Below are 57,671 nucleotides of genomic sequence, written 5' to 3' on the forward strand. Positions count from 1 at the left end.
GCGCCGGAGAGCAGCAGATGCTCGCGCGCACGGGTGACCGCCACGTAGGCCAGGCGCCGCTCCTCTTCGAGGTGGCGGTGCTTGACGCCGGCCTTGAAGTCGCCGATCCGGGTCTTCAGGTCTTGCTGGGTGGGCGCATCGTCCACGCTCCAGTGCAGCCGGGGCAGCCACGCCTCGTCGCCGCGGAAGGGGTAGGGCAGGCCGCCGAAGCCGAGCCAGCCCTGACCGTCGCGCAGGCTCGCCGGCAGCTCGCCGTCGACGGCGCGCACGACCGCGACGGCATCCCACTCCAGCCCCTTGGAGCCGTGGATGGTGAGCAGCTGCACGACGTCCTGCTCGGGCGGCTCGGTGCGCGGCGCGAACTCGTCGAGCTGTTCGGCGCGGTCGAGCCAGGCCAGCAGGGCCGGCAGCGAACCGCTCTCGTCGGTGGCGAGGAAGCCCTGCAGCTCGTCGACGAAGGCGCGCAGCTGGGCGTGCGCGATGCGCGCCGGCCCCCGCGCCTCGTTGGCGGCCAGCTCGATGTCGAGCCGCAGCTCGTGCTCGATGAGGCGCACGAGCTCGGGGATGGGGAGACCGGCTGCCTGCCGCAGGCCGGTGAACACCGCCGCGGCCTCGCGCAGGCGCTCCAGCGCTGCGGGGGTGAACCCGGCGACGAGGCCGTGCTCGTCGCTGAGCCGTGGCAGCAGGTCGAGCGCGTCGACGAGCGAGGAGCCCTCGTCGTCGCCGCCGAGCCGCCGTGACAGCTGCTGCAGCGCGCGCAGGTCGGCCAGCCCGATCGCCCATCGCGGGCCGCCCAGCAGCCGGATGAGCGGCGATCCGGCCTGCGGGTCGCTGATCACCCGCAGCGCCGCGACGACGTCGACCACCTCGGGGGTGGACAGCAGTCCGCCGAGCCCGAGGATGCGGTGCGGGATGCCGCGCCGGCCGAGCGCGTCGGCGAAGGTGACCATGTGCTTCTTGCTGCGGAACAGCAGCGCGCCGGTCGTGGTGCGTCCGGCTCCCGCACGCTCGGCGCGCACCCGCGTGAACCACTCGGCCACGGCGTCGGCCTCGGCTTCGACGTCGAGGCGGTGGTCGATCTCGACGGCTCCGGCCGGTGCTCCCGGGCGGGGGGCGAGCCGCGCGACCGGCACGGGTGAGGAGTCGGCCAGCGGGGCGAGCACCGCGTTGGCGGCGTCGAGGATGCGGGTGGCGTTGCGCCAGCTGGTCATCAGCGTGAACCGGTGCGCGTCGGAGGTCGGCGCGAACGCGCGCGCGAAGTCGCCGAGGTTGCCGGCGCTCGCGCCGCGCCAGCCGTAGATCGACTGGTGCGGGTCGCCGACGGCCATCACCGGCGCGTCGTGGAACAGCGCCGCGAGCAGGTCGGTCTGCACGACCGAGGTGTCCTGGTACTCGTCGAGCAGCACCACGCGGTAGCGCGCACGCAGCTCGTCGGCCACCGACGGGTGGCTGCGTGTCACCTCGAGGGCGCCGGCGACCTGATCGGCGAAGTCGATGAGGCCCAGGCGCGCCTTCTGCGCCCGGTACTGACGCGCCAGCCCGGTGAGCACCGACAGGCCGCCCACCTTGTCGGCGACGGCGGTGATGTCGGCCAGCTGCGGGAAGCGGGCGGTGCGCGACGGGCGTTCGGCGACGGCGGCGAACCGGGTGGCGAACCGGTCGAGGGCATCGAGGTCGGCGAGGTTGTCGACGCTGTCGCGGGCGAGGCGGAGGGCGGCGTCGATGATGGTCGACGGACGCTCGATCCGCTCCTCCAGACGGGGGTCGTCGGAGGCCAGCACGACCCGGCGCATCAGCAGCCAGGCGGCGGACTCGGTGAGCACGGCCGCCTCGGGGTCGCGCCCGATGCGCACCGCGTTCTCCCGCACGATGCCGTCGGCGAAGCTGTTGTAGGTGGAGACCGTGGGCCGGTCGATGAGGTCGTCGGCCAGCGCCTGCGGCTGGGCGTCGACCTGCGCGGCGAGGGCGTCGAGGGCTGCGCGTCGGGCGGCGTCGGGGGCGCCGCCCTGCTCGAGCTCGCCGAACACGGCGAGCTGCCCCGCGGCATGCAGGGCGCTCAGGTGCGGCAGCAGTCCGCGTCGCTCGAACTCCCCCAGCCGCTGCAGCCGGCGGTGGATGCGCTCGGTGAGCTCGCCGGCGGCCTTGCGGGTGAAGGTGAGGCCGAGCACCTCGGCGCGTCCGACCAGGCCGTTGGCCACCAGCCACACCACCCGCCCCGCCATCGTCTCGGTCTTGCCGCTGCCGGCGCCGGCCACCACCAGCGCGGGCGCCAGGGGCGCGGCGATCACGGCGGACTGCTCGGCGGTGGGCGGGAACTGCCCGAGCGCGGCGGCGATCGTCTCGGGGGCGATCAGGGCATCGGCGGTCACGAGGAGCTCACCGCCCCGACGGTGTGGATGCGGCACACGCCGTAGGTGTGGTCGTCGCGGCAGTGCGCCTCGTAGGGGGCGAGGAACCGATCGCCGCGCATGACGGTGGCGGCCGCGTCGAGGCGCGACAGGAACGCACCGCGACTCTGGTCGTCGAACGGCGCCTGCAACGCCGTCAGGTAGGGCTTGTCGCCGCTCTGCTTGAGCACCAGCAGCATCGCACCGCCGGGGACGGGATCGGGGATGTCGCCCGCCACGCCGCCGCGCTCGAAGGCCAACTGATAGGCGGCCAGCTGCGGGTGCACCGCGATGACCGGCGCGCTGGTCTTCTCGGAGCGTCCGGTCTTCAGGTCGACGATGACCACCCGGCCGTCGGGATGGCGTTCGACGCGGTCGATGTAGCCCGACAGCACGATGCCGTGGGGCTCGGCGGCGGGGGTATCGGTGTCGGGGGTGGCGGTCTCTGGGGTGGCCGTCTCGGCGGTGTCGGCGGTCTGGGTCGCGTCGGCTGAGCTGTCGCCAGTCTCGGCGGCCGAGCCGTCGGTCTCGGCGCTGGGGCCGATCTGCTCGCCGCCGGCGATCGGCAGGCGCACCTCGAAGTGGGGCTCGCTGGAGACGACCTCGACGCCGCCCCGCTCGCCGTCGCGCAGGTAGGCGGCCATCCGCGACACGAGGTCACGGGCACGCTCGCGTTCGCTGCGTTCGATCCAGGCCGCGTCGAACTCGAGCTCGCCCCAACGCTCCTCGACCGCCTGCCAGAGGCGCTGCTCGTCGGCATCCTCGGCGTGTTCCATCGCCGCATGCAGAATCGTGCCGAGCCCCGCGGTGACGGTGGAGCTCTCTCCCCCGAGATCGGCGATCACCCAGTTGAGCTCGCACTCCTCGAGGGCGTGCAGTCGCGAGGGCGAGACGCGCACGTCTTCGACGGCGAGGTCGCGCAGCGGCGCCGTCGATGTGGGTCCGGCCACGCCGTACCACTGCGACGGGTCGGCACCGGGCACCTCGGCCGCGGCCAGCAGTGCGAGCTGCGCCGCCGCATCGGTCACCGCGCGGGCGCGGGTCGCGCCGGCAGCGCCGGGGCCGGCCGCGGTCAGGGTGCGGCGGTGCTGGGCGACCAGCCCGCGCAGCGACAGCGGATGCTCGGCGGCTGCCGGCGCGGGCTGGGCGGGCGGGAGCAGCTCGAACAAGGCGCTCGGTCCGGTGTCGTCGTCGTCGACGGCGGTGACCACGAGGCGGTGGCGTGCCCGCGAGACCGCCCGCGCGAACAGCCGCAGCTCGTCGTGCAGCACGCCGCGGCGGCGGTCGAGCGGCGCCGATTGCGCCGCGTCGTCGAGGCCGAGGCGCCATGTCTCCAGCAGGCTGCCGCGGGCGCGGAGGTTCGGCCACACGCCGTCTTGCACCCCGGCGATGACGACGGTGTCGAACTCGGTGCCGAGAGCGCCGGCGGGCGTCATGACGCGCACCGCGTCGGCGGGCAGCGGCGCGCTCAGCCGGTCTTCGGCGACGTCGGCGTCGAGCACTCCCCGCAGGAACGCCAGCGGCGCGGTACCGTCTTCGCGCTCACCGTGCCGCTTGGCCGCCTGGAACAGCGCCACGACGGCGTCGAGGTCGCGCGCCGCCTGGGCCGCCAGCGGTCCGTGCCCGCGCGCGGCCTGCTCCCAGGCGCGCTCGCGACCCGACCGCTCCCAGACCGTCCAGAGCAGCTCGTGCGCGGTCGCACCCTCAGCGAGCTGACGGCGCAGCAGCGCGATCGTCTCGGCCACCCGCGCCGCGCGGCGGCCCTCTCGCGTCTCGAGGATCGTGAACTCGAGCGGATGCGCCATCGCCGAGGTGAGCAGCTCCCGCGCCGACGGCACCGGGGCCGTGCGGTCGGTGCCGGCCGGACGGGGTTCGGCACCCCCGGCGTCCGGCGCGGATACTCCCCCATGGCGGGGGGCGGCAGGCGCCGCGGTGTCCGGCGCGGATGCGCCCTCAGCCGCCGCATTCGTTCCCGACGCGGCATCAGCCACCGCATCCGTGCCCGACGCGGCATCAGCCACCGCATCCGTGCCCGACGCGGCATCAGCCACCGCATTCGTTCCCGACGCGGCATCCGCCACCGCATCCGTTCCCGACGCGGCATCCGCGTGATGGGTGGCAGTCACCGCGGGATCCGTGGCGGACGTGGCATCAGCGACCGACGCGGCGTCCGCGACACCGCCTGCCGCACTCGCCTCCGCCTCGGCGAGGGCGCGGTGGCGCAGCGCGGAGCGGAGGCGACGCAGCTCGATGGGATCGAAGCCGGCGCCGAGGAGGGCGTCGGCGGCGTCGTCGGGGCCCCACTGCTCGCGGCCGGCGAGGTCGATCAGGCCGAGGATGTCGCGCACGGCGCGCACCGCCGACAGGGTGCGGGTGGGTCCGGTGGCTCCGGTGGGCACTTCGCGGGCGGCCAGCTCGGCCTCGAGCGCGCCGACCTGGCGGGCGTCGTGGGCGATGACGGCGCACGCGCCCCATGGCACGCCCTCGTGGATGTGACGCTCGCGCAGCAGGCGCGCGATGGTGTCGTACTCCTCGGCCTGCGACCGCAGCGCGAAGGCTGCGACCGACCCGTCGTCGCCCTCCGGCTCGGCGGGGGCGGAGCGGTGGGCGACCACGCCGACGGCGCCGATGCGCGCAGTGACCTCGGCCAGCAGCGCCCGCTGCGCCGGAGTGCCGCGGTGCGCGGTGCCGAGCACATGGAGGGGCAGTCCCGCCGCGAGTCGCGCGAAGTTCTCGGCCGTGGCGCCCCGGAACGCGCCCGAGCTGACGTCGGGGTCGCCGACGGCGACGACGGCGACGCCGCGCCGTCGCAGCGCCTCGAGCAGTTCCACTCCCCCGAGGGTGAGCTCCTGCGCGTCGTCGACGAGCACGCACCGCAGGCTCGCGAGGGCGCCGAGCTGGGGGGCGGCGGGCGGCAGCGCGCGCAGCAGCGCGACGGCCTCCCGCACGAGCCCGGCCGCATCGCGATGGGCGCCGCGCAGACTGCCGCGCACGTCGTGGTATTCGCCGGCGAACGAGGCCAGCGCCTGCCACACCTCGATGCCGTCGCGCTCGGCGCGCGCCGACAGCGCGGCGGGGTCGATGCCGAGAGCGGTGGCCTCGGCCAGGAACGCGCGCACCTCGGTGCGGAACCCCTTCGCGGCGCGCACCTCGGCGGGAAGCCACTGCGGCCACCGCGACGCACCGGCGGCATCGTCGTCGGTGTCGCCGGCGAGGAGGTCCTGCACGATGCGGTCTTCGTCGGGGCCGGTGAGCAGCTGCGGCGGCTCGGCGCCGGCGTGCACGACGGCCGCGCGCACCACCTGGAACGCGAACGCGGCCACCGACCGGGCCAGGGGCCCCGCCGTCGCGACGCCGACCGCGACGGCGAGCCGGTCACGCAGGGCCGTGGCCGCCTGCCGGGTGGGGGTGAGCACGAGCACGTCGTCGAGCGGGACGCCCGCGGCGGCGAGGGCCGCGACCCGCGCGATGATCGCGCTCGTCTTGCCGGTGCCGGGCGCGCCGACCACGACCGCCGAGGCGTCGGCGTCGAGATCGACCACCGCCTGCTGGGCGGCGTCGATCGCTGCCGCGGCCGGGGGGAGGTGCATGCTCTTCACGCTAGCCGCCCCCACCGACAGCATCCTTCACCCCCTCCCTGCTTTTGTCTGGGCTCGGCGGCCTGTGCGTCCATCCCTCGTGCATTCCGGGTCCCGAACGACCACCTCCCGAGGCCTGAGCCCACCCGACGCGACCCCGATCCCCCTGTTCGTGCCTCGAGGTGAGGGTTGTTTCGCACCAGCAGGCGCGCCCCGCGATGCAGGCCAGCAGTGAGATCGGGGTCGCGTGCGACGGCATCCGGAGCGCTGAGCCGGCCGAATGAGACCCCGAACGCGTGGTGATTCAGCAGGACAACGCCTCACACGCTGCGTCACCCTGTTGGCGCATGCGGATGCTGCGGGCACAGGGCGCCTCGACACCAGAGCGGCCCGACATCGAATCGGGGTCGCGTGCGACGGCATCCGGGGCGCTGAGCCCACTGAACGAGACCCCGAACGCGTGGCGACGGGCCCCGAGAGCGCCGGTCGCCTGCGGCTCCCCCTCGGCGCGCACGGATGCTGCGGGCACAGGGCACCTCGACGCGAGCGGCCCGACATCGAATCGGAGTCGCGTGCGACCGCATCCCGGGCGCTCAGCCCACCGGACGGGACCCCGAACGCGTGGTGATGGGCCCTGAGAACGTCTGTCGCCTGCGGCTCCCCCTCGGCGCGCACGGATGCTGCGGGCACGGGGCGCCTAGATGCAGGCGGCCCGACTTTGGAATCGGGGTCTCGAGCGACCGCATCCTGAGGGCTGAGGGCGCCGGACGGGACCCCGATCCCCGAGAGGCGCCCCACCCCGGGATCGGAGTCGCGTGCGACGGGCTCTTGAGTGGTGAGGCGGCAGGACGCGACCCCGATTCGCCAGCACGCCGCAGGGCGCAGCGGGGGGCGGGTTTCGCTGTGCGCGCACAGGGGCGCGCGGAGGCGACCGTGTCGCCCGGGTGTCGTAGAGTCGGAGAGGGCCGCCGGAACCGGCCCGGAAAGGCAGTCACCCGTGGAGATCCGCATCGGCATCACGAACACCGCCCGCGAGCTCAGCTTCGAGTCGGACGAGACCGCCGAGTCGATCCGCACCTCGGTGGCCGCCGCCCTGGAGTCGAAGGCCGCGTTCGTGACCTTCGCCGACGCGAAGGGCAACTCCTACATCGTTCCCACCGCGGGCATCGCCTTCGTCGAGGTCGGCACCGACCACTCGCGCCGCGTCGGCTTCGTGGCCTGACCCCACCGATGGACATCATCATCGCGCTCGTCGTCGGGGCCGCCGCCGGTGGTGTGCTGCACTACCTGCAGCCCGGCCGCGCCTCGCGCGGTGCGGCCCTGGCCCCGGTGCTCGGCGCCCTCGTCGGCGCGCTGGTGTGGATGATCCTCACGTGGGTCGGGCTCACCACGCTCGACCCGTGGCTGTGGCTGGTGTCGTTCGCGGCGCCGTTCGTCGTCGTCCCGGCGACGCTGGCGATCCTCGCGCGCACACGCGCCTCGCACGACGCCGCCGAGCGCGTGCGCCTCGGCATCGCCTGAGGCCCGTTCAGGCCCCCGAGGCACCCGCACCCGCGGCCCCGCGCCCCCGACTCAGGCGTCGAGGCCGAGCTCGGCCATCCGGCGCGAGTGCGCGGCCAGCAGCTGCGTGAACACCGGCTCGACGCGCTTCTCCTCCGCGGCGTCCAGCGACTGCGATCGCAGCGCGCCGCGGGCGATCAGCAGCGTGTCGCCGACGAGCCGACGCCCCCACAGCGCCAGCAGCGACCGCCACTCGGGGTCGGCGGCGATGGCATCCGTGATGATCGCCGCCAGCGCCTGCCGGTCGTCGTCCTGCCGAAGGATCGCGGCCACGGTGCCCCCGGTCGAGGCGTAGCTGGCCGACAGGGCCAGGTAGAAGTCGTCGAGCATGCCGGCCGTCAGATGCACCGAGAGCATCGTCTCGAGCGGCCGGGCGCCGTGGGTGGCACGGCGGAACGCGTCGAGCGGCTCGCGGAACGGGAGCATGATCTCCAGCGCCTCGTCGCCCCGCTCGCGGATGACCGCCACGAGTGCCTGATGCTTGGCGAGGGCCGCACCGGCGGCACGCGAGAGCGACTCCTTCGAGGCGAGCTCGGGGGTCGGGGCGATCAGCGCGCTCAACGTCTCGAAGTAGCCCAGCTGCAGGTAGGCGGCCTGACCGAGGAACGTGTCGATCTCGGGCGCCAGCTCTTCGAAGTCGACGCGGCGCACGTCGCCGAAGTCGCCGCGCGAACGCAGCTTCAACGTGCCCGCCGCGGGGCGCTTGCGCTGCCAGAACCAGGTGACCACGCGTACAGCCTAGGTGCAGGCGCGCGCCCCTCCCCGGCTTCCCGGTGCCGCTCGGGTAGGCTGGTGCGGTCCCGGCGTCGGATCGGGACCACCGCGCCTGTGGCTCAGCGAAGGGCGTGGACCCACTCATCGGCGGCTTCGCCCCGCCAGACAGGCATGGACACCGTGACGACTTTCGTCGAACTCGGCGTCGACCAGGACATCGTCGACGCTCTCTCCGCCCGCGGCATCGTGGATGCTTTCCCGATCCAGGAGCAGACCATCCCGCTGGGTCTTCCCGGGCAGGACATCATCGGCCAGGCCAAGACCGGCACCGGCAAGACCTTCGGCTTCGGCATCCCCGTCGTGCAGCGTCTGGGTCTCGACCCCGCTCCCGGCGTGAAGGCGCTCATCGTCGTGCCGACGCGCGAGCTCGCCGTCCAGGTCTACGAAGACATGGACATGCTGACCAAGAACCGCTCGACCAGCGTCGTCGCGATCTACGGCGGCAAGGCCTACGAGGGCCAGATCGACCAGCTCAAGGCCGGCGCGCAGATCGTCGTCGGCACGCCCGGTCGCCTCATCGACCTCAACAACCAGCGCCTGCTCGACCTCAGCAACGCGACCGAGGTCGTGCTCGACGAGGCCGACAAGATGCTCGACCTCGGCTTCCTCCCCGACATCGAGAAGATCATCCAGAAGGTCTCGCAGGTGCGGCACACGCAGCTGTTCTCGGCGACGATGCCCGGGCCGATCGTCGCCCTCGCGCGCCGGTTCATGACCAACCCCATCCACATCCGCGCGACCGACCCCGACGAGGGTCTCACGCAGGCCAACATCAAGCACCTCGTCTACCGGGCCCACTCGCTCGACAAGGACGAGGTCATCGCCCGCATCCTGCAGGCCGAGGGCCGCGGCAAGACCGTCATCTTCACGCGCACCAAGCGCGCCGCCCAGAAGCTCGTCGACGAGCTCACCGACCGTGGCTTCAACGCCGGCGCCGTGCACGGCGACATGAGCCAGGAGGCGCGCGAGCGCTCGATGGCCGCCTTCAAGGCCGGCAAGCGCGATGTGCTCATCGCCACCGACGTGGCCGCCCGCGGCATCGACGTCGACGACGTGACCCACGTGATCAACCACACCATCCCCGACGACGAGAAGACCTACCTGCACCGCGCCGGCCGCACCGGCCGCGCCGGCAAGACCGGCATCGCGGTCACCTTCGTCGACTGGGAGGACCTGCACAAGTGGGCCCTCATCAACCGCGCCCTCGAGTTCGGCCAGCCCGAGCCCGTCGAGACCTACTCGTCGAGCCCGCACCTGTTCGAAGACCTCGACATCCCCGCCGGCACCAAGGGCCGCATCGGCAAGGCCCCCAAGACCGAGACCGTACGCGTGGCACGCCCCGAGCGCGCCGCCGACGTCGCCGAGGCCGGCACCGACGAGGGCGGCACCCGCCGTCGCCGCCGCCGCTCCAACGCGAGCAAGGTCGGCGCTTCGTTCGAGGGCACCGCCGAGGGCACGTCCACCGACGAGAGCACGACGGATGCCGCCGCCCGCGGCGCCGACGGTGCGGGCACCCACGACGGTGCCGGGTCGGAGCACCACGACGGCAAGCCGGCCCCGGCACGCCGTCGCCGCCGTCGCCGTCGCGGCACCGGTTCGGGCGCCCCCGCGGGGGCCTGAGCCTCGTCGCCGCCGCGACGCGCGTCGTCACGGTGTCGCCAGGGTGTCGCGGGGGTGCGCGCAGGCTCGCTAGTGTGCGTCTATACGGCTTCCCCCGCCGTCTCCTTTCGAGAAAGGCACACACGTGCGACTCATCGACGCGACCGTCGAATATCAGGGCTTCTGGGGCTCCTTCTGGGACCTCATCTGGTGGTTCCTGTGGGCGTTCATCTTCATCTCCTACCTGTTCGCGCTGTTCGCGATCATCGGAGACCTCTTCCGCGACCGCAAGCTCAGCGGCGGCTGGAAGGCGGTGTGGATCTTCTTCCTCATCTTCTTCCCGATCATCACCGCACTGGTGTACCTGATCGCCCGCGGCAGCGGCATGGGCGAGCGCGCGGCCACCGAGGCGCAGAAGTACAAGTCGGCGCAGGACGACTACATCAAGCAGGTGGCCGGAACGAGCCCGTCCGAGGAGATCGCCAAGGCGAAGTCGCTCCTCGACGCCGGCACGATCTCGCAGGCCGAGTACGACGCCCTCAAGGCGAAGGCCCTGGCCTGATCACGGCCCCGGCCTGATCGACCACGCGGCGCCCTCGTCCTCCCTCAGGGGAAGACGGGGGCGCTGCCGTGTGCGGCGGCGATGATCCGCTCCACCATCGCGACGTCGGTGGTGAACTCCCCCGGCAGGTTGGGCTTGCCGGCGCCGTGATAGTCGCTGGACCCGGTGACGATGAGGTCGTGCCGCTCGACGATCTCCCGCAGCACCGCCACCTGCTCAGGGCGGTTCTCGCGGTGGCCGAGCTCGAACCCGCCGAGGCCTGCGTCGATCATGCGGCGCAGCAGGCCGACCGGCAGCAGTCCCGCCCGCCCGGCGGGGTGGGCGATGATCGGCACGCCACCGGCCTCGGCCACCGCCGCCACCGCCGTGACCGGATCGGGCGCGTAGAGGTCGACGTAGTAGTCGCCGGAGGGGTGCAGGATGCCGGCGAACGCCTCGCCCCGGTCGGCGACGATGCCGCCCGCCACCAGCGCGTCGGCGATGTGGGGCCGCCCCACGGTGGCACCCACCGCGGTCTGGGCGAGGATGTCATCCCACGACACGGCGTAGTCGCGGCCGATGCGGCTGGCCATCTCCTGCGCACGCGTGAGACGCGACGAGCGGATGCGGTCGGTGAGGGCGCGCAGGGCGGCGTCGTCGGGATCGAAGAGGTAGGCCAGCACGTGGACGCTCCGCCACTCGTGCCGGGCTGAGAGCTCCATGCCGGGGAGGAAGGTCATCCCCAGCGACACGGTCGCCTCGGCCGCCTCCGCCCACCCGGCCGTGGTGTCGTGGTCGGTGAGGGCCATCGTGCGCAGGCCGTGACGGTGCGCGGCGGCCACGACCGCCGCCGGCGGCTCGGTGCCGTCGGAGTGATCGGAATGCAGATGCAGGTCGCAGGGTCCGCTCACGCGTGCGGACGGCGCGGTGCTCGGCATCCTCCGAGCGTATCCGAGGCCCCCGCGCGGTGGCGCGTCCCAGCATCCTCCAGGCTCGCTCGCCTAGGCTCGTGGGCGTGCTGCGACTGATCGGGATCCTCGTGACGCTGGTCGCGGCGATGGCCGCCGCGGTGATCACCTGGCCGCAGTTCTTCCGCCTCGAGCAGGTGGCCCCGATCGCGCAGATCGTCGCACTGCGGGCGGGCGTGGTGCTGGGAGCGCTGGCCGTGGCGGTCGTCTTCCTGCTGCTGTGCCTGGCCCGGCCGCTGCGCGCGTTCGCCGGCGCGATCGTCACCATCGCTCTGCTGACCGCGGCCGCCAACGGCGCGATCCTGCTGGTGCGCGGCACCGGCACCGACAGCCTCCCCGACAAGGATGCCGGCAGCATCCGCGTGCTCACCTGGAACACCGCGGGGGCTGCCACCGACCCGACGACGATCGCCCAGGCGGCCGTCGCCATGCAGGCCGACATCATCGCGCTGCCCGAGACGACGCTGGAAGCCGGCACCCAGGTGGCCGTCACCATGCGCGAGATGGGCCACCCGATGTGGGCGCACCACGAGAGCTATCAAGACCGCGAGGGCTACGAGGAGTGGGCGGCCAACTCGACCACCCTGCTCATCTCCCCCGACCTCGGCGACTACGCCGTGGTGCAGTCCACCTCCGACGGCACCACCGGCACCTCGCGCCTGCCGAGCGTCGTGGCCATGCCGGTCAGCGGCTCGGGCCCCGTGGTCGTCGTCGCCCACGCGGTGGCGCCGCGCCCGCAGGCGATGGGCGACTGGAGCCAGGACCTGCAGTGGCTGGCCGACCAGTGCGGCACCGACGATGTGATCATGGCGGGCGATTTCAACGCCACCGTCGACCACATGCAGCGCCTCGGCGTCGACGGCGGCACGCTCGGCCGGTGCAGCGACGCGGCCCAGCAGACCGGCAACGGCGGGGTGGGCACCTGGAACACCGCCTGGCCGAAGCTGCTGGGCGCGCCGATCGATCACGTGCTCGCGACGAAGGCCTGGCGCCCGTCGGGCTCGGTCGTGCTCTCGGGGCTCGACGACGCCGGCAGCGACCACCGCCCGCTCGTCGTGCAGCTCGAGCCGGCCGCCCCGTAGGCCGCTCATCCGACGCCTCCGCTCGGGCCGTCGCCCGCGACCCCGCACCATGAGGGGCCCGCGAGTGGAAGACTGGACGCATGAGCACGAGCGAGAGCGACACGATCGCGACCGAGGCGACCACGCAGGCGCCGCAGACCTCGAACCGCAAGCAGCCCTTCCCGCAGGGGTTCCTCGACACGATCTCGACGGGCTGGGCCGATCGCCCCGACCTCGCACCGCCCACGCGCGCGCAGGCGCCCTACGCCGCGGCGCGCCGCGCAGCCCTGTCGCGTGCCTTCCCCGGCGACCGCCTCGTGGTGCCCGCGGGCGGCTACAAGCAGCGCTCCAACGACACCGACTACCCGTTCCGCGCGCACTCCGCCTTAGCGCACCTCACCGGCTGGGGCGCCGACGCGGTGCCCGACTCGGTGCTCGTGTTCGATCCCCGCGAGGATGCCGACGGCGAGCCCGGCCACGACGTCACGCTCTACCTGCGCGAGCGCGCCGACCGCACGACCCCGGAGTTCTACGGCGACGCGACGATCGGCGAGTTCTGGATCGGCCCCCGCCCGTCGCTGGCCGGTGTGGCCGCCGAGCTGGGCATCCCCACCGCGCACATCGACGGGTTCGCCGGCGCCGACGGCGACCGGGTGCTCGACGACGACACCGACCTCACCCGCACCGTGTCCGAGCTGCGGCTCGTGAAGGACGAGTACGAGATCGCCCAGATGCGCCTGGCCGTCGAGGTCACCGGGCGCGGCTTCGACGACATCGTCGCCGACCTCCCCCGCATCATCGCCACCCCGCGCGGCGAACGCGCTGTGGAGGGCGTGTTCCACCACCGCGCCCGCACCGAGGGCAACGGCGAGGGCTACGACACGATCGCCGCGTCGGGGCCGCACGCGTGCTACCTGCACTGGACCCGCAACGACGGCGCCGTCGTGCCCGGCGACCTCATCCTCGTCGACGCCGGCGTCGAGGTCGACAGCCTCTACACCGCCGACATCACCCGCACCCTCCCCGTCTCGGGCACCTTCACGCCCATCCAGCGCACGATCTACGAGACCGTGCGCGAGGCCGCCGACGCGGCTTTCGCCGCGGCGCGGCCGGGTGTGACCTTCCGCAGCATCCACGAGGCCGCGATGGGCGTCATCGCCCAGCGCGTGGCCGACTGGGGCCTGCTGCCGGTGACGGCCGCCGAAGCCCTCGACGCCGAGCGCGGCGGGCAGCACCGCCGCTACATGGTGCACGGCACGAGCCACCACCTCGGCATCGACGTGCACGACTGCGCGCAGGCGCGGCGCGAGATGTACTACGACGGCATCCTCGAGCCCGGAATGGTGTTCACCATCGAGCCGGGGCTCTACTTCCAGATCGACGACCTCACCGTGCCCGAGGAGTACCGCGGCATCGGGGTGCGCATCGAGGACGACGTGCTGATGACCGCCGACGGCCCCGTCAACCTGTCGGCCGACATCCCGCGCACCGCCGACGAGGTCGAGGCGTGGATCGCCCGGCTGTCCCCGGGCGCCGGCGCGTGAGCGGCTTCACGCCGCCGCCCGCCTTCACCACCCGCCCGCAGCTCGTCGGCACGTTCGGCGCGGCCGCCTCCACGCACTGGGCGGCCACCGCCGCGGCGCAGGCGGTGCTCGAGCGCGGCGGCAACGCGTTCGACGCGGCCGTGGCCGGCGGGTTCGTGCTGCACCTGGCCGAGCCGCACCTCAACGGCCCCGGCGGCGACCTCGTCGGCATCTTCCACGCTGCCGGCGCCGACGCCCCGCAGGTGCTGATGGGGCAGGGCCCGGCACCGGCCGGGGCCACCATCGCGCACTTCCGGGCCGAGGGCCTCGACCTCGTCCCCGGCGCGGGGGGCCTGGCCGCCGCCGTGCCCGGTGCGGTGGACGCGTGGCTCGTGCTGCTGCGCGACCACGGCACACTCGGCCTCGCCGAGGTGCTCGACGCCGCACGCCACCACGCGCGCGTGGGCATCCCGCTGCTGCCGGCAGCGGCTGCCACGATCGCCAAGGTGGCAGGCCTGTTCCGGGACCACTGGCCCTCGTCGGCGCAGCTGTGGCTCGACGACGGCGCTCCCCCACCCGTCGGCGCGCTGATCCCCCACCCCGCCTACGCCGACGTGCTCGACCGTCTCGTCGCGGCATCCGCAGCCGGTGACCGCCGCACCGGCATCGAGGCGGCCCGGGCGGCGTGGCGCGGCGAGCTCGCCGCGGCGACCGCCTTCCTCGCACAGCCGCACCGCCACTCCACCGGCACCGACCACGCCGCTGTCATCGACGACGCCGACATCGCCGCGTTCGAGGCGGGCTACGAAGCGGCCGCCACGATCGAGTTCCGTGGCCACACGGTGGCCAAGGCGGGCGCGTGGACGCAGGGGCCCGTGCTGCTGCAGGCCCTCGGCATGCTCGACCCGCTCGATGACGACCTGATCGACCCGTCGCGGGCCGCCGGCGCGCACACCATCGTCGAGGCGCTCAAGCTCGCCCTCGCCGACCGCGACGCGCACCTCGGCGACGGCGTCGACCTGGCGCCTCTGCTCGACGGCGACTACCTCGCCGACCGCCGCGCGCTCATCGGCGCCGAGGCCTCGCGGCAGTGGCGACCCGGCGCGCCCGAGGGCCGCGCACCCTTCACCCCGCCGCTGCGCCGCACGGCGCCCACCGCGGATGCCGCCGGCACGGGCGAGCCGACCGTCGACCGCACCGGGGCGACACGTGGCGACACCTGTCACATCGACGTCGTCGACCGCTGGGGCAACATCGTGGCCGTCACGCCGTCGGGGGGTTGGCTGCAGTCGTCGCCGGTCGTCCCCGCCCTCGGGTTCTGCCTCGGCACCCGCCTGCAGATGACCTGGCTCGACGAGGCCGCACCGTCGGCGCTGCGCCCCGGCGCCCGCCCGCGCACGACCCTCAGCCCGACGCTCGTGCTGCGCGGGGGCGAGCCGCTGCTGGCCCTCGGCACGCCCGGCGGCGACCAGCAGGATCAGTGGCAGCTGCCGATGCTGCTGCGGATGCTGGTGGGCGGCTACACCGCCCAGCAGGCCATCGACGCCCCCACGTTCCACACCATCGCGCTCATCGACTCGTTCTGGCCGCGCACGTGGGATCCCACCGGGGTCGTCGCCGAGGACCGCCTCGGCGACGAGGTGCTCGACGAGCTCGCCCGCCGCGGCCATGACCTCACGCGCGCCGGCGACTGGGCGCTGGGACGGCTCTCCGCGGTCGGTCTCGACCGCACTGACGGCACGCTCTGGGCCGCAGCGAACCCCCGCGGCATGTCGGGCTACGCCTCCGGTCGCTGATCCTCCTCGCCGCACTCGCGCCCATCCTCACCAGCCCCGCGCCGCCCGTCGGCGGGTTGCCGGATCTCGTCGCCGTAAGTATGTTGTCAGTCGTATGACGTTTGACCGCATACCGACAATGGAGTTGAGATCAATGAGGATTCCCCATCGCCTTCCGGCGATCTTCGCGACGGCCACCCTGGCCGCCTGCGCTCTGGCCGTCGCACAGCCCGCCGCCGCCGCCCCGGCGGCCGTGACGACGATCGTCGTCGCCCCACCGGGCGCGGAGGGTGCCCCCCAGGGCGACATCACCGTGCCCACGATCGCGGCGGCGAAGAAGGTCGCCCAGAACAAGGGCGCCCGCAGCGACGTTCGCGTCGTGCTCGACGGCGGCGTGTACGAGCTCGACGAGCCGCTGCGCTTCGGACCGCGCGACGGCGGCAGCAACGGCCACACCGTGACCTGGGCCGCCGCCGCGGGCGAGCAGGTGGTGCTCTCGGGCGGCGACGCCGTCGAAGGCTGGGAGCTGCACGACGCCGACGAAGACATCTGGGTGGCCCATGTCGCCCCCGGCACCGCCTCGCGCCAGCTCTACGTCGACGGTGAGACGGCCGCCCGCACGCAGCTGCAGCTGGGTGCCGACAAGAACGACCGCGCCCACTTGGAGTGGATGACGTCGGGCATCACGCTGCTCGACGACCGCTTCGGCGACCTGTCGGCCCTCGGCGACCAGGACGCGCTCGAGATCGTGAGCATGGGCTCGTTCACCGACCGCATCTCCCCCGTCGCCGCGATCGAGGGCGACGAGATCACGATGGTGCAGCCGGCGTGGGAGAACAACAACTTCGGCTACGACACCCTGAAGTCGCCCTACAACCGCGGCGCGCTCTACCTCGCCAACGCCTACGAGTTCCTCCACAACCCGGGCGAGTGGTACCTCGACTCCGACGACGGCCTGGTCTTCTACAAGCCCAAGCCCGGCCAGTCCATGGCCGATGTCGACGTCCGCCTCCCCCGGCTCGAGACGCTCGTCGAGATCGGCGGCACCTACGACACGCCCGTCACCGGCCTCGCGTTCGAGGGCATCGAGTTCGCCGACACCACGTGGAACCGGCCGAGCTCACAGTGGGGCTACGCCGACCAGCAGAGCGGCGCGCACATCGTGCAGGACTACGACGTGCCGGCCGATTACCTGACCTCGTGCCAGGACGGCTGCGCGCCGTTCGAGAAGTCGCGCAACGAATGGTGGCAGATCCCCGCCGCCGTGCAGGTGTCGGCGGCCTCGCAGATCGCCTTCCGCGGCAACACGTTCGAGCGACTCGGCTCGGTGGGGCTCGGCATCGGCATGGACCCCAACGCCCACGCCACCGAGGTGGGCTACGGCGCCAGCGACATCACCGTCTCCGGCAACACCTTCCGTGAGATCGCCGGGTCGGGCATCGTGGTGGGCGGCATCCAGCCCGATGCGCACCACCCGAGCGACCCGCGCATGACGGTGCGCGACATCACGATCCAGGACAACCTGATCACCCGCATCGGCCGCGGGTTCCGCGACAACGCCGGCATCCTGTCGACGTACGTCTCGGGTGCCGAGATCAGCCACAACACCCTCACCGACCTGCCCTACGACGGGATCGACATCGGCTGGGGCTGGGGCGTGAACGATCCGGGCGGCAACCAGTACTACCGGGATGCCGGTCTGTACGACTTCCAGCCGATCTACGACACCCCGACCACCTTCCGCGACAACCACGTCGCCTACAACCTCATCTACGACACCAAGAACGAGATGCACGACGGCGGCAGCATCTACACGCTGTCGGCGAGCCCCGGAACGGTGATCGAGCGCAACTACATCTACGACAGCCGCGAGACGTTCGGGATGCTGATCGATCAGGGTTCGCGCTACATCGAGACGCGGGAGAACGTCATCCTCGACTCGAGCCGCTACATCTACGTCAACGCCGACACCGCCGGCCCCGAGGTGTTCAACACCCTCGACCTGCAGTTCAGCTCCAACTGGTGGACCGGCGGGCGCGAGCGGTACGTGCGCTTCCCCGAGTACCGCACCACGTGGACCGGCGAGGTCGAGCTCAACGGCGTCGACCGGGAGGCGTGGCCGGCAGAGGCGAAGGTCGTCATGGCCGAGGCGGGCGTGCGCGGCGAGACCGGCGACCGGCCGCTGGCCCTGCTGACCTCGCCCGGGGCGGCCGGTCCGGTGTCGACGGCGACCCTGCAGGTGGAGGCCGTCGATCGCGGCGGTCTCGAGCGCATCGTCGCGAACGTGTACCAGGGCGGCACGCTCGTCAAGAGCACCCAGACCGCCTCAGGCGGCGCCACCCGCGCCACGCACACCGCCACCGTGCCCCTGGCCGACGGCGAGTACACCGTGAAGTACAACGCGCATGATCTCGCGGGCAACGTCTCGCAGACCGGCTCGGCCGCCTTCGTCGTCGACGGCACCGCTCCGACGGTGACCGTCAAGGAGGGCGCGGAGTTCACCGCCGGGGCCGACGGGGTGTATGAGCGCGTGAGCTTCAAGCTCCACGACACCGGCCGCATCGACCGGGTCGAGCTCAACGGCGTGGTGAAGGACCTCACCGACGACGCCTGGTCCGACGTGAACGGGGTCGCCCCCGGCGTCTTCGGCGCGGTGGCGGGCGTCAACACGCTCGTGACGTTCGACGTCGCCGGCAACGCCACGACGACGACCTTCACGCTCACCTGAGCGCATCCGGCCACGCGGGCGTCGCCCCGGGAGCATCCCCAGCGGGAGGTTCCGGAGCGGCGCCCGCCGTCGTGCGGCGGGTGTCTGGGCGCCGGCGCCCGGCCTCAGCCGGACGGTCGCCCCAGCCGCGTGCGCAGCCAGCCGGCGATGTCGGGCATGAGCGACGCGCCCACCTCGGCCGCGTCGCGGCGGGCGCCGGCGACCTCGAACGAGTGGCCGCCGCGGTCGATGAGGTGCAGCTGCGCGTCGGGGCACGAGGCCACGGCCGCCTCGAGGTCGGCGAGGGGCTGCACGAAGGGGTCGGCGGAGCCGCTGACGAACAGCTGCGGGGCCGTCACGGCCGGAAGGTGGGCCACCCGCAGCGCCTCGCTCTTGCCGGGCGGATGCAGCGGATAGCCGAGGTAGACGAGGGCATCGGGGGCGATCGCGCCCTCGGCAGCGGCCATCGACGCCATCCGCCCGCCGTACGACTTGCCCGCCGCGACCAGCGGCACGCCGGGGAACTCCACGGCCACGGCGGCGGCGACGGCCGCCCACGTCGCGATCGCGTGCGCGGCCGGTCCCGGCATCCGTCTGCCGGCTTCGAGGTAGGGGAACTGGAAGCGCACGACCGCGATCCCCGCCCCGGCGGCGGCCTCGGCCGCACCGGCCAGGAACGGGTGGGTCATGCCGGCGCCGGCGCCATGGGCCAGTGCCATCACGGCCCACGGCTCTTCGGGCGCCGTGACCAGGCGCGAGACGACGGTCTCCCCCGCCGGGAGGACGACCGCGATACCGGTCACGATGCGGGAGGGGCCTCGCCCGGGGTGGGGTCGATCCGCTCGCCGTAGCGGGGCGGCTCGGCATCCACCGGCGGGGCCGGCTGCGGCGCGGGCTGCGGGGCGGGCGTCGGGGCCGCCGCGGGCGGTGCGGCGGGGCCGGGCGCCGCGGGTGCGACCCGACCGCTCACGACCTCGCGCGCGCGATGGATCGAACGGGGCAGCACCGTCACCTCGTAGTGGTCGGCGACGATCTGCGTGACCGAGCTGTAGTCGCGGCGGCGCCGCAGGAAGGCGTAGACGATGAGGCTCATCAGCATGCCCAGCGCGATGCCCACGAGCATCACCCCGGCGAACAGCTGCACCGCCGCACCGGGGGTGCCCAGCACGAACAGCGCCGAGAACAGCAGACCCAGCAGGATGCCGTTGATCGCGCCCGACCGGGCGGCGGCCGCATAGCCGAGGCGTCCGGTGATGGTCTCCACCGAACGGATGCCGCGACCGACGATCGCGATGTCCTTCGCCGGGATGTCCGACTCGATCAGCCGCGAGACCGCCTTCTGCGCCGCGGGATACGAGCTGTACTCGGCGACCCTCTCGCCGTGTTCCGCGGGTGCGCCGCCCATCATGCTCATCGCTCCATCCTGTCACGCCCACCTTTGCGGCGGCCGAACGGCCCGGCACCGCCCGCGCGGATGCGACGCGGGAGAGGCTCCGGATCGGGGCGCGGCATCTAGGCTGGTGAGGTGAGTACGCAGAGGGTTTTCGTCGCACGCCTGACCGGCTGCGCGGTCTTCGACCCCGCGGGCGACCGGCTCGGCAAGGTGCGAGACGTCGTCGTCGTCTATCGAAAAGACGATCCGCCGCGCGTGGTCGGCCTGGTCGTCGAGATCCCCGGCCGCCGACACGTGTTCCTGTCCATCGGACGGGTCACCTCCATCGTCACCGGCCAGGTGATCACCACCGGCCTCATCAACGTGCGCCGCTTCCAGGCCCGCGGCGGCGAGGTGCGCGTCATGGCCGAGCTCGTCGGGCGCCGCGTCTACTTCACCGACGGCAGCGGCGACGCCGTGATCGAAGACGTCGCCATCGAGCGCAACCGGCTCGGCGAATGGGACATCGGTCAGCTGTTCCTGCGCAAGCCCAAGACGAGCGCGTCGCCGTTCGCCAAGGGCCCCACCACCTTCGTGCCGTGGTCGGACGTGCGCGAGAGCGCCGTGCCCGGCGAGGCCCAGTCGGCCGAGCAGCTGGTGGCCACCTACTCCGAGCTCAAGCCCGCCGACCTCGCCAACACCCTGCTCGACCTGCCCGAGGAACGCCTGCTCGAAGTGGCCGAGGAGCTTCCCGACGATCGCCTCGCCGACGCGCTCGAGGAGATGCCCGAAGAAGACCAGGTCGCCATCCTCGAGGCGCTCGGCGACGAGCGCGCCGCCGACATCCTCGACCAGATGGAGCCCGACGACGCCGCCGACGTGCTCGGCCAGCTGCCCGAAGACCAGCGCGAAGAGCTGCTCGAGCTGATGGAGCCCGAAGAGGCCGAAGACGTGCGCGCCCTGCTGAAGTACGGCGCCGAGACGGCGGGTGGTCTCATGACCAGCGAGCCGATCGTGCTGTCGGCCGATGCCACCGTCGCCGAGGCGCTGGCGGTGATCCGCCGCCACGAGCTGCACCCCGCCCTCGCCGCCGCCGTCTACATCACCCTGCCGCCCTACGAGACGCCCACCGGGCGGTTCCTGGGCACCGTGCACTTCCAGCGGATGCTGCGCTACCCGCCCTCCGAGCGGCTCGGGGCGATCATCGACGACACGCTCGACCCGGTGGCCGCATCGGCCTCGGCGGCCGAAGTGGCCCGCATGCTCGCCAGCTACAACCTCGTCTCGGTGCCGGTGGTCGACACCGCGCACCGCCTCGTCGGCGCCGTCTCCATCGACGACGTGCTCGATCATCTGCTGCCCGAGGACTGGCGCTCCCACGACGGCGAGGTGTCCGCGGCATCCGGATCGGCGGTGACGCGATGATGGCCCGCCCGCCCAAGGTGACCCTCGAGGCGCCCCGCGGCCGCGGTGGCATGCTCTCGCGCACGCCGCAGCCCTCCCGCGACCGATTCGGCCGGTTCACCGAGTGGATCGCGCGCGCCATGGGCACGCCGATGTTCCTGCTGCTGCTGAGCCTGTTCTGCCTGGTCTGGCTGGCATGGAACACGCTGATGCCGCCGCACCTACGCTTCGACAGCGCCGCCAACGGGTTCACGGCGCTCACGCTCATGCTGTCGCTGCAGGCCTCGTACGCCGCGCCCCTGATCCTCCTCGCGCAGAACCGGCAGGACGACCGGGACCGCGTGCAGATCGAGCAGGACCGCCAGCGCGCCGAGCGCAACCTCGCCGACACCGAGTACCTGGCCCGCGAGATCGTGGCGCTGCGGATGGCACTGACCGAGGCCACCGAAGAGGTCGTCACCCGCGACGTGCTGCGGCAGGAGCTGAAGGCGCTGATGGAGAAGCTCGACGAGCGGGGCGCGTCGGCCGCCGGCGCCCAGCCGTCGAGCCCGTCGTGACCGGCACCGCGGCGAACGCCACCGCCGTCGAGGCCGCCGTCGGCGCCGTCATCGATCCCGAGCTGCGTCGCCCGCTGTCCGAGCTCGACATGGTGCGCGCGGTGACCGTCGATTCCGGCCGCGCCCACGTGGCGATCGCCCTGACGATCGTGGGATGCCCGGCCGCCGACCGCATCGAACGCGATGTGCGCGCCGCCGCGGCATCCGTGCCCGGCATCGCGGCCGTCGAGGTCGAGGTGGGCGTGATGACGCCGGCTGAGCGCGCCGCCCTCACCGAGCGGCTGCGGGGCGGGCGGGCCGCCCGCACCTCGGCGTTCGGGCCCGACAGCCTCACCCGTGTGATCGCCGTGACCAGCGGCAAGGGCGGGGTGGGCAAGTCGACGCTCACGGCGGGGCTGGCTGTCGCGCTGGCCGCCGACGGGCTCGCGGTGGGTCTCATCGACGCCGATGTGCACGGCTTCTCGATCCCGGCGCTGCTCGGACTGGTCGACGCGCAGGGCTTCGCCCCGCAGCCCACGCGCATCGACGATCTCATCGTGCCGCCGGTGGCCCACGGCGTGAAGACGATCTCGATCGGCATGTTCCTCCCCCGCACGGATGCCGGCGGCCCCGGCGCCGGCGCGGTGGCCTGGCGGGGCCCGATGCTGCACCGCACGATCCAGCAGTTCCTCACCGACGTGCACTTCGGCGACCTCGACGTGCTGCTCATCGATATGCCGCCCGGCACCGGCGACGTCGCCATCTCGGTCGGGCAGCTGCTGCCGCACGCCGAGGTGCTGGTGGTCACCACCCCGCAGCCCGCCGCCGCCGACGTGGCGGTGCGCAGCGGCACCGTCGCCCGGCAGACCGGTCAGCAGGTCATCGGCGTCGTCGAGAACATGGCGGCGCTCACCCTGCCCGACGGCACCGTGCTCGACCTCTTCGGCGCCGGGGGCGGCGCCGCCGTGGCCGCCGCGCTGTCGGCCGCCGGGGCCGACGTGCCGCTGCTGGGCTCGGTGCCGCTCTCGCCCGCGCTGCGGGCCGGTGGCGACACGGGGGTGCCCGTCGTGGCATCCGACCCCGACGACCCCGCGGCGCGCGCGATCATCTCGGTGGCCCGGGCCATCGCCCGCCGGCCACGCGGACTGTCGGGCCGCGCCCTGCCGGTCGCGGTGCGCTGAGGGCTGGAGGCCACCGGCGATCCCGCTCACGCGGGGGTCGCGCTCGTGTGAGGGGCGCCGCTCGGGAGTGGGTCGCGCGGTCAGGTGGCTTCGGAGTCGAAGGGCACCGGGGCGTTCGGGTCGAAGGTGCGCATCGGTGTGGCGGCGGTGGCCGTCACCGCGGCGGCGACCCCGGCGGCCTGCACGGTGGCCACGGGCGCATCGTCGATGAGCGCGTCGCGGATGATGCGGCGCGGGTCGTACTGACGCGGGTCGAGCTTGCGCCACTCGATGTCGTCGTAGTCCTCGCCCATCTCCTCTTTCACGCGGTCGCGGGCCCCGTTGACCCACTCGCGCGCGCGCCGCGTGAACCGGGCGAGCATCTCGGCGTACTTCGGCAGCTTCTCGGGGCCCAGCAGCAGCGCGGCGAACACCCCGATGAGGAGAAGCTTCTCCATGTCGAGGCCGAAGAACATACGCACCAGGTTACCCGTGCGCCTGCGCGTCGCCGCGCACCCCGCCACGTAGGCTGGCCGTCAGGAGGTCAGCGCATGGGCGATTACGACGCGGTCCGCAGGTTCACCGACGAGGCGACCGTCGAACCCGACACGATCGCGCGCGCCCGGGCGGCCGCGCTCGAGATCGGGGCCGACCCGATCAGCGCGCCGGTGGGCGCGCAGTGCGCCGTCATCGCAGCGGCCACCAACGCCCTCAACATCGTCGAGATCGGCACCGGCGGCGGCGTGTCGGGCCTGTGGCTGCTGCACGGCGCACCGCGGGCGACGCTGACCACCATCGACAAGGAGCCCGAGCACCTCGCCGCGGCCCGCTCGGCCTTCGCCGACGCCCGGGTGCCGGCCGCGCGTGCGCGGTTCATCACCGGTCGGGCATCCGATGTCCTCCCGCGCATGAACGAGGCGTCGTACGACATCGTGCTCGTCGACGCCGACCCCGAGAACGTCATCGACTACGTCGAGCACGGCCTGCGCCTCGTGCGCGCCGGCGGCACCGTGCTCGTGCCGCGCGTGCTGGCCGGCGGCGGCGTGGCCGACCCGGTGCGTCGCGACGCGATCACCACCGCCTACCGCACGCTCATCCAAGAGACGCAGGGCTCGCCCGCGGTGCTGGGCGCGCTGTCGATCGTCGGCGAGGGCCTGCTGCAGCTGACGACCACCGCCATCGTCCCGCGCTGACGACGGCATCCGCCGCCCGGAAACGGAGAACGGCCGGTCCGAAGACCGGCCGTCGCCGTGAATCAGAACGAGGTCAGGCGGCGCCGACGACCCCGCCGAGGACACTGTGCAGTTCCTTGGCCTCTTCGTCGTTGACAGAGACGACCAGGCGACCGCCACCCTCGAGCGGGACGCGGACGATGATGAGGCGCCCCTCCTTCACGGCCTCCATCGGTCCGTCACCGGTACGCGGCTTCATGGCTGCCATTGGGCTCCCTTTCGTCTGAGGACTACCTGATAAGTTTACCGGTCTTGACAGGTCGCGCTCACCCGACGGCGTAGATCGCCGTCATCTCAGGGGATCTGGTAGTACGTGCTCGCCAACGCATACATGTTGTAGATCCACCACCACTGCCCGAGCAGAGACGCCGCGAGCACTCCGACACGCCACCACGTCGACTTCGGCAGCGCCAGCGCACCCAGCAGCGGCACCAGCGGCACGAGCAGGCGGAAGATGCTCGACTGCGGGAAGAACACCAGCAGCAGATAGACCAGGTAGCTGGCCGACCAGAGGCGGATCTCGACGCCCAGTCGCCGCACGTGCGGCTCGAACAGCAGCACGGCCGCCAGCCCCACGACCACCAGCGCCAGCAGGATGTAGCCGAGCACCTCGGGCAGGCCCCACAGCCGGAACCAGATCGCCGTCGCGTGCACGAACCCGTCGAAGGGCACGAACGCGGCGCCGGTGTCACCGGTCCACGAGCGGCGCCACGCCAGCTCGGTCTCGAGGTAGGCGGCGGGATCCCCCGTCGCCCAGGCCGCGATGTACTGCCACGACAGGCCCACGGCCGCGGCGAGCAGGCCGGTCAGCACGATGTGCACGATCTGCCGCACCGGCAGCGGGTCGGTGCGCCGTCGCATCCATCGCCAGATGCCGTAGAGGGCGAGCATCAGCGCGAACGCCAGCACCCCGGGTCGCGTGTAGCCCATGAGCGGGATCAGCCCGTAGAGCCAGCCGAACCGGCGCTGCTGCACGCACCACAGCGCCAGCAGCAGCAGCAGGAGGAACAGCCCTTCGGCGTATCCCACCTGGAACAGCGCCGCCAGCGGCATCGAGGCCAGGAAGACGACCGCCCACAGCGCCGCCGACTCGTCGAGACGCCCCCGCAGCAGGTGGTACAGCGCCAGGCACGCGCCGTAGCCGGCGGCCAGCGCCAGCAGCAGCGCGCCGACCCCGTACGAGCCGAACGGCAGGCCGATCACCCGCGCCAGCACCGGGAACAGCGGCATGAACGCCCACTGGTTGGTGGTGACCACGCCTGCGTCGTCGAGCGGCAGGGTCGAGGGGTAGCCGTAGTCGGAGATGAACTGGTACCACTGCGCGTCCCAGCCGAGCACGAAGGTGCCGATGGTCGCGTCGGCCCCGAACCGCGACGCCGGGGTCGACAGCTCGGCGGCGATCACCAGCAGCACCGTGGTCACCGCCCGTGCGGCGAGGTAGATGAGGGCGATGCGCGCGGCGATGGGCAGCCGCGCGACGGCGGCCCTCACGACGCGGTGAGCCAGGCGCGCAGGCCCTGCTCGACCGCCGTGATCTGCTGCAGCGGCACGCGCTCCTCATCGTGGTGGGCCAGGCTCGGGTCGCCGGGGCCGTAGTTGACGGCCGGCACCCCGAGGGCCGAGAACCGGGCCACGTCGGTCCAGCCGTACTTGGGGCGCGGCTCGGCGCCGACCGCGGCGACGAACTCCTGTGCCAGCGCGGCATCCAGCCCGGGGCGTGCACCCGCGGCGAGGTCGACGACCTCGACGTCGAACCCCTCGAGCACGTCGCGCACGTGGGCGACGGCCTCCTCGGTGGTGCGGCTGGGCGCGAAGCGGAAGTTCACCTCGACCTCGCACAGATCGGGGATGACGTTGCCGGCGACGCCGCCGCCGATGCGCACGGCATTGAGCCCCTCTCGGTACGCCAGCCCGTCGACGACGATCTCGCGCGGACGGTAGGCGGCCAGGCGGGCGAGGATGGGCGCGGCGGCGTGGATGGCGTTCTCCCCCATCCAGGCGCGGGCGCTGTGCGCGCGCATGCCGGTGGTGCGAACGACCGCGCGCAGGTTGCCGTTGCATCCGCCCTCGACCTGCCCGGCCGACGGTTCGCCGAGGATCGCGAAGTCGGCGGCGAACAGGTCGGGCCGGGTGCGCGCCAGCCGCGTGAGCCCGTTGAGCTCGGCCGCGACCTCCTCGTGGTCGTACCACATCCAGGTGATGTCGACCCGGGGGTCGACGAGCTCGGCGGCGAGCTTGAGCTGCACGGCGGTGCCGGCCTTCATGTCGACCGTCCCCCGCCCCCACAGGTAGGGCTCGCCGTCGATGTCGACGAACCGCGTGGGCAGGTTCTCGTTGATCGGCACGGTGTCGATGTGCCCCGCGATCGCGACCCGCTGGGCGCGGCCCAGGTGGGTGCGCGCGACGATCGTGTCGCCGTCGCGATAGACGTCGAGGTGGTCGAGCGCGCTGACGGCGGCGAAGATCGCGTCGGCCAGCGGGGTCTCGTCGCCCGAGACGCTGGGGATGTCGCAGATCGTGCGGGTGAGTTCGACGGCGGACTGCGACAGGTCGAGCACGGGCATGCCGCCGAGTCTACCGAGCCCCTCGCCCCGCTCCCTCTCCCCCGTTCACTGGCGCCTACATGTCGGATGCCGGGGCGAGAGTCAGCAACAAGCCGCGAGCGAACCCGTCAGTCCCGCGCCCACCCCTCGCCGCCCCCCGTTCACTGGCGCCCAGTTGCCGGATGCCGGGGCGAGAGGCAGCAACAAGGCGCGAGTGAACGGAGTGAGCTGCCCGAGCCCCCGAGCAGCACGACCCTCGCGACCTCCTCGCCCACCACCAGCCTGCTCATATACCTCGCCGACCCGACTCACACACCTCCCGACCCGATTCCCTGGCGCCCAGATGCTGGATGCCGGGGCAAAAGGCAGCAACAAGCCGCGAGCGAACGGGGCGGGAGGGCCGATCCGGCGCGAACCCATCCCCGGGCTCTCCTCGTGCTCGTCGATGCTCACGTCCCCACCACCCGCTCGTCCCCTACCTGCTCGCAGCCTCCCCGACCGGTTCGTCCACCCGCACACCCCTTCCCAACCGTGTTCACTGGCGCCCAGATGTCGGATGCCGGGGCGAGAGGCCACGTCAAGGCGCGAGTGAACGCGGGGGCGAGGGCGGGGGCGAAGCGCGCCCGCGGGGCCCCGGTAGCCTGGAGGCATGAGCGAAACGCGGTGGGTGTGGGGTGCGGGTCTGGCCACGGTGGCAGCGGACGGAACGGTGCTGGACACCTGGTATCCCTCGCCGGCGGCCGGACGGGCACCGGCCGAGCCCGACACGACGGCCCTCGACGCGCACGCCGGCGTCGACGAGCGCCGCGACGTGACGGTGACGGTCGTCGTCACCGAGATCGACCTGGATGCCGCGCCGGCCTCGACCAGCGACGCCTACCTGCGCCTCCACGCGCTCTCCCACCTGCTCGTGGCCCCGAACGACCTCGTGCTCGACGGCATCTTCGGCCACCTGCCCAACGTCGCGTGGACCAACGCCGGTCCGGTGCACCCCGACGACCTGCCGCGGCTGCGGGCGGGGCTGCAGCGCGCCGGCATCCAGGTGCAGGGTCTGGACAAGTTCCCCCGCCTCACCGACTACGTCGTCCCCGCGGGCGTGCGCATCGCCGATGCCTCACGGGTGCGGCTGGGCGCGCACCTGGCCCCCGGCACCACCGTCATGCACGAGGGCTTCGTCAACTTCAACGCCGGCACCCTGGGCGCCTCGATGGTCGAGGGCCGCATCTCGCAGGGCGTCGTCGTCGGCGACGGCTCCGACATCGGCGGCGGCGCCTCGATCATGGGCACCCTCTCGGGCGGCGGCTCGCACCGCGTCTCGATCGGCTCGCGCACGCTGCTGGGCGCCAATGCCGGCATCGGCATCTCGCTCGGCGACGACTGCATCGTCGAGGCCGGGCTCTACGTCACCGCCGGGTCGAAGATCGTGCTGCCGGCCGAGGCGCCGCTGCATGACGGCTCGCGCCCGGTGATCAAGGGCGCCCAGCTGTCGGGTCAGAACGGCATCCTCTTCCGCCGCAACTCGCTGACCGGCGCGATCGAGGCCGTGCGCCGCGAGGGCGCCGGCGTCACGCTGAACGAGGCGCTGCACGCCTGAGCCCCGGGCGCCAACCGCCCGCGCGCCGGCGGCGCTACGCTCGAGCGATGAGCAAGCGCGTGCCGAAGAAGGTCTACGAGAGCGAACTGCGTCGCCTGCAGGCGCAGCTGGTCGACATGCAGGCGTGGGTGCAGTCGACGGGCGCGCGGATCGTGGTGATCTTCGAGGGGCGCGACGCCGCCGGCAAGGGCTCGACGATCAAGCGCGTCACCCAGTACCTCAATCCCCGCGTCGCGCGCGTGGTCGCGCTGCCCTCGCCCACCGAGCGCGAGCGCACGCAGTGGTACTTCCAGCGCTACGTCGACCACCTGCCGGCCGCCGGCGAGATCGTGCTGATGGACCGGTCGTGGTACAACCGCGCCGGGGTCGAGCACGTCATGGGCTACTGCACCAACGCCGAGTACCACCGCTTCCTGCACCAGGCGCCGATCTTCGAGCGGATGCTGGTGGAAGACGGCATCCTGGTGCTGAAGTACTGGTTCAGCGTGTCGGACGTCGAGCAGGAGGCCCGCTTCCGCTCGCGCAACGACGACCCGATGCGCCGCTGGAAGCTCTCCCCCAACGACGTGCTGTCGATCACGAAGTGGGAGGACTACTCCCGGGCGAAGGACACGATGATCGTGCACACCGACATCCCCGAGGCGCCCTGGCACGAGGTGGACAACGAGGACAAGCGCCGCGGGCGGCTGAACATGATCCATCACCTGCTCTCGCAGATCCCGTGGCAGCCGGTGGAGCGTCCCGAGGTGGAGATCCCGCCGCGGCCCGCCGGCGGCAGCTACGAGCGTCCCCCGCAGGACCGCAGCGGGCTCGTGCCCGATCACGCCGCCGAGGTGGAGGCCGCCGCCCGCTCCTGACCGCGGCGCGCCCGCAGCGCGACACCGCGCCCGCGGCGCGACACCGAGCCGCGCCGCGCCCGCGGCGCGACACCGAACCGCGCCGCGCCGCCCCGCGACTCAGCCCAGCAGACCGGCGATGAACCACGTCCAGACGCACTGGAAGGCGAGCATCGCCAGGCTGTAGCCGATCGCGGCGCGCAGGATCTCGGACTCGCGCCCCACGAGCCCCACGGCACCGGCGGCGATGGCGATCGACTGCGGCGAGATGACCTTGGCGGTGGTGCCGCCGGCGGTGTTGCCGGCCACGAGCACCGCGGGGTCGAGTCCGAGCTTGTCGGCGGTGGCCACCTGCAGCGGCGCGAACAGGGTGTTGTTGTTGACCACCGAGCCGGTGAGGAACACGCCGATCCAGCCGATGATGGGGGCGATCAGCGGGAAGATCGGGCCGACGGCCGCCAGCGCCGAACCCATGGATGCCGATCCGCCCGAGTAGTTGGCGATGTTGGCGAGCATCAGGATGACCGCGATCAGCGCGAGCGCCTGCCACAGCTCGCGCACGGTCGCGGTGAAGGTCTCGCCGAGCCGGCGGGCCTTCAGGCGCGGCGTGGTCCAGAACGTGACGAGCACGGCCACGAGGATCGCGGTGCCGGTGGCGTTCAGCGGTGTGAACGTCCAGGCCGCCGTGACGGTGTCGCCCGCGGCGGTCTGCACGGCGCCGGTGAGGCCGGGCACGGGCACGGTCACCACCGCCCAGGCCAGCGGGCCGCCGGGGGCGAACAGCGCCTTGAACGCCGGCAGGCTCCACACCAGGATCGCCGCGGTGAGCACGTAGAACGGGCTCCAGGCGACGGCGACCTCGCGCACGGTGTGGCGTTCGACGGCGGGAGCCTCGCCGCCGCCCTCGCGGAAGATGCGCCGCGGCTGCCACACCCGGCCGAGCACGAACAGGGCCACCATCGCCCCGAGCCCGGCGCCGAGGTCGGCCAGCTCCGGACCGAGGAACCAGAGCACGCCGGCCTGGATGCCGCTGAAGACGAGGGTGACCACGAGCGTGGCCGGCCACGTCTCGCGCAGTCCCTTCCAGCCGTCGAGGATCGCCACGAGCAGGAACGGGATGAGGAGGGTGAGCGGCTGCAGGATCAGCACCATCGCCCGCGACAGGTCGAGCACGTCGATGCCGCTGACCTGCGCGCCGACGATGACCGGGATGCCGATGGCGCCGTAGGCACCGGCGCCGGCGTTGGCGACGAGCGAGATCATGGCGGCCTTCACCGGCCGGAAGCCCAGCTGCACCAGCAGCGCGGCGCAGATCGCGATCGGCACGCCGAACCCGGCGGCGCCTTCGAGGAACCCGCCGAAGGCGAAGCTGATGAGCAGCACCTGGATGCGCTGGTCGGGCGAGATGCCGGCGATCGAGGAGCGCACGACGTCGAAGCGGCCGCTGGCGACGGCGACCTTGTAGAGCCACACCGCCATGACGATGATGTAGGCGATCGGCCAGAGGGCGGTGAGCAGCCCGAGCAGTCCCGCGCCGGCGACGGCGGATGCCGGCATCCCGAACACCCACAGCGCGACGATCACCTGCGCGGCCAGGGCGATGAGACCGGCCCAGATGCCGCGCAGCTTCAGCACGACCAGGCAGATCAGGAAGACGAGGATCGGGACGGCGGCCACGATGGCCGACAGCCACAGCGCTCCCAGCGGGTCGGTGCTCTCGGTCCACATGTCGTCGGCTGTCCTCTCACGGCGGTCACGGCATCCGCGGTGAGGCGGCCCACGTCACACTAGCGGTTCCGCGGGGCTCCGCGGCGCGCACGCACGCGCGCGGCGCCGTTCGGGCGTCAGCGGGAGACGGGGTAGTCGCGCTCGCCCGAGCCGATGTACAGCTGCTGGGGGCGGCCGATCTTCTTCTGCGGGTCGTACTGCATCTCACGCCAGTGCGCGAGCCATCCGGGCAGGCGCCCCATGGCGAACAGCACCGTGAACATGCGCGTGGGGAAGCCCATCGCCTTGTAGATCACGCCGGTGTAGAAGTCGACGTTCGGGTAGAGCCGGCGCTGCTGGAAGTACTCGTCGTTGAGCGCGATCTCCTCGAGCTCCTTGGCGAGGTCGAGCAGCGGGTCGTGCACGCCGAGCTCTTCCAGCACGGCATCGGCCGACTCCTTGACGAGCTTGGCCCGCGGGTCGTAGTTCTTGTAGACGCGGTGCCCGAAGCCCATGAGCTTCACGCCGTCTTCCTTGTTCTTCACACGCTCGACGAAGCGCTGCACGCTCTCCCCCGAGTCGCGGATGCGCGCGAGCATGTCGAGCACGGCCTCGTTGGCGCCGCCGTGCAGCGGGCCGTACAGGGCGTTGATGCCCGCCGAGACCGACGAGAACTGGTTGGCGCCGGTGGAGCCGACCAGGCGCACCGTGGAGGTGGAGGCGTTCTGCTCGTGGTCTTCGTGCAGGATGAGCAGCCGCTCGAGGGCGCGCGAGACGACGGGGTTGATCTCGTACTCTTCGCTCATCACGCCGAAGTTCAGGCGCAGGAAGTTGTCGACGAAGCTCAGCGTGTTGTCGGGGTAGAGGAAGGCCTGCCCGATGCTCTTCTTGTGCGCGTAGGCGGCGATGACCGGCAGCTTGGCCAGCAGGCGCACGGTGGTCACCTCGACGTGCGACGGGTCGTCGGGGTCGGACTCGTTCTCGTAGTACGTCGACAGCGCGGCCGTCGCCGACGACAGCACCGACATCGGGTGCGCGGTGGGCGGCAGCGACGAGAAGAAGCGCTTGAGGTCTTCGTGCAGCAGCGTGTGACGGCGGATGCGATGATCCCACTCGGCCAGTTCGTCGGCCGTCGGCAGCTCGCCGTAGATCAGCAGCCAGGCGACCTCGAGGAAGCTGCTCGACTTGGCGAGCTGCTCGATCGGGTAGCCGCGATAGCGCAGGATGCCCTCGTCGCCGTCGATGTAGGTGATGGCCGACTTGGTGGCGGCCGTGTTCACGAAGCCGTAGTCGAGCGTGGTGTGGCCGGTCTGCTTGGTGAGCGACGCGATGTCGATGGCGGGTGCACCGTCGGTGCCCCGCACGACGGGCAGTTCGGCGGTGCGGTCACCGACGGTGAGAGTCGCCGTCTGACCGGTCGCCGGCTGGGGGGTACCCGAATCGCTCACAAAGCCTCCTTGCGGTTTGGATCTGGCGGTCGTTACAGCCTAATGGGCGGGCAGGCCTACCCAGATCCGCGCCAAAGGAACGCAGGATCCGTAGGAGGAACCCTACGAAACGGCGCCCAGGCGCGCGGCGGCGGCGGCGATGCGCTCGTCGGTCGCGGTCAGCGAGAAGCGCACGTGCTGCGGGAAGTGGTCGCCGTAGAAGTGGCCGGGGCCGGCGAGGATGCCGAGTCCGGCGAGCCGGTCCATCGACTCCCATGCGTCACGGCCCTCGGTCGCCCAGAGGTAGAGGCCGCCTTCGGAGTGGTCGATGCGGAAGCCGGCCGCCCGCACCGCGGGGGCCAGCAGCGCCCGGCGGGCCGCGTAGCGCTCCCGCTGGACGGCCACGTGCGCGTCGTCGGCGAGGGCCGCGGCCATCGCCGCCTGCACCGGGGCGGGCAGCATGAGTCCGAGGTGCTTGCGCGCGGTGAGCAGCCGGGCCACGAGCGCGCGGTCGCCGGCGAGGAAGGCGGCGCGGTAGCCGGCGAGGTTCGACTGCTTGCTCAGCGAGTAGACCGACAACAGCCCCGACACGTCGCCGCCAGTCACCCGCGGGTCGAGCACGCTCGGCGTCGAGCCTTCGGCGGCCGCGGGCTCCCACGAGCCCTCCCAGCCGAGCTCGGCATAGCACTCGTCCGAGGCCAGCACAGCGCCCAGCTCCCGCGCGCGCGCCACCGCGGCGCGCAGCTGCGCGACGTCGAGCACGCGGCCGTCGGGGTTGCCGGGAGAGTTGAGCCACACCAGTCGCGTGCCCTCGGGCCAGCTGGCAGGGTCGTCGGCGGCCACCGGGGTCGCCCCGACCAGCTTCGCGCCGACGGCGTAGGTGGGATAGGCCGCGCGGGGGTGCACGACGATGTCGCCGGCGCCCAGGTCGAGCAGCAGCGGGAGCAGGGCGACGAGCTCTTTTGAGCCGACCGTCGGCAGCACCTGGTCGACGGTGAGGCCGCTCACGCCGCGGCGGCGCGCGTACCAGTCGACGATCGCCTCGCGCAGCGCCGGCGTGCCGACCGTCTGCGGGTAGGCGTGCGCGTCGGTGGCCGCCGTCAGGGCGGCGGCGACCACGGCGGGGGTCTCATCGACCGGCGAGCCGATCGAGAGGTCGACGAGGCCGTCCGGATGCTGCTTCGCACGCGCGGCGTAGGGGGCGACGGCATCCCACGGGTAGTCGTCGAGGTGACGGACGCCCATCAGTGCGACTGCGGCGGGAGCGCCGAGATGATCGGGTGGTCCTTGGCGATCACGCCGATCTTGGCGGCACCGCCGGGCGAGCCGATGTCGTCGAAGAACTCGACGTTGGCGGTGTAGTAGTCCTGCCACTCACCGGGCAGGTCGTCTTCGTAGTAGATGGCCTCGACGGGGCAGACCGGCTCGCAGGCACCGCAGTCCACGCACTCGTCGGGGTGGATGTAGAGGGATCGCTCGCCTTCGTAGATGCAGTCGACGGGGCATTCGTCGATGCATGCACGGTCCTTGACATCCACACAGGGCAGGGCGATCACATACGTCACGCCCTCCAGTCTAGATCGTGTCGTCCTCGGTGGCCGGTGCCGGCTCGGGCACGGAGGGCCACCCGACCACGATCGCCGTGATGATCGGCACCGCGAAGGTCCAGATGAGGCCGGAAGAGATGTCGCCGTCGACGGGCGCGGGGACGACGACGGATCCGCCCGGCCCGCGGCCCGAGAATACGAGCGCGGCCAGCGTCGCCCCGATGCCGGTGGCCGCGGCCGCCCAGCGGTCGGAGACCAGCAGCCGCACGGCGACCAGCAGCGCGGTGACCCCCACGATCGCCACGACCAGCCCCACCGGCAGCGGACCCCACGTGGCCGCCTGGCCGATCGTGCCCGCGACGCCGAAGACGACTCCGATCACGAGGGCGACGAGCCAGGTGCCGATGCGTGCCGCCGAGGATGTCACCCCTGAAGTCTAGGCTCAGCGCGGTCGGGGGTCAGGCCGCCAGGCCCCACAGTCGCAGCAGGGCCGCCGTGGCCGCCGCGGCGACGACCACCGCGAGGAAGGGCGCCCGCAGCATCAGCAGGCCCGCCGCCACCAGCAGCGCCGGCACGCGCGCGTCGACGACGATGGCCTGGCCGAAGCCGAGGGTCTGCACCGCCACCAGCGCCGAGAGCAGGGCGACGGTGAGCAGGTCGGTGATGCGGGTGGGGGTGGGCGCGTCGAACCAGCGCGGCGGGATGAGGTAGCCGATCGCCTTCAGCGCCACGCAGATGATCGAGGCCAGCAGCACCGCGTTCCACAGGGTCATGCGCGCGCCTCCCGCTCGGCGAACAGGTTCGCCCAGCCCACGATGACGGCCACGACCGCCGCCACCAGCACGGGCAGGCCCGGCATGAGCACCGGGGTCAGCGCGACGGCGACGACAGCGGATGCCACGCCCACCGCGATCGGCTGCCGGCGGCGCAGCCGCGGCCACAGCAGCGCCAAGAAGGCGGCGGCCGCCGCGGCATCCAGCCCGTACTGGCGCGGGTCGCCCAGCACGTCGCCGAGGAGAGCGCCGGCGAGGGTGGTGAGGTTCCAGCCCAGCCAGATGCCGATGCCGGTAGCCCAGAAGCCCACCGTGCGGGCGCGGCGACCCGTGAGGGCCAGTGAGACGGCGGTGGACTCGTCGATGGTCACGTGCACGGCGGCCGCGCGTCGCCACGGGGTGGTGCCGACGATCGGCGCCATGCGCAGGCCGTAGGCGACGTTGCGCACCCCCAGCAGCCCCGCCGAGGCGATCGCCGCGGGGGCGGCCGCGATGCCGCCGGCGCCGATCACGCCGACGAAGGCGAACTGCGAGCCGCCGGTGAACATCACCAGGCTCAGCACGCAGGTCTGCCAGACGTCCAGGCCGCTGGCCACCGACAGGGCGCCGAACGAGATGCCGTACGCGCTGGTGGCGATGACCACCCCCAGCGCATCGCGCCACGCGCGGCGCACCTCGACGTCGTCGCCGCCGGGCGCGGGCTGGTCGGGATCCACCGCTCGATGCTATCGACGGCGCGGCCGCTCCCCCGCCGCCGTTGCGCTCCCGCCCGCGGCGCGGCATCATGGAGCCACACCCAGAAAACGCTTTCTGTTGCGCCGACCCGCGGCGTTCTCATCACGGTCCACCCGGATCACCCTCGGACGAAGGAGTCCCATGAGAACGCCCTCCCCTGCCCGCCGCCTGCGGCTGGCCCTCACCGCCGGCGCCACCGGCGCGGTCCTGGCCGCCGGGCTCGTGCCCACGGCGGCCGTCGCCGCCGCCCCCGCCGCCGACGACCTCGGCCGCCAGGTGCTGCCCGCCGGCGACGGCTGGGCCTCGTGGGCCGGCACGACCGTGCCCGAACGCGTTCCGCGCGAAGCGGCATCCGTCACCGGCGGCGCCGCCGCCGCGCCCGCCGACGTCTACGTCGCCTCCACCTGGCAAGAGCTGCGCGACGCCCTCGCCGGCGCGCCCGGCGGGTCGCAGAACGACGCCCGCTACAACCAGGCCCCGCGCATCGTCTACGTCACCGGCACCATCGACCCGTGGCTGCGCGCCGACGGCACCCGACTCACCTGCGACGACATCGCCGCGTCGGTCACCGTCGCCGGCGGCGGCGCGTTCTCGATGGACGACTACATCGCCGCCTTCGGCCCCGGCATCGACCCCACCGGCCCGCTGGAGGCCGCCCGGGTGGAGGCGGCGGCCCTGCAGGCGCGCGCCACCCTGCAGCACATCGGCTCCAACGTCACCCTCGTCGGCGTCGGCGACGACGCGCGCGTGGTGGGCGCCTCGCTGCGCATCCGCGACGCGCACAACGTGATCGTGCGCAACCTCACCCTCTCCGACGCCTACGACTGCTTCCCGCAGTGGGATGCGAACGACTCCGGAGGCAACTGGAACTCCGCCTACGACAACCTGTCGGTGTGGACCTCGACGAGCGTGTGGATCGACCACAACACCTTCGACGACGGCGAGCACCCGCCGCTGTCGCTGGAGCGGGTCTACGGCCGCCCCTTCGAGGTGCACGACGGATTCGTCGACGTCACCCACGGCGCCGACCTCGTCACGATGTCGTGGAACTGGTTCCAGAACCACGACAAGACCGACCTCATCGGCTCGTCCGACTCGCGCACGCAGGATCGCGGGCAGCACCGGGTGACCCAGCACCACAACCGGTGGACCGACATCGGCCAGCGCGCACCGCGCGTGCGCTACGGCGACGTGCACGTCTACAACAACCTCTACGAGCAGACCGCGCTCTCGCTGCAGGAGTCCACGCCGGGCTCCGACTTCTTCCAGTACTACTGGGGCGCGGGACGCGAATCGAGCATCGTCGCCGAGTCCAACGCGATCGAGCTCGTCGACGAGAGCACCGTGAACCGGATCATCGCGGGGTGGGGCGGCACCGAGCTGTCGGCATCCGACACCCTGGTGAACGGCACGGTCGTGGACGTGCTCGCCGCCTACAACGCCACCGCGGCCGCGCCGCTGTCGGCCATCACCCGGTGGAACCCGCGTGACGCGTACGCCTACGAGCTGACGCCGGTGACGCAGGTCGCGGATGCCGTGCGCTCGGGCGCCGGCGCCGGCGTGCTGGCATCGGGGTCGCCCGTGGCCACCGCCGCGCCGGGCGCCTTCACGCTCTCCGACGACAACGGCTGGGACACCGGCCTGCGCGACGGCGACTACACCGTGACGGGCAACCTGTGGTGGGGGCAGAACGCCGCGGTGGTGAAGCTCTATGAGAACGGGGTGCTCCTGGACGCCCAGGCGCTCACCGGCACCTCGCCCGCCGCCCAGCGGGTCGCCTTCGACGTGCGGGGCCGGGGTGACGGCACCTACGCGTACACCCTCGAGGCCGTGAACCCCTACGGTGTGACGACCTCGCGCACCCACACGGTCACCGTCACCGACGCCGCGCCGGGCACCGCCGTGCTGCGGGCAGGCGCCGTGCGCGGCGGCGAGGTCGTGGTGACGATGGACCTGTGGTGGGGCCAGAACGCCACCGAGTACGTGCTGCTGCAGAACGGGGTGGAGATCGATCGGCAGGCGCTGACGGCGGCGACCCCGCGCGCCCAGCACGCCGAGACCCGGGTGGCTGGCCTCACCCCCGGCACGCACGTGTTCACGGGCGTGCTGCGCGGCCCGGGTGGCGAGACCCCGACCACCCCGGTGGAGGTGAGCGTCGACTAGCCTGACCGCATGCAGCACCGCATCTTCGGCATGCCCTTCGGCACGGTCTACCCGCTCTACATCGCCAAGGCCGAGCGCAAGGGGCGCACGAAGGACGAGGTCGACGAGGTCATCACCTGGCTCACCGGGTTTGACGAGGCCGCCATCCAGCGTCACGTCGAGGCCGGCACCACCTTCGCCGACTTCTTCGCCGACGCCGAGCTGAACCCCCACGCCTCGCTGATCACCGGTGTGATCTGCGGGGTGCGGGTGGAGCAGATCGAGGACCCGCTCATGCAGAAGATCCGCTACCTCGACAAGCTCGTCGACGAGGTCGCGCGGGGCAAGGCGATGGCCAAGATCCTGCGGTGACCCGGATCCCGCGGTGACGACAGAGCCCGCGGTGACGACAGAAGGGGTGCCCCCCCGCCGGGTGGCACCCCGTCTGTGCGGGTCAGGTCAGGAGTCGGCGTCCTGGCGCTTCAGACGCGCGGTGGCGCGGGCGCGCTCGGTGGCGTCGAGGTTCACCTTGCGGATGCGCACGATCTCGGGCGTGACCTCGACGCATTCGTCGTCGCGGGCGAACTCGAGGCTCTCCTCCAGCGACAGCTGACGCGGCGGGGTCATCGACTCGAACGAGTCCGAGGTCGAAGAGCGCATGTTGGTGAGCTTCTTCTCCTTGGTGATGTTCACGTCCATGTCGTCGGCGCGCGAGTTCTCGCCGATGACCATGCCCTCGTAGACCTCCTGCGTCGGCTGCACGAAGAACGACATGCGCTCCTGCAGGGCGATGATCGCGAAGGGGGTCACCACACCCGAGCGGTCGGCGACGATCGAGCCGTTCTGACGGGTGGAGATGTGACCGGCCCACGGCTCGTAGCCGTGCGAGATCGCGTTGGCGATGCCGGTGCCGCGGGTGGTGGTGAGGAACTCGGTGCGGAAGCCGATGAGGCCGCGCGAGGGCACGACGAACTCCATGCGCACCCAGCCGGTGCCGTGGTTGGTCATGTTCTCCATGCGGCCCTTGCGGGCGGCCAGCAGCTGCGTGATCGCGCCGAGGTACTCCTCGGGGGCGTCGATGGTCAGGTGCTCGAACGGCTCGTGGGTCTTGCCGTCGATCTTCCTGGTGACCACCTGGGGCTTGCCCACGGTCAGCTCGAAGCCCTCGCGGCGCATGTTCTCGACGAGGATGGCCAGCGCCAGCTCACCGCGGCCCTGCACCTCCCACGCGTCGGGGCGGCCGATGTCGACGACCTTCAGCGACACGTTGCCGATGAGCTCGCGGTCGAGGCGGTCCTTCACCATGCGGGCGGTGAGCTTGTGGCCCTTCACCTTGCCGACCAGGGGCGAGGTGTTGGTGCCGATCGTCATCGAGATGGCGGGGTCGTCGACGGTGATCGCCGGAAGCGGGCGCACGTCTTCGGGGTCGGCGATCGTCTCGCCGATGGTGATGTTCTCGAACCCGGCGATGGCGACGATGTCGCCGGGGCCGGCCGACTCGGCCGGGTAGCGCTCGAGGGCGCGGGTCTTCAGCAGCTCGGTGATGCGCGCGTTGCTGGTGGTGCCGTCCGAGCGCACCCAGGCGACGGTCTGGCCCTTCTTCAGCGTGCCGTTGAACACGCGCAGCAGCGCCAGACGGCCGAGGAACGGGCTGGAGTCGAGGTTGGTCACCCACGCCTGCAGCGGCGCCTCGTCGTCGTAGGCCGGGGCGGGCACGTGCTCGAGGATCGCCTCGAACAGCGGCTCGAGGTCTTCGTTGTCGGGCAGTTCGCCGTTGGCGGGGCGGTTGCGCGAGGCGGCGCCGGCGCGGCCCGAGGCGTAGACGACCGGAACGTCGAGCAGGGCGTCGACGTCGAGGTCGGGCACGTCGTCCTGCAGGTCGGATGCCAGGCCCAGCAGCAGGTCGTGGGCCTCTTCCTCGACCTCGGCGATGCGCGCGTCGGGGCGGTCGGTCTTGTTCACCAGCAGGATGACGGGCAGCTTGGCCTCGAGCGCCTTGCGCAGCACGAAGCGGGTCTGCGGGAGGGGGCCCTCCGACGCGTCCACGAGCAGCACGACGCCGTCGACCATCGACAGACCGCGCTCGACCTCGCCACCGAAGTCGGCGTGGCCGGGGGTGTCGATCACGTTGATCGTCACCGGAACCTCGGTGTGCTCACCGTTGTAGGTGATCGCCGTGTTCTTGGCGAGGATCGTGATGCCCTTCTCGCGCTCGAGGTCGTTCGAGTCCATCGCACGCTCTTCGACGTGCGCGTGCTCGCCGAACGAGCCGGTCTGACGGAGCATGGCGTCCACCAGCGTCGTCTTGCCGTGGTCGACGTGCGCGACGATAGCGACGTTGCGGAGATCCGGACGAAGGGCGTGCGCCATGAAGGGTCCTCAGAGTGCAGATTGGGGCGCCACCCGGATTCGGGGGCACCCCATTCTACAAGCCCTTGCTGAGCGCAGACGTCAGGACGGATGCCGGGGCTCCCGGCATCCGTCCTGACGAGGTGCGCGGCGGCTCAGACCGCGGCGTCGCGACCGGCGGCCAGCAGCGCCGCACGCGCCTCGCGACGCACGCGCTGGGCAGCCGGGTCGGGCACCGGCACGGCGGCGATGAGGCGCTGGGTGTACGGGTCCTTCGCGCCGCGGAGGATCTGGTCGCGCGTGCCGCTCTCCACCAGCTTGCCGTGGTGCATCACCGCGATGCGGTGGGCGAGGATGTCGACGACGGCCAGGTCGTGGCTGATGAACAGGCACGCGAACTGCAGCTCCTGCTGCAGCTCCTGCAGCAGGTCGAGGAAGCGGGCCTGCACCGAGACGTCCAGCGCCGAGGTCGGCTCGTCGGCCACCAGCAGCTCGGGGGCCAGGGCCAGCGCACGGGCGATGCCGACGCGCTGACGCTGACCGCCCGAGAGCTCGTGCGGGAAGCGGTTGCGGTACGAGGCGGGCAGCTCCACCTGGCTGAGCAGCTCTTCGACGCGCTTGTCAAGGTCTTTGCCGCTGGCCACACCGGCCAGCAGGATCGGCTCGCCGATCGACTGGCCGATGGGCATGCGGGGGTTCAGCGACGACGCCGGGTCCTGGAAGACGATGCCGGTCTTGCGACGGATCGCGAACAGCTCCTTGCGCGAGGGCGCGGAGATGTCGGTGCCGACGGTGAGCAGCTTGCCCTCGGCGATGGGCAGCAGCCCGATCGCGGCACGGCCGAGCGTGGTCTTGCCCGAGCCCGACTCCCCCACCAGTCCCACGATCTCGCCGGGGTAGATGTCGAGGTCGATGTGCTCGGCGGCACGGAAGGCGGGGATGCGCCCGCGCTTGGGGTACTCGATCGCGACGTCCTGGAAGCTGAGGACGGGCGTGCGGGTCTCGGTGACGACGACCTCCGACGCGCGCTCGCGCACGGCGGCCAGCGACGAGGCCTGCTGCTCCTCGAACGCGGTCGGCTCCTCGATGACGCCCAGGCCCAGGTGCGGCACGGCGGCCAGCAGCTGCTGGGTGTAGGGGTGCTTCGGTGCGGAGAAGATCTGCTCCACCGCGCCCGACTCCACCACGAGGCCGTTCTTCATCACCATGATGCGGTCGGCGAGGTCGGCGACCACGCCCATGTCGTGGGTGATGAGGATGATGGCCGAGTCGAGGCGCTTGTGCAGGTTGCGCAGCAGATCGAGCACCTCGGCCTGCACCGTCACGTCCAGGGCCGTGGTGGGCTCGTCGGCGATGAGCAGCAGCGGGTCGCACGAGATCGACTGGGCGATCATGGCGCGCTGGCGCTGACCACCCGACAGCTGGTGCGGGTACTTGTGGAACGACTGCTCGGGGTTGGGCATCTCGACCATGCGCAGAAGGTCCACGGCGCGGTCCTTGGCGTCCGAGGGCGCGAGCGAGCGGTCGTGGGAGCGCAGCGCCTCCATGATCTGGAACCCGATCGTGTACACCGGGTTCAGCGCCGTCATCGGCTCCTGGAAGATCACGGCGATGTCGTTGCCGCGCAGCGACCGCAGGGTCGCGTCGTCGACGCCGCGCAGCTCGCGGCCGAGCATCTTGATCGAGCCGGTGACGCGGGCGTTCTCGGGCAGCAGCCCCAGCAGCGCCATCGAGCTCGTGCTCTTGCCCGAGCCCGACTCGCCCACGATGGCGAGCACCTCGCCGCGGCGCACCTGGTAGTTCATGTCGATGGCGGCCGGGTAGAACTGGCCGTCGACCCAGAACTCGACGCCGAGGTTGCCCACCTCGAGGATCGTCTCGGGCAGCGACTCGTGGGACGCCGGGGTGGTGGCGTCGATTCCCGTCGTGTCAGTCATGAGTGGTTTCCCTATCTGCAAAGCTTGAAGTCATGTCGTTCCAGGAGGTCCATTACCGGCCGGTGCTCGGCCGCGTGCTCGCTGTCTTGACCATGGTCGTGTGTGCCTTCGGCGCCGTGGCGACGGTCGTGACCGATCCCGCCGCGGCGCTGCGCTACGTGTGGCCCCTGCTGCTGGTGGGGGTGCTGGCGTGGGCCCTGTACTGGCGCCCCGGCCTCGAGGTGGCCGAGCACGGGGTCACCGTGGTCAACCCGCTGAGCACGCACTTCGTGCCGTGGCCCAACATCACCTCGATCGACACCCGCTACGCGCTGACCCTGCACACGGTGACCGCCGACGAGCGCGGCGGGACCGTGCGCGTGTGGGCGGCGCCGGCGTCGGGACGCCACCGCACCCTGGGGCTCTCGCCCAAGGATTTCGACGGCATCGGCGAGTCGGCGCGCGGCCGCCACGGAGAGGTGCGCCTGACGGATGCCACGTCGACGCCCATCGGCAACCTCGCGCAGCTGGTGCGCGGCCGCTGGGAGCGCCTGCGTGACACCGGCGCCTTCGCGAGCGGCATCGACCCGGAGGCCTCCACCGTCCGCTGGCACCGCGGCACGATCGCCGCCGTCCTCGCGCTGGGCGCGGCGACGGCGATCGGCCTGCTGGTCTAGCAGCATCACGGATCCGGTTCCTTACCGCTCGGGGTCGAGCGGCTTGTGCTGGGTGTCGCCCGGCTCCTCCGGCCGCGGGTCGTGATAGTTCACGACGTCGCCGGTGTAGATCGCCTCGCCGGCCACCGTCACCGACGGCGCGTCGGTGGAGGGGGTCGTGTCGACGACGGGGGCCACCGGACCGGCGGCGCGGCCGGCGCGGGCCATCGCGCGCTCGCTGGGCATCTTCTTCTGGCGCGGGTCGAACGCGTCGCGCAGACCGTCGCCGATGAAGTTGACGCACAGCGCGATGGCGATGATGAACACACCCGGCCACCAGAACAGCCACGGACGCGTCGCGAAGGCCGCCTGGTTCTCGGAGATGATCTTTCCGAGCGAGGTGTCGGGGTTTTGCACGCCGAAGCCGAGGAAGCTCAGCGCCGACTCGAGCAGGATCGCCCCGGCCATGAGCAGCGTCGCGTTGACGACGATGACACCGACGGCGTTGGGCAGGATGTGCCGGAAGATGATGCGGCGGTCGCGGGCGCCCGAGACGCGCGCGGCATCCACGAACTCCCGCTCGCGCAGCGACAGGAACTCGCCGCGCACGAGGCGGGCCAGCGTCGTCCACGCGAAGACACCGATCACGACGCCGAGCACCGCGGCGCCGAGGCTGCCGAACGTGTTGCCGAGCACCGAGCCGATCACGATCAGCGGGATCGTGATGATGATGTCGGTGAAGCGCATCAGCACCGCGTCGGTGATCTTGCCGTAGAAGCCGGCGATGGCGCCGACGACCACGCCGATGACGGTGGCCACCACACCGGCGATGACCATCACCATGATCGACTGCTGCGCACCGCGCATGACGACCGCGAAGATGTCACGGCCGACCTCGTCCTGGCCGAACGGGTGCTCGCCGAAGGCCGGCGGGAACAGGCTCAGCGTGGGCTCGCCGTTGTTGAGCTTGGCGGGGATCTGGTTCCAGTCGTACTTCCACCAGCCGGGGATGCGGATGTTCCACAGGTCGACACCCACCGAGGTGAAGGCCAGCACGACGATGAACGCGAGCACGAACATCGAGATGAGCGCGGCACGGTGCCGGAAGAACCGGCGACGGACGATCTGACCCTGACTGAGACCTTCGGTCTCCTTCTGCTCGATCGTGATCTCGGCCTTGGCGGCCTGTTCGGTCGATGCGGGTTCGTTGGACGTGGTGCTCATGTCAGCCCACCTTGATTCTCGGGTCGAGGGCCGCGTAGACGAGGTCCGCGATCAGGTTGAAGACGACGGCGAGCGTTCCGGTCACGACGAAGAACGCCATGACGGGGTTCGGGTCGTGCGCGCCGAGGGCGTTGACGAACAGGCTTCCCATGCCCGTCCAGCCGAAGACCTTCTCGGTGATCACCGCCCCGCCGATCAGCGCGCCGATGTCGAAGGCGATGATCGTCGTGATGGGGATGAGGGCGTTGCGGAACGCGTGACGGACCACGACCGTGCGCTGGGTGAGGCCCTTGGCGCGCGCGGTGCGGATGTAGTCCTGGTTCATCACCTCGAGCAGGCTCGCACGCGAGTAGCGCGTGTAGCTGGCGAACGAGATGAGGATGATCGCGATCGTCGGCAGCAGCAGGTGGGTGAACAGGTCGATGCCCTGCACCCAGAAGTTGCCGCCCAGGCCCGGGGTCGAGGCGCCGACGGTGGCGATCGGCCGGCCGCGCACGCGCGAGGAGGCCGAGTACGCCGCCCAGTACGACATGTACTTGTCGAGGGCGATGAGCCCGCCGACGAGCAGTCCCACGATCATCGTGGTGCGCACCACGGGGCCCCGGTCGGGCTTGCCGAGGAACCAGCCGATCACGCCGCTGACGACCAGCGCGATGGCCGCGTACAGCAGGAAGATCGGCAGCGTCATCCCGTTGAGGAGGAAGTTCATCATCGGGAAGTACAGCGCGATGCCGATCGCCGCGACGATGAGCGAGGCGTAGAGCGCCTTGCGGTTGCGCAGGCCCACCGAGATCGCCGTCACGCCGAAGGCGATGCCCACGGCGAGGAAGGCGAAGACCACGATGCCGATCGTCGGGTCGGCGAACCAGCGGGTGACCGACAGCGCGGTCGCCACGAGGCCGGTGGCCACGGCGGCGGTGCCGAACACGATGAGACGCCGGCGCCAGTGGCCGCCGAGCAGCGACATCCAGATCAGGCCCGCCAGCAGCGACAGGCCGATGATGACCGGTATCGAGATCACCGGGTTCGCCAGCCAGTTGTTCATCTGGATGGCGCCGTACTGCTTGAGCAGCACCGCGACCCAGAAGATCGGCAGCGAGAAGAACAGGAACGACATCAGCGTCACGCCGTAGTCGAAGCCGGTGTACTGGCGCAGCGCCGACACGATGCCGACGGTGATGCCGAGCACGATCGCGACCACGGTGGCAGTGGTGACCAGCGTCAGCGTCGACGTGATCGCATTGCCCAGCAGCGCGTTGACCGACTGGTTCTGGATGCTGATGCCGAAGTCGCCGCGGAACAGTCCGCCGAGCCACAGGAAGTAGCGCAGCGGCGGTGCCACGTCGAGGTTGAGGAGTTTCGACCGCGCTTCCATGAGCTCGGCCTTGTTCGGAGCGTTGCTCTGCCGCAGGTCCTCGAGGGGGTCTCCCGAGTAGGACACGAGCAGATACATCAGGAATGTCGCGGCGAAGAGCACGAAGATCGACGCGATCAATCGCCGGATGATGAATGAAGCCATGTTGTGGCGCCCTGCCAATCGATGATTCGGCGCAGGAAACGAGGCCGGCATCGGGTTCGCCGGCCTCGGACCGCACTGCGACGAGAAAGTCTAACGCAGTGAGGTGCAGGCCCCGGAGGGGACCTGCACCCCACTTAGGTTCGATGCCGTGTCATACCGGCATCACACCGTCTTGCGCTTACTCGGCGGTACCGCCGTCAGTGACCTCCCAGTCCCAGGCGTTCCAGAAGATCGTCGGAGCGAGGATCGACGGGTCGATGTTGGTCACGCGGTCGCTGAACGCGGTGACCTCGGGGAACTGGAAGATGGTGACACCGTAGAAGTCATCCCACAGGGCCTTGTCGAGGTCCTGCTGCAGGGTGATCTGCTTGTCGGCATCGAACTCCGTCTGCAGCGAGGAGACCGCGGCGTCCACGGCTTCGCTGGTGTAGAAGTTCATGTTGTTGATGCCACCGGTCTCGAACGTGGGCAGCGAGTTCGTCACGCCCAGGCTCGTGGACTGCCAGCCGAACAGCGACGCGTCGTAGGCGCCGGGGGTGCCCAGCAGGCCGCCCCACTCGGTCGAGCCGCAGTCGGTGACGTTGAAGCCGGCGAGGCTCGCCGACTGCTGGATGAGCGCGAACTCGTTGACACGACGCGGGTTGTTCGATGCGTACAGGATGCAGACGTCGGTGTTGGTGACGCCCGACTCGGCGAGGAGCGTCTTGGCGCCCTCGATGTCGACCTCGGCGAAGGCCTCCGAGCCGTTGGCGGCGACGGAGTCGTCGTAGCCCTCGGCACCGGGCACGAAGATCTGCGAGCTGCGCAGCAGCGCGTCCTCACCGGCGATCGGCTTGATCAGCTTGTCGAGGATCTCCTGACGGGGAACCGTCTTGAGGAAGGCCTCGCGAGCCTTGGGGTTCGAGAAGATGTTCTCCGGGTTCTTGCCCTGGTCGAACTGCAGGTCGAGGTGCTCGTAGGTGCCGCCGACGCCCTGGTTGACGGTGATGCCGTCGATGGCGTCGAGGGCGGTCACGATGTCGGCCGTGGCCTGCGGCTGGATGATGTCGACCTCGCCGTTCTCCAGCGCCTGAACCGCTGCGAGCGGGTCGGGGATGAAGCGGATCGTGATCTCCTCGATGTTGGGCGAGTTCTCACCCTTGTACTCGGGGTTGGCCTTCAGCGTCACGAACTGGTCGGCGACGTAGTCCGTGATGATGTACGGGCCGCTCGCGGTGACGAGGTCGGTGTCCGACGGCATCTCGGTGAAGTTGAAGCCCGAGTTCCAGAACGACGAGAGCTTCGCGAGGCTCGCGGCATCCTCGTTCTCGATCGCGTCGAGAACGGCCGTCTTGGCCTCGGCCGCGTCGTCGATGCCGAGCGACTTCTCCGCGATGATGTGGGCGGGCAGCGGCGAGGCGAAGGCGAGCTCCCAGTCGACGTACTGCGCGTCGTACTTCATGGTGATCGACTTGTTGTCGTCGCCGACGACCGGGGTCTCCGACACGAGGCCGAGGCCCGAGGTCGGGGTGGCGCCGGAGTCGAAGTAGACGACGTCGGTCGGGAACGCGTCGGTGAACTCACCGGTCTCGGGGTCGGTGAAGTCGGCCGGGTCGAAGTCCGGGGTGTCCAGCGAACGCGACAGGGCGGCCCAGTTCAGGAGGAGGTCGGCGGCGTCGACGTCGGTGCCGTCGGACCACTTCACGCCATCGGCGATCGTGTACTTGACGGTGAGCGGGTCCTCTTCGACGACCTCGTACGAGCCGAACGAGGTGTTCTTCACCAGGGCCGGGGTGTTGTCGTAGTAGTTGAAGCCGTCCAGCACCAAGTAGTTGATGTTGTTGTTGGCGGTGGCGTTGCCGAACGACGTGTTGCCGTTCATCGAGTAGAACGCCTGGTTCCACGCTGCCGTGATCGACGAACCCTCGACGAGACCGGAGTCGCCGTCGTTGTCGCCGCCGGCGGCGCAGCCCGAGATGGCCAGTGCGCCGACTGCGGCGATAGCCACCGCAGTCGAGATGCGCTTCATTCTCACTGTTCCTCCTGTGCAAGGTTGTGCGCACGCGTCGATGGAGGCCGACGGGGCGCGGATGGGAACACACTAAGCACGCCTGCGGCGCCACCAATGCCAGGTTGCCAAACCGTTACAGATCCTTTACTGAACGCAACATGGCTGTGACAATCTGACAACGTGACCGTCACTCAGACCGCGAAAACGCTCAGCTGGCATCCCTCCCGTGCGCGGTTGTGGTGGGAGGTGGCGATCGTGCTGGCGCTGTCGGTCGGGCGCTCGGCGCTGTACTCGGTGCTCTCCCTCGTGCAGGCGCTGACGCGCGATGTGGCCCTCGGCGATCAGTCCACCTCGCTGAACCCGGGCGCCTCGGCCGCGCAGTTCTGGGACGTGCTCAACCAGTTCCTGGGGATCGCGTTCGGGCTGGCCCCGGTGGCCCTGGTGATCTGGCTGCTGTGGGAGCCGGGCGTGTCGGCGTTCCGGCGCATCGGACTGGACTTCCGCATGTTCGGGCGCGATCTCGGCGCCGGCATCCTGCTCGTCGTCGCGATCGGCGTGCCCGGCCTGGCCCTCTATGCCGCCGGCCGCGCCCTCGGCATCACCGTGCAGGTGGATGCGTCGCCGCTGGATGCCTCGTGGTGGACGATCCCCCTGCTGGTGTTCGCCGCGCTGCGGGCGGGCCTGACCGAAGAGGTCATCTTCATCGGGTACCTCTTCGACCGCCTGCGGCGCCTGGGCTGGGGGGTGTGGACGATCATCCTCGCCACCGCCGCCCTGCGCGGGGCCTACCACGCCTACCAGGGCTTCGGCGCGATCGTCGGCAACATCGCGATGGGCGTCGTGTTCGGCTGGGTCTACCACCGCTGGGGCCGCGTCATGCCCCTGGTCGTCGCCCACGTCGTCATCGACATCGTCGCCTTCATCGGCTACCCCCTCGCCGCCGCCTGGTGGCCCGCCGTCTTCGCCTGACCCCCGCGGGTCGGGGCGCGGTCTGGGCTCGGTCGGGGCCTGGGCGCGGCCGGGGGCGCGCGTGGGCGGGGCTTCCTCCACAGGGGGCGGGGACGGCGTGGTGTCCACGGATCGGGGGGTGCGGGCGGATGCGGGGCGGCGGGCGCGGGCAGGCTGTGCGGATGCTGACACTCGCACCGGTCCTGACGATCGAGCCCTCGCCCGTCGCGCTTCTGCGCAGCGGCGACGTCGCGCACCCGGAGCGGGCGCTGGATCGCGGGGAGCTCGTGCGCGTGAGGCCGGGCGTCTACGCCCCGGCATCCGCGCGGCTGCGCCTGCGCCCCTGGGAGAGGTACCTCGCCCGCGTGCACGCCGTCGCGCGACTGCGGCCCGACGCGGTGTTCTGCCACGAATCGGCGGCGGCGCTGCTCGGGCTCCCGATCATCGGCGACCCGCGCACCGTGCATGTGCTCGTGTCGCCGGCGGATGCGGCGCGACAGAGCGCCGGCATCCGCTCGCACCGCACCTCACGGCTGCCCGACGTCACCAGCGCGGGCGGACTCGTGCTCACCACTCCCGGCGTGACCGCGGTGACGATCGCCCGCCATCGCCACCCGGCCGTGGGGCTGGCGACAGCGGATGCTGCGCTGCGGCGCGACATCACCCTCACGCCCGCTGAACTGCGGGCAGACAACGAGCGTCGCGTCAGCAGCCGAGGGCGCAACACCGCACGGTGGTCGCTGCTGCGCGCCGACGGTGCGCGCGAGAGCGTGCTGGAGTCGGTGAGCGCCGCGGTCATGGAGTGGCTGGGTTGCCCTGCCCCCGACACGCAGCGCGCGTTCGTGTCGGATGCCGGAGAGCTCGACCGCGGCGACTTCTGGTGGGGTGACATCGGCCTGGTCGGCGAGCCCGACGGCGAGTTCAAGTACGACGGCCGGTTCGGCGACCCCGCGCAGCTGCTGAGCGCCCGGCGGGAGCGCGACCGGCGGCTGCTGCGCGGCGAGGCACGCGCGGTGGCGCACTGGGGCTGGATCGAGGTCGCCCGCGTATGGCCGCTGCGCGACCTGCTGCTCGGCCACGGCCTGCCCCAGGTGCGCTCCACCGACCACGCCCCGCTGCTCTCGCTGATGCACCTGCTGACCCCCTACGACCGCGAGCTGACCCCCACCCGCGCCGTCGGGCGCCCGGCCGGCGAGAGAACATCGGGGCGCCGAGGGAACGGGTGAGCACCGTTCCCTCGGCGGTGAGGTGTTCTCTCGCGGCCGGGGCGGCCCGCGGCCGGGGGCCCGGGGCGACGCGCGGGGGCTAGGCGAACGCCTCGGGGGGCGGGCAGGCGCAGACCAGGTTGCGGTCGCCGTAGGCGTTGTCGATGCGGCGCACGGGGGGCCAGTACTTCGTGCGCACGAGCGATCCGACGGGGTAGACGGCGCGCTCACGGCTGTAGGCGTGGGTCCACTCGCCGACGATGACGGCCTCGGCGGTGTGCGGGGCGGCCACGAGGGGGTTGTCGGATGCCGACCACTCCCCCGCCGCGACGGCGTCGGCCTCGGCGCGGATGGCGACCATCGCGTCGATGAACCGCTCGATCTCGCCGATGTCCTCCGACTCGGTGGGCTCGACCATGAGGGTGCCGGCCACTGGGAACGACATCGTGGGCGCGTGGAACCCGTAGTCGATGAGGCGCTTGGCGACATCGTCGACGGTGATGCCCGTGGCATCCTTCAGCGGCCGCAGGTCGAGGATGCACTCGTGCGCGACGAGCCCGCCCTCCCCCGCGTACAGCACCGGGTAGTGCTCGCGCAGGCGCACCGCGATGTAGTTGGCCGCCAGCACCGCCGCGCCGGTGGCCTGGCGCAGCCCCTCGGCGCCCATCATGCGCACGTACGCCCACGAGATGGGCAGGATGGATGCCGAGCCGTAGGGCGCGGCGGAGATCGGGCCGCCGTCGAAGGTGAAGCCGCCCGCGTGCTCGGCCCGCTGGGCGAGCGGATGCGAGGGCAGGAAGGGCGCCAGGTGCGCCTTGGCCGCCACCGGCCCCACGCCCGGGCCGCCGCCGCCGTGCGGGATGGCGAAGGTCTTGTGCAGGTTGAGGTGCGACACGTCGCCGCCGAGGTCGCCGAAGCGGGCGTAGCCGAGCAGGGCGTTGAGGTTCGCCCCGTCGACGTACACCTGGCCGCCGGCCTCGTGCACGGCCTCGGTGATCTCGAGCACATCGTGCTCGTAGACGCCGTGGGTGGACGGGTAGGTGATCATCAGCGCCGACAGCGCGTCGGCGTGGGCGGCGATCTTGGCTCGCAGGTCGTCGAGGTCGACGTTGCCGGCCTCGTCGCACGCGACGACGACGACCTTCATCCCCGCCAGCACCGCGGATGCCGCGTTGGTGCCGTGCGCCGACGACGGGATGAGGCACACCTCGCGGTGCAGGTCGCCGCGGGAGTGGTGGTAGCCGCGGATGGCGAGGAGCCCGGCGAGCTCGCCCTGCGAGCCGGCGTTGGGCTGCAGCGAGACCGCGTCGTACCCGGTGACCTCGGCCAGCCACGACTCCAGCTGCTCGATCATCACGAGGTAGCCGGCGACGTCGTCTGCCGGCGCGAACGGGTGCACCCGCGAGAACTCGGGCCACGACACCGCGGCCATCTCGGTGGCGGCGTTGAGCTTCATCGTGCACGAGCCGAGCGGGATCATGCCGCGGTCCAGCGCGTAGTCGCGGTCGGCGAGCTGCTTGAGGTAGCGCATCATCGCCGTCTCGGACCGGTGTGTGTTGAACACCGGATGCGTGAGGAACTCGTCTTCGCGGCGCAGCACCGCCGGCACCGCCGAGAGGCCCTCGGCGAAGCCGAACACCCGCTGCGGGGCCCCGCCGAACACCTGCGCGAGGGCGTGGAGCTCGGCGATCGTCGTGGTCTCGTCGACCGAGACACCCACCGAGTCGTTGTCGCGGAACCACAGCTGGAACCCGCGCTCGCGCGCCACGGCGATGACCGCCTCTGCCCGGCCGGGCGTGCGCACGACGATCGTGTCGAAGAACGCGTCGTGCAGCACCTCGCCGTCGGCGGCGACGATCCAGTCGCGCAGCAGCGCCGCCTTGCCGGCGACCTCCGCGGCGATCGCGGTGAGCCCGTCGGGGCCGTGGTAGACGGCGTACATCGAGGCCATGACGGCCAGCAGCACCTGCGCAGTGCAGATGTTCGAGGTGGCCTTCTCGCGGCGGATGTGCTGCTCGCGCGTCTGCAGCGAAAGGCGGTAGGCGGGCCGGCCGGCGGCATCCTGCGACACGCCCACCAGGCGCCCCGGCAGCTGCCGCTCGAGTCCGCTGCGCACTGCCATGTAGCCGGCGTGCGGACCGCCGAAGCCCAGCGGCACGCCGAAGCGCTGTGTGGTGCCCACCGCGATGTCGGCCCCGAGCGAGCCGGGCGAGCGCAGGTGGGTGAGGGCCAGCAGGTCGGCGGCGACGACCACCAGGCCGCCCTGCGCCTGCACCGCGGCGATGACCGCCGACGGGTCCCAGATGCGGCCCGTCGCGCCCGGGTACTGCACGAACGCGCCGAACACGTCGGCGGGCACCTCGGCGCCGCCGGCGAGGTCGGTCTCGACGAGCTCGATGCCCAGCGCCGCGGCCCGGTGCGCGAGCAGCGCCTTGGTCTGCGGGAACGCGTCGGCGTCGACGAGGAACACGGCCGAGCGCGACCTGGAGGCCCGCCGTGCGACCAGCATCCCCTCGACGACCGCCGTGGACTCGTCGAGCATCGAGGCGTTGGCCGTCGCGAGCCCGGTGAGGTCGGTGACCATCGTCTGGAAGTTGATGAGCGCCTCGAGCCGGCCCTGCGAGATCTCGGGCTGGTAGGGCGTGTACGCGGTGTACCACGACGGGTTCTCGAGCACGTTGCGCTGGATCACCGACGGGGTGAGCGTGTCGTAGTAGCCGAGGCCGATCATGGCGCGGGCCGGGCGGTTGAGCGCCGCGATGCCGCGCAGCTCGGCCAGCGTCTCGGCCTCGGTGGCCGCCGGCGGCAGCACGGATGCGGTGCTCTCGCGCACGTGGATGGATGCCGGCACGGCGCCCCCGACGAGCGCGTCGACGCTGTCGTGGCCGAGTGCGTCGAGCATGCGCCGCTGGGCGGCCTCGTCGGTGCCGATGTGGCGGGTGGTGAATGCGCCGGTCATGCGTCGCTTCCGGTGAGCGCCTCGTAGGCGGCGCGGTCGAGCAGGGCCTCGACGTCGGCGGGGTCGACGCGGATTTTCAGCAGCCAGCCGGCGCCGAACGGATCGGAGTTGACCACGGCGGGGTCGGCGTCGGCGTCGGCGTTGGTCTCGACGACCTCGCCGTCCAGCGGCGCGAACAGTTCGCCGACCGACTTGGTCGACTCGATCTCACCGCAGACCGCGCCGGCGGTGGTCGCCGTGCCCGCGGCGGGGAGGTCGACATAGACGATGTCGCCGAGCTTGTCGGCGGCGTAGTCGGTGATGCCGACCGTGGCGATGTCGCCGTCGAGGGCGACCCACTCGTGCTCGGCGGTGTACTTGAGGCTGGTGAGATCGGTCATGTCGTCCTCCGGTAAAAGGGCAGGGTGGTCACGGTCACGGGAAGTCTGGTGCCCCGCACATCGACGAACAGCTCCCCGCCGGATGCCGCGTGGGCGGGGTCGACGTAGGCCATGGCGATGGGGTGGCCGAGGGTGGGGCTGAGGGCGCCGCTGGTGACCTCGCCGATCGCGTGGTCGTCGTCGGCGGTGGCGTGCACGGCATAGCCGGCGCGGGCGGCGCGCTTGCCGGCGCCGGCGAGGGCGACGAGCACGCGGGCCTCGGCGGGGGCGGCGGCCAGCGCCGCCTTGCCGACGAAGTCGGGCTTGTCGGCGACGACGACGCGGCCGAGGCCGGCCTGGGCGGGGGTGGTCTGCAGCGACAGCTCGTGCCCGTAGAGGGGCATGCCGGCCTCGAGGCGCAGCGTGTCGCGCGCGGCGAGACCGGCGGCGACGAGCCCGTGGGGCGCCCCCGCGGCGAGCACCCTCTGCCAGAGCGCGTCGGCCAGGCCCACCGGGACGAGCAGCTCGAAGCCGTCCTCACCGGTGTAGCCGGTGCGCGCCAGCAGCAGCGGCTGCCCCGCGAAGGTGGCACCGGCCCAGGCGTAGTAGCGCTGCTGCTCCCACGGCACCGTCACGTCGGTGATCTCGGGGATGCCGGCGAGGATCGCCTGCGCGGCGGGGCCCTGCACGGCGATCAGCGCGTAGTCGTCGGTGACGTCGACCACCCGGGCGTCGTGCGCGGCGGCGCGCTCGGCGAAGGCAGCCGCCACGGCCGCACGCCCGCCCGCGTTCGAGATGACGAGGTAGCTGTGCTCGGCGAGCCGGTAGACGATGACGTCGTCGACGATGCCGCCGTCGGTCGACAGCAGCAGCGAGTACTTCGCCTTGCCCACCGGCAGAGCCGACAGCCGGCCGGCGAGGGCGACGTCGAGGAAGGCGCCGGCCCCGGCGCCGTCGACGGTGAACTCGGCCATGTGCGAGATGTCGAACAGGCCGGCGGCGCCGCGCACCGCGTGGTGCTCGGCGAGGTCGGAGGTGTAGCGCACCGGCATGAGCCAGCCGCCGAAGTCGGTGAACGAGGCGCCGAGGGCCTCGTGCTGCGGGTGCAGGGGGCTCTGACGCGGGGCCGCGCCGGTGTTCTCTGTCTCGCTCATGCGGATCTCCTCAGCATTCCACCACGTTGACGGCCAGGCCGCCCAGCGCGGTCTCCTTGTACTTGTCGCTCATGTCGCGCCCGGTCTGACGCATGGTCTCGATCACCGTGTCCAGCGACACGAAGTGGGTGCCGTCGCCCCACAGGGCCATCTTGGCCGCGTTGATCGCCTTGCCCGCGGCGATCGCGTTGCGCTCGATGCACGGGATCTGCACGAGTCCGCCGACGGGGTCGCAGGTGAGCCCGAGGTTGTGCTCCATGGCGATCTCGGCGGCGTTCTCGATCTGCTCGGGCGTGCCCCCGAGCACGGCGGCCAGCGCCCCGGCGGCCATCGACGATGCCGAGCCGACCTCGCCCTGGCATCCGACCTCGGCACCCGAGATCGACGCGCGCGTCTTGTAGAGGGAGCCGATGGCGGCGGCGGTGAGCAGGAACTCGACGGCGATGTCGTCGCGCCGGGTCTGGGCGTCGGCGGCGGCATCCGCGTCGTCGGCGCCCGGGGCGGCCGACGACGCGGCGGTGTAGTGCTGGGCGTAGTGGAGCACGGCGGGGATGATGCCCGCCGCACCGTTGGTGGGCGCGGTGACGACCCGGCCGCCGGCGGCGTTCTCCTCGTTGACGGCCAGCGCCACGAGGTTCACCCATTCCTGCGAGAAGGCGGCCGAGCGGTCGGGGTCTTGCGCGAGCAGCTTCTCGTGCCACGCGGGGGCGCGGCGGCGCACCTCGAGGCCGCCCGGCAGGGTGCCGGTGGCCGCGATCCCCGCCGCGACGCACTCGTCCATGGCGTCGCGGATGGCGAGGATGCCGGTGCGCACGGCATCCGGGGTGCGGCGGGCCTGCTCGTTGCGGGCCATCAGCTCGGCGATGCCCGCACCCTCGGCGCGGCACGCGTCCAGCAGCTCCACGGCCGAGCCGAACGGATGCGGCACCGGGGTGGCGTCGACGGCGACCGCCTCGTCGCCCTCGCGGGCGATGAACCCGCCGCCGAGGGAGAAGTACCGCGCGGAGTCGACGACGGCGCCGTCGGCGTCGCGCACCGTGAAGCACATCGCGTTGGTGTGGCGCTCGAACACCGTGGCGGGTTCGCGCACGATGTCGGCGACGCGGAAGGGCACGTGCGGGCCGCCGGCGAGGGCGACCGTGCCCTCCTGCTCGATGCGGGCCGCGCGGGTGGCCACCTCGGGGGCGCGTACGCGGTCGGGTCGGCAGCCCTCGAGCCCGAGCAGCACGGCGGTGAAGGTGCCGTGGCCCTGCCCGGTCGCGGCGAGCGAGCCGTAGAGGGTGACCTCGAGAGCGGTGACGCGGGCGAGGTCGGCGCCGAGGCGCGCGACGAAGTCGGCGGCGGCGCGCATGGGGCCGACGGTGTGCGAGCTCGACGGCCCGATCCCGATGGTGAACAGATCGAACACCCCGATGTAGGGCGGGGGCCCGAGAGACACGTCATGCATGAGGAACTCCTGTCTGGCACCCCGGACGGGATGCGGCGAGTTCCTCCCGCTCTGTCATTGGCCTGAGAGTTTCCACGCGGCGCACCGCGCTTGCCCCGTCGGCGGGCGCCGAAGCACCGCTTTCCAGAGTGACCTGCCGCCACGGTACGTGGGCCTGAGAGATTCCGGGAGGGGTTGCTCCTACGGCACACCGCGCTGCGGCGGTGTTCTCCCGTGACGGGTGAGACGGTCTGTTCGATTGTGCTGCGAGTCTAGCGGCTCGTCGTCAGCCCGTGCAGCGACCGGTCGACACGCTCGGGCCCTGCGACGAGGCCGACGACAGGGCGGGGGCGAGCTCGGCGACGGTCATCGCGTAGCCGCGGCCCTCGCCCTCGGCGCCGCGGGCGAACACGACCCCGGCCACCTCGCCGGCGGCGGTCAACAGCGGTCCGCCCGAATTGCCCGGCTGCACGTTCGCAGCGAGGGCGTAGACCTCGCGCGGCGACGAGCCCGAGTCGTAGATGTCGGGCACCGGCACCGTGCCCTCCGAGAGCACGTCGGCGCCGATGCTCGTGAACGGCCCGCCGAGCGGGTAGCCTTGCACGGCTGCGCGGGCGCCCGGGGTGAGGGAGTCCGACAGCGGCAGGGCCCGGGCGGCGAGCGAGCCGACGGCGATCACGGCGAGGTCGTCGACGGGGTCGAAGTAGACCACGCGGCCCTCGGCGGCGGTGCGGCCGGGAAGCTCGACCACCGGCTCGTCGACACCGGCCACGACATGCGCGTTGGTGACGACGAGGTCGTCGGCCACGACGAAGCCCGACCCGGTGAGAGAGATGCCGCAGGCGTAGGCGGTGCCGCTGATGCGCGCCACCGAGGCGGCCGCCTCTTGCAGCGCAGGATCGTCGAGGGCGATCGGGGGTGCGGTGGGGGCCTGTTCGACGTCGAAGAGCGCGCCGAGAGTGGGGATGCCCTCGTCGACCACGAGCGCGCGCAGCTGCGCGAGGGCGGTGTCCATCGGCGGCGGGGTGAGGTCGTCGATCCAGCCGAGCACCTTCGACGAGCCGACCGCCGTCGAGATGAGTGGCGTGCCCGTCGCCGAGACCGACTGGCCGACCATGAGGAGCACGAGGGCGGCGGCCACCGTGCTGGCACCGGCGCCGAGGGCCCGGTCGAGCCAGCTGAGCTTGACCTTGTCGACGCCGCGGCGCAGCGTGGCGCCGATCGCCGATCCGAGCGCGCCGCCCAGCAGCACCAGGGCCACGGTGGCACCGATCGTCGCCGCGCCCCGCCAGGCGGCATCCGGCACCAGCGGACCCACGAGGGGCACGAGCCATACCGCGAGGAACGCGCCGACGACGAGGCCCGCGATCGTGCCGATGCTCGCGACGAAACCGCGGCCCAGACCGATCGCGAATGCGACGATCAGCGCTGCCACGACGATGACGTCGACCACGAACACGGGCACCTCCGCGATCAGGCTACGGCCGGCAGCTATGAGAACCCCGCACGGCGCCCCCGGGTTGCAGTTCGTGTCGGGATGACAATAAGATGCTTTCCGGAGTTAAAGTCATGCAGACACAAACCAGCGCTTCCCCGCCCGAGCCGATCCGCGTCGCCGTGTCGACCGTGATCTTCTCGCTGCGCCGCGACGCCGGCGCCGACCGCGCACGGGTGGTGCTCCCCCTCGTGCGCCGCACGCGCGACCCGTTCGAAGGGCGCTGGGCCCTCCCCGGCGGCTGGCTGCGCGTGGACGAGGACATGGACGCCGCCGCCGCGCGCACCCTCGCCGAGACCACCGGCCTCGCCCCCAGCTACCTCGAGCAGCTCTACGCGTTCGGCGAGGTCGACCGCTCCCCCAGCCGCGTCGTGTCGATCGTGTACTGGGCGCTCGTGCGCGAAGACGTCTCGCGGGCCGCCGAGCAGGAGAACGTCGCCTGGTACGACGCGACCACCCACCCGCAGCTCGCCTTCGACCACGACCAGATCGTGCAGTACGCCCTCTGGCGCCTGCGCAACAAGGTCGGCTACAGCCGCATCGCCCACGGGCTGCTGCCCGCCCTGTTCACCCTCGCCGACCTGCGCGAGGTGTACGAGGCGATCCTCGGGCGCCGCCTCGACCCCGCCAACTTCCGGCGCCAGGTCGAGGGCTCGGGCACCATCATCCCCACCGACGAGCACCGCACCGGCAGCCACCGGCCGGCGCGGCTCTACCGCTACAACCACGACGTCGAGCTCGCCGACCGCGGGCCGCTGCCCGATTGACCGAAAGCCGAAGCCCATGGCCGCCACCCTCATCACCCTCCAGCCGCGTCCCGCCGACCAGCCGATCGACCCGAGCGTCGACCACGGCATCCAGGCGATCGTCGCGGGAACCGTCGCCGCCGAGACCTGCAACACCGACCTCGCCGCCGGCCCGTGGGCCTTCGACGCGCGCCCCGGCTACGGACCGGGCTCGTCGATGGGCGACGTCATCCCCACCGGCGCG

The 57,671-nt window shown here is 72.1% G+C and carries 48 protein-coding genes and 2 riboswitches (2 of these 50 cut by a window edge); of the genes, 21 read left to right on the forward strand and 27 right to left on the reverse strand.

The window, feature by feature from the left end:
- On the reverse strand, positions 1-2,369 hold the 5' portion of the coding sequence (locus tag N3K63_RS09125; protein ID WP_261579833.1) for an ATP-dependent DNA helicase. Its footprint begins 877 nt before the window's first position; only the first 2,369 of its 3,246 coding nucleotides appear in the window; its start codon is at positions 2,367-2,369; the stop codon falls past the left edge of the window.
- A complete protein-coding gene (locus N3K63_RS09130; RefSeq protein WP_261579834.1) occupies positions 2,366-5,977 on the reverse strand; it encodes a PD-(D/E)XK nuclease family protein in 3,612 nt (1,203 codons plus the stop codon). Before N3K63_RS09130 ends, N3K63_RS09125 begins: the two co-directional genes overlap by 4 nt.
- A gap of 985 nt (positions 5,978-6,962) precedes the next feature.
- Between N3K63_RS09130 and N3K63_RS09135 the strand changes: the two genes are divergently transcribed.
- Both N3K63_RS09135 and N3K63_RS09140 read left to right on the forward strand, forming a co-directional pair.
- Positions 6,963-7,187, forward strand: a complete 225-nt coding sequence (locus N3K63_RS09135) for a DUF3107 domain-containing protein (RefSeq protein WP_261579835.1) — start codon at positions 6,963-6,965, stop codon at positions 7,185-7,187.
- An 8-nt stretch (positions 7,188-7,195) separates the two neighbouring features.
- A complete protein-coding gene (locus N3K63_RS09140; protein ID WP_261579836.1) occupies positions 7,196-7,486 on the forward strand; it encodes a hypothetical protein in 291 nt (96 codons plus the stop codon).
- A 51-nt stretch (positions 7,487-7,537) separates the two neighbouring features.
- On the opposite strand, the gene N3K63_RS09145 is transcribed toward N3K63_RS09140, so the two are convergent.
- Complete coding sequence (locus tag N3K63_RS09145; protein WP_261579837.1) at positions 7,538-8,254, reverse strand: ferritin-like domain-containing protein; 717 nt, start codon at positions 8,252-8,254, stop codon at positions 7,538-7,540.
- Positions 8,255-8,419: 165 nt separating this feature from the next.
- Between N3K63_RS09145 and N3K63_RS09150 the strand changes: the two genes are divergently transcribed.
- Together N3K63_RS09150 and N3K63_RS09155 are read left to right on the forward strand one after the other, a co-directional pair.
- Positions 8,420-9,919: a DEAD/DEAH box helicase gene (locus N3K63_RS09150; RefSeq protein WP_261579838.1), complete on the forward strand. Its 1,500-nt coding sequence runs from the start codon at positions 8,420-8,422 to the stop codon at positions 9,917-9,919.
- Positions 9,920-10,043: 124 nt separating this feature from the next.
- Positions 10,044-10,460, forward strand: a complete 417-nt coding sequence (locus N3K63_RS09155; protein ID WP_261579839.1) for an SHOCT domain-containing protein — start codon at positions 10,044-10,046, stop codon at positions 10,458-10,460.
- A gap of 44 nt (positions 10,461-10,504) precedes the next feature.
- Here the strand turns inward: N3K63_RS09155 and N3K63_RS09160 are convergent, their stop codons facing one another.
- Positions 10,505-11,377, reverse strand: coding sequence for a PHP domain-containing protein (locus N3K63_RS09160; RefSeq protein ID WP_261579840.1), 873 nt, complete (start codon positions 11,375-11,377; stop codon positions 10,505-10,507).
- Between the two features lie 77 nt (positions 11,378-11,454).
- Here N3K63_RS09160 and N3K63_RS09165 point away from each other — a divergent pair, with 77 nt between their 5' ends.
- From N3K63_RS09165 to N3K63_RS09180, 4 genes are all read left to right on the forward strand, one after another.
- Positions 11,455-12,489: an endonuclease/exonuclease/phosphatase family protein gene (locus N3K63_RS09165; protein WP_261579841.1), complete on the forward strand. Its 1,035-nt coding sequence runs from the start codon at positions 11,455-11,457 to the stop codon at positions 12,487-12,489.
- Positions 12,490-12,569: 80 nt separating this feature from the next.
- Positions 12,570-14,012, forward strand: coding sequence for an aminopeptidase P family protein (locus N3K63_RS09170; protein WP_261579842.1), 1,443 nt, complete (start codon positions 12,570-12,572; stop codon positions 14,010-14,012).
- Positions 14,009-15,787 (forward strand): gamma-glutamyltransferase family protein, encoded by a 1,779-nt coding sequence (locus tag N3K63_RS09175; protein ID WP_261579843.1) that lies wholly within the window; start codon positions 14,009-14,011, stop codon positions 15,785-15,787. The genes N3K63_RS09170 and N3K63_RS09175 overlap by 4 nt, the downstream gene beginning before the upstream one ends.
- Positions 15,788-15,920: 133 nt before the next feature.
- A complete protein-coding gene (locus N3K63_RS09180; protein WP_261579844.1) occupies positions 15,921-18,494 on the forward strand; it encodes a right-handed parallel beta-helix repeat-containing protein in 2,574 nt (857 codons plus the stop codon).
- 104 nt (positions 18,495-18,598) lie between these two features.
- Here N3K63_RS09180 and N3K63_RS09185 read toward each other — a convergent pair whose 3' ends face one another.
- Both N3K63_RS09185 and N3K63_RS09190 read right to left on the reverse strand, forming a co-directional pair.
- Positions 18,599-19,267 carry an alpha/beta hydrolase family protein gene (locus N3K63_RS09185; RefSeq protein WP_261580079.1) on the reverse strand — a complete coding sequence of 223 codons (669 nt, stop codon included), beginning with the start codon at positions 19,265-19,267 and terminating at the stop codon, positions 18,599-18,601.
- Between the two features lie 5 nt (positions 19,268-19,272).
- The gene (locus N3K63_RS09190) at positions 19,273-19,887 is read right to left on the reverse strand and encodes a general stress protein (RefSeq protein WP_261579845.1); all 615 of its coding nucleotides are present in this window, start codon (positions 19,885-19,887) and stop codon (positions 19,273-19,275) included.
- Positions 19,888-19,998: 111 nt separating this feature from the next.
- Between N3K63_RS09190 and N3K63_RS09195 the strand changes: the two genes are divergently transcribed.
- From N3K63_RS09195 to N3K63_RS09205, 3 genes are read left to right on the forward strand one after another with little or no spacing between them, the layout of a single operon-like run.
- Positions 19,999-21,270 (forward strand): magnesium transporter MgtE N-terminal domain-containing protein, encoded by a 1,272-nt coding sequence (locus N3K63_RS09195; protein ID WP_261579846.1) that lies wholly within the window; start codon positions 19,999-20,001, stop codon positions 21,268-21,270.
- On the forward strand, positions 21,270-21,806 hold the full coding sequence (locus N3K63_RS09200; RefSeq protein ID WP_261579847.1) for a DUF1003 domain-containing protein: 537 nt from the start codon (positions 21,270-21,272) through the stop codon (positions 21,804-21,806). The genes N3K63_RS09195 and N3K63_RS09200 overlap by 1 nt, the downstream gene beginning before the upstream one ends.
- Positions 21,803-22,966, forward strand: coding sequence for an Mrp/NBP35 family ATP-binding protein (locus N3K63_RS09205; RefSeq protein WP_261579848.1), 1,164 nt, complete (start codon positions 21,803-21,805; stop codon positions 22,964-22,966). Before N3K63_RS09200 ends, N3K63_RS09205 begins: the two co-directional genes overlap by 4 nt.
- A gap of 80 nt (positions 22,967-23,046) precedes the next feature.
- Here N3K63_RS09205 and N3K63_RS09210 read toward each other — a convergent pair whose 3' ends face one another.
- Entirely contained in the window at positions 23,047-23,421 is a 375-nt protein-coding gene (locus N3K63_RS09210) for a Sec-independent protein translocase TatB (RefSeq protein WP_261579849.1), read from the reverse strand.
- A gap of 75 nt (positions 23,422-23,496) precedes the next feature.
- On the opposite strand from N3K63_RS09210, the gene N3K63_RS09215 reads away from it, so the two are divergent.
- Positions 23,497-24,138 (forward strand): O-methyltransferase, encoded by a 642-nt coding sequence (locus N3K63_RS09215; protein ID WP_261579850.1) that lies wholly within the window; start codon positions 23,497-23,499, stop codon positions 24,136-24,138.
- Between the two features lie 73 nt (positions 24,139-24,211).
- On the opposite strand, the gene N3K63_RS09220 is transcribed toward N3K63_RS09215, so the two are convergent.
- The 3 genes from N3K63_RS09220 to dapE all read right to left on the reverse strand — a co-directional run bounded on the left by N3K63_RS09220 (position 24,212) and on the right by dapE (position 26,741).
- Positions 24,212-24,385 (reverse strand): DUF3117 domain-containing protein, encoded by a 174-nt coding sequence (locus N3K63_RS09220; protein WP_121058084.1) that lies wholly within the window; start codon positions 24,383-24,385, stop codon positions 24,212-24,214.
- Positions 24,386-24,471: 86 nt separating this feature from the next.
- The gene (locus N3K63_RS09225; protein WP_261579851.1) at positions 24,472-25,668 is read right to left on the reverse strand and encodes a hypothetical protein; all 1,197 of its coding nucleotides are present in this window, start codon (positions 25,666-25,668) and stop codon (positions 24,472-24,474) included.
- Positions 25,665-26,741, reverse strand: coding sequence for a succinyl-diaminopimelate desuccinylase (gene dapE, locus N3K63_RS09230; protein ID WP_261579852.1), 1,077 nt, complete (start codon positions 26,739-26,741; stop codon positions 25,665-25,667). Before dapE ends, N3K63_RS09225 begins: the two co-directional genes overlap by 4 nt.
- Positions 26,742-27,369: 628 nt before the next feature.
- Between dapE and dapD the strand changes: the two genes are divergently transcribed.
- Entirely contained in the window at positions 27,370-28,314 is a 945-nt protein-coding gene (gene dapD / locus N3K63_RS09235) for a 2,3,4,5-tetrahydropyridine-2,6-dicarboxylate N-succinyltransferase (RefSeq protein ID WP_261579853.1), read from the forward strand.
- Positions 28,315-28,361: 47 nt separating this feature from the next.
- Positions 28,362-29,171, forward strand: coding sequence for a polyphosphate kinase 2 (gene ppk2, locus N3K63_RS09240; protein ID WP_261579854.1), 810 nt, complete (start codon positions 28,362-28,364; stop codon positions 29,169-29,171).
- A gap of 99 nt (positions 29,172-29,270) precedes the next feature.
- Here the strand turns inward: ppk2 and N3K63_RS09245 are convergent, their stop codons facing one another.
- The 7 genes from N3K63_RS09245 to N3K63_RS09275 form a co-directional block, all read right to left on the reverse strand.
- Positions 29,271-30,878, reverse strand: coding sequence for an L-lactate permease (locus tag N3K63_RS09245; RefSeq protein ID WP_261579855.1), 1,608 nt, complete (start codon positions 30,876-30,878; stop codon positions 29,271-29,273).
- Between the two features lie 116 nt (positions 30,879-30,994).
- Complete coding sequence (locus N3K63_RS09250; RefSeq protein ID WP_261579856.1) at positions 30,995-32,305, reverse strand: citrate synthase; 1,311 nt, start codon at positions 32,303-32,305, stop codon at positions 30,995-30,997.
- A gap of 102 nt (positions 32,306-32,407) precedes the next feature.
- Complete coding sequence (dapC, locus tag N3K63_RS09255) at positions 32,408-33,529, reverse strand: succinyldiaminopimelate transaminase (protein ID WP_261579857.1); 1,122 nt, start codon at positions 33,527-33,529, stop codon at positions 32,408-32,410.
- Entirely contained in the window at positions 33,529-33,849 is a 321-nt protein-coding gene (gene fdxA / locus N3K63_RS09260; protein ID WP_261579858.1) for a ferredoxin, read from the reverse strand. Before fdxA ends, dapC begins: the two co-directional genes overlap by 1 nt.
- Before the next feature lie 10 nt (positions 33,850-33,859).
- The gene (locus tag N3K63_RS09265) at positions 33,860-34,258 is read right to left on the reverse strand and encodes a DUF6113 family protein (protein ID WP_261579859.1); all 399 of its coding nucleotides are present in this window, start codon (positions 34,256-34,258) and stop codon (positions 33,860-33,862) included.
- A gap of 31 nt (positions 34,259-34,289) precedes the next feature.
- A complete protein-coding gene (locus N3K63_RS09270; protein ID WP_261579860.1) occupies positions 34,290-34,604 on the reverse strand; it encodes an AzlD domain-containing protein in 315 nt (104 codons plus the stop codon).
- Positions 34,601-35,320, reverse strand: a complete 720-nt coding sequence (locus tag N3K63_RS09275; RefSeq protein ID WP_390895141.1) for an AzlC family ABC transporter permease — start codon at positions 35,318-35,320, stop codon at positions 34,601-34,603. Before N3K63_RS09275 ends, N3K63_RS09270 begins: the two co-directional genes overlap by 4 nt.
- 160 nt (positions 35,321-35,480) lie before the next feature.
- Between N3K63_RS09275 and N3K63_RS09280 the strand changes: the two genes are divergently transcribed.
- Both N3K63_RS09280 and N3K63_RS09285 read left to right on the forward strand, forming a co-directional pair.
- The gene (locus N3K63_RS09280) at positions 35,481-37,502 is read left to right on the forward strand and encodes a pectate lyase family protein (protein WP_261579861.1); all 2,022 of its coding nucleotides are present in this window, start codon (positions 35,481-35,483) and stop codon (positions 37,500-37,502) included.
- A gap of 9 nt (positions 37,503-37,511) precedes the next feature.
- Entirely contained in the window at positions 37,512-37,853 is a 342-nt protein-coding gene (locus N3K63_RS09285; protein ID WP_261579862.1) for a DUF2200 domain-containing protein, read from the forward strand.
- Positions 37,854-37,940: 87 nt separating this feature from the next.
- Here N3K63_RS09285 and typA read toward each other — a convergent pair whose 3' ends face one another.
- Complete coding sequence (gene typA / locus N3K63_RS09290; protein ID WP_261579863.1) at positions 37,941-39,851, reverse strand: translational GTPase TypA; 1,911 nt, start codon at positions 39,849-39,851, stop codon at positions 37,941-37,943.
- A gap of 134 nt (positions 39,852-39,985) precedes the next feature.
- Entirely contained in the window at positions 39,986-41,767 is a 1,782-nt protein-coding gene (locus tag N3K63_RS09295) for a dipeptide ABC transporter ATP-binding protein (protein ID WP_261579864.1), read from the reverse strand.
- Positions 41,768-41,799: 32 nt separating this feature from the next.
- On the opposite strand from N3K63_RS09295, the gene N3K63_RS09300 reads away from it, so the two are divergent.
- The gene (locus N3K63_RS09300; RefSeq protein ID WP_261579865.1) at positions 41,800-42,423 is read left to right on the forward strand and encodes a PH domain-containing protein; all 624 of its coding nucleotides are present in this window, start codon (positions 41,800-41,802) and stop codon (positions 42,421-42,423) included.
- Between the two features lie 21 nt (positions 42,424-42,444).
- Here N3K63_RS09300 and N3K63_RS09305 read toward each other — a convergent pair whose 3' ends face one another.
- The 3 genes from N3K63_RS09305 to N3K63_RS09315 form a co-directional block, all read right to left on the reverse strand.
- Positions 42,445-43,626: an ABC transporter permease gene (locus N3K63_RS09305; RefSeq protein WP_261579866.1), complete on the reverse strand. Its 1,182-nt coding sequence runs from the start codon at positions 43,624-43,626 to the stop codon at positions 42,445-42,447.
- A gap of 1 nt (position 43,627) precedes the next feature.
- Complete coding sequence (locus N3K63_RS09310) at positions 43,628-45,145, reverse strand: ABC transporter permease (RefSeq protein ID WP_261579867.1); 1,518 nt, start codon at positions 45,143-45,145, stop codon at positions 43,628-43,630.
- A gap of 178 nt (positions 45,146-45,323) precedes the next feature.
- Complete coding sequence (locus N3K63_RS09315; RefSeq protein ID WP_261579868.1) at positions 45,324-47,153, reverse strand: ABC transporter family substrate-binding protein; 1,830 nt, start codon at positions 47,151-47,153, stop codon at positions 45,324-45,326.
- A 162-nt stretch (positions 47,154-47,315) separates the two neighbouring features.
- On the opposite strand from N3K63_RS09315, the gene N3K63_RS09320 reads away from it, so the two are divergent.
- Positions 47,316-48,104, forward strand: coding sequence for a CPBP family intramembrane glutamic endopeptidase (locus tag N3K63_RS09320; protein ID WP_261579869.1), 789 nt, complete (start codon positions 47,316-47,318; stop codon positions 48,102-48,104).
- A 161-nt stretch (positions 48,105-48,265) separates the two neighbouring features.
- The gene (locus N3K63_RS09325; RefSeq protein ID WP_261579870.1) at positions 48,266-49,309 is read left to right on the forward strand and encodes a type IV toxin-antitoxin system AbiEi family antitoxin domain-containing protein; all 1,044 of its coding nucleotides are present in this window, start codon (positions 48,266-48,268) and stop codon (positions 49,307-49,309) included.
- A 79-nt stretch (positions 49,310-49,388) separates the two neighbouring features.
- On the opposite strand, the gene gcvP is transcribed toward N3K63_RS09325, so the two are convergent.
- From gcvP to N3K63_RS09350, 5 genes are all read right to left on the reverse strand, one after another.
- Positions 49,389-52,247, reverse strand: a complete 2,859-nt coding sequence (gcvP, locus tag N3K63_RS09330) for an aminomethyl-transferring glycine dehydrogenase (RefSeq protein ID WP_261579871.1) — start codon at positions 52,245-52,247, stop codon at positions 49,389-49,391.
- The gene (gcvH, locus tag N3K63_RS09335; protein ID WP_261579872.1) at positions 52,244-52,627 is read right to left on the reverse strand and encodes a glycine cleavage system protein GcvH; all 384 of its coding nucleotides are present in this window, start codon (positions 52,625-52,627) and stop codon (positions 52,244-52,246) included. Before gcvH ends, gcvP begins: the two co-directional genes overlap by 4 nt.
- Positions 52,624-53,760, reverse strand: coding sequence for a glycine cleavage system aminomethyltransferase GcvT (gene gcvT / locus N3K63_RS09340; protein ID WP_261579873.1), 1,137 nt, complete (start codon positions 53,758-53,760; stop codon positions 52,624-52,626). The genes gcvH and gcvT overlap by 4 nt, the downstream gene beginning before the upstream one ends.
- 10 nt (positions 53,761-53,770) lie before the next feature.
- Positions 53,771-55,207, reverse strand: a complete 1,437-nt coding sequence (locus tag N3K63_RS09345; RefSeq protein ID WP_261579874.1) for an L-serine ammonia-lyase — start codon at positions 55,205-55,207, stop codon at positions 53,771-53,773.
- A gap of 41 nt (positions 55,208-55,248) precedes the next feature.
- Positions 55,249-55,339: riboswitch (glycine riboswitch) on the reverse strand.
- A riboswitch (glycine riboswitch) is annotated at positions 55,340-55,431 on the reverse strand.
- A gap of 41 nt (positions 55,432-55,472) precedes the next feature.
- Complete coding sequence (locus tag N3K63_RS09350) at positions 55,473-56,645, reverse strand: MarP family serine protease (protein WP_261580081.1); 1,173 nt, start codon at positions 56,643-56,645, stop codon at positions 55,473-55,475.
- A gap of 110 nt (positions 56,646-56,755) precedes the next feature.
- Between N3K63_RS09350 and N3K63_RS09355 the strand changes: the two genes are divergently transcribed.
- Positions 56,756-57,448 carry an NUDIX hydrolase gene (locus tag N3K63_RS09355; protein WP_261579875.1) on the forward strand — a complete coding sequence of 231 codons (693 nt, stop codon included), beginning with the start codon at positions 56,756-56,758 and terminating at the stop codon, positions 57,446-57,448.
- Between the two features lie 16 nt (positions 57,449-57,464).
- Positions 57,465-57,671: the 5' end (the start) of a quinolinate synthase NadA gene (nadA, locus tag N3K63_RS09360; RefSeq protein WP_261579876.1), read on the forward strand. 1,119 nt of this gene lie beyond the right edge of the window; the window shows 207 of its 1,326 coding nt (coding positions 1-207); the start codon lies at positions 57,465-57,467; the stop codon falls past the right edge of the window.

This window comes from Microbacterium festucae (assembly GCF_025421715.1).
Taxonomy (GTDB): Bacteria; Actinomycetota; Actinomycetes; order Actinomycetales; family Microbacteriaceae; genus Microbacterium; species Microbacterium festucae.

What these genes read in the sequence shown, in the direction of transcription:
- N3K63_RS09170 (WP_261579842.1), top strand. Translation starts at nt 12,570, where the DNA reads ATGAGCACGAGCGAGAGCGACACGATCGCGACCGAGGCGACCACGCAG.
- dapD (WP_261579853.1), top strand. Translation starts at nt 27,370, where the DNA reads ATGAGCGAAACGCGGTGGGTGTGGGGTGCGGGTCTGGCCACGGTGGCA.
- dapE (WP_261579852.1), bottom strand. Translation starts at nt 26,741, where the DNA reads ATGCCCGTGCTCGACCTGTCGCAGTCCGCCGTCGAACTCACCCGCACG.
- N3K63_RS09130 (WP_261579834.1), bottom strand. Translation starts at nt 5,977, where the DNA reads ATGCACCTCCCCCCGGCCGCGGCAGCGATCGACGCCGCCCAGCAGGCG.
- gcvP (WP_261579871.1), bottom strand. Translation starts at nt 52,247, where the DNA reads ATGACCGGCGCATTCACCACCCGCCACATCGGCACCGACGAGGCCGCC.
- gcvH (WP_261579872.1), bottom strand. Translation starts at nt 52,627, where the DNA reads ATGACCGATCTCACCAGCCTCAAGTACACCGCCGAGCACGAGTGGGTC.
- N3K63_RS09315 (WP_261579868.1), bottom strand. Translation starts at nt 47,153, where the DNA reads ATGAAGCGCATCTCGACTGCGGTGGCTATCGCCGCAGTCGGCGCACTG.
- N3K63_RS09345 (WP_261579874.1), bottom strand. Translation starts at nt 55,207, where the DNA reads ATGCATGACGTGTCTCTCGGGCCCCCGCCCTACATCGGGGTGTTCGAT.
- typA (WP_261579863.1), bottom strand. Translation starts at nt 39,851, where the DNA reads ATGGCGCACGCCCTTCGTCCGGATCTCCGCAACGTCGCTATCGTCGCG.
- N3K63_RS09325 (WP_261579870.1), top strand. Translation starts at nt 48,266, where the DNA reads ATGCTGACACTCGCACCGGTCCTGACGATCGAGCCCTCGCCCGTCGCG.
- N3K63_RS09300 (WP_261579865.1), top strand. Translation starts at nt 41,800, where the DNA reads ATGTCGTTCCAGGAGGTCCATTACCGGCCGGTGCTCGGCCGCGTGCTC.
- N3K63_RS09200 (WP_261579847.1), top strand. Translation starts at nt 21,270, where the DNA reads ATGGCCCGCCCGCCCAAGGTGACCCTCGAGGCGCCCCGCGGCCGCGGT.
- N3K63_RS09140 (WP_261579836.1), top strand. Translation starts at nt 7,196, where the DNA reads ATGGACATCATCATCGCGCTCGTCGTCGGGGCCGCCGCCGGTGGTGTG.
- N3K63_RS09160 (WP_261579840.1), bottom strand. Translation starts at nt 11,377, where the DNA reads ATGCCGAGCACCGCGCCGTCCGCACGCGTGAGCGGACCCTGCGACCTG.
- N3K63_RS09295 (WP_261579864.1), bottom strand. Translation starts at nt 41,767, where the DNA reads ATGACTGACACGACGGGAATCGACGCCACCACCCCGGCGTCCCACGAG.
- N3K63_RS09280 (WP_261579861.1), top strand. Translation starts at nt 35,481, where the DNA reads ATGAGAACGCCCTCCCCTGCCCGCCGCCTGCGGCTGGCCCTCACCGCC.
- N3K63_RS09310 (WP_261579867.1), bottom strand. Translation starts at nt 45,145, where the DNA reads ATGGCTTCATTCATCATCCGGCGATTGATCGCGTCGATCTTCGTGCTC.
- N3K63_RS09220 (WP_121058084.1), bottom strand. Translation starts at nt 24,385, where the DNA reads ATGGCAGCCATGAAGCCGCGTACCGGTGACGGACCGATGGAGGCCGTG.
- N3K63_RS09210 (WP_261579849.1), bottom strand. Translation starts at nt 23,421, where the DNA reads ATGTTCTTCGGCCTCGACATGGAGAAGCTTCTCCTCATCGGGGTGTTC.
- dapC (WP_261579857.1), bottom strand. Translation starts at nt 33,529, where the DNA reads ATGGGCGTCCGTCACCTCGACGACTACCCGTGGGATGCCGTCGCCCCC.
- N3K63_RS09245 (WP_261579855.1), bottom strand. Translation starts at nt 30,878, where the DNA reads ATGTGGACCGAGAGCACCGACCCGCTGGGAGCGCTGTGGCTGTCGGCC.
- N3K63_RS09190 (WP_261579845.1), bottom strand. Translation starts at nt 19,887, where the DNA reads ATGAGCATGATGGGCGGCGCACCCGCGGAACACGGCGAGAGGGTCGCC.
- ppk2 (WP_261579854.1), top strand. Translation starts at nt 28,362, where the DNA reads ATGAGCAAGCGCGTGCCGAAGAAGGTCTACGAGAGCGAACTGCGTCGC.
- N3K63_RS09355 (WP_261579875.1), top strand. Translation starts at nt 56,756, where the DNA reads ATGCAGACACAAACCAGCGCTTCCCCGCCCGAGCCGATCCGCGTCGCC.
- N3K63_RS09305 (WP_261579866.1), bottom strand. Translation starts at nt 43,626, where the DNA reads ATGAGCACCACGTCCAACGAACCCGCATCGACCGAACAGGCCGCCAAG.
- N3K63_RS09215 (WP_261579850.1), top strand. Translation starts at nt 23,497, where the DNA reads ATGGGCGATTACGACGCGGTCCGCAGGTTCACCGACGAGGCGACCGTC.
- gcvT (WP_261579873.1), bottom strand. Translation starts at nt 53,760, where the DNA reads ATGAGCGAGACAGAGAACACCGGCGCGGCCCCGCGTCAGAGCCCCCTG.
- N3K63_RS09285 (WP_261579862.1), top strand. Translation starts at nt 37,512, where the DNA reads ATGCAGCACCGCATCTTCGGCATGCCCTTCGGCACGGTCTACCCGCTC.
- N3K63_RS09270 (WP_261579860.1), bottom strand. Translation starts at nt 34,604, where the DNA reads ATGACCCTGTGGAACGCGGTGCTGCTGGCCTCGATCATCTGCGTGGCG.
- N3K63_RS09180 (WP_261579844.1), top strand. Translation starts at nt 15,921, where the DNA reads ATGAGGATTCCCCATCGCCTTCCGGCGATCTTCGCGACGGCCACCCTG.